Genomic DNA, 57193 nt, shown 5'->3' with positions numbered 1-57193 from the left:
AGGTTTCGGGCACCGGAGGCATCGGCCCCTGCAGGTCTTCACGTACTGTGATTTTCCCGTTATCAGCGTGGGCCACCAGAGAGCGAGAAACCTCGTCGCTCTCGGTGATCAAGTCGATGACCACCCAGTCCGCGAGGCGTGGAAGTATCAATTCCACCACCCGCAGCAAAGACTTTTCCACATCAACGTTGCTAATCAGATGTGCGGTGGTGTCGGCCAGCAGAGCCAGCCGTTCTGTTTCCGACAGTGTCCGGCGGGAGAAGGCGGACCGCGCAGGGTTCCCCTCGTCCTGCTCGACGGCCTGGAAGACGATCAGCTCGGTGATCTGAGAAGTGTCGGAGACACAGGGGACAGCGGACCATGCCACAGGAAGAAGCGTGCCGTCACCTCGCTGGAACCAGGCCTTTCCGGCGCGGGAGAAAGGACTTGACAGCTCCCCATGGGAAACGTCGAGTTTTTTCTTGGCGACCATATTCCCTTGGGCGTTACGGTGCAGCAGTTCCTGGGCGTCGTGCCCGAGCATGTCACTGGCGGAACGGGCCAGCAGTTGCAGAGCAGTGGCGTTGACCGCGACGAGACGCTCCTTCTCGTCGACGGCGTACACGCCCGCGCTTACGCAGTCCAGCGCCTCTTCAAGGAACCGGTGTCGATCTGACACATCGGCCGAATCGCTGCATGTATCAGGATTATCGCTCACAGCGACTCCTTATCTCATGGACCCGCCCGCACACCTACCCTGGTCGAGGACCGAGCATACCCGGCGCCTACCCAATACGCCCGCGAAGGGCCACCCTGCGCAGGCAGGGAACCAGAGACACTCATGTCTGTCTCGTGTGCGAGACAAGTCTCACGACGGCCAGTACTGGTGAGACTCTGGCGTTCACGGCTCTTCTCCGACACCGGCCTACAGCCGACCATGAACACCTCAAACAACTTACAATACGACACCCATGTGCAGTGATCTTGGCTCGCTTCGGTAGACGCGGAAGAGCGTGCGGCGTCGGTCCGCGTACCCTGGTCAACGCCCAGACTCTCGAAGCAGCCGTCGTCGCGGTGACCGGTGACCTGTTCGAACAGGACGTCTCCACCTGGCACTGGAAACACCCGGCCCCTGTACTGCTCCGGGCAGATCGCGATGAGCGGCGGCGGTGAGCCCCAGCACGCCGGGGACATGGCGGCGCAGTTGGCGCTGAGCCTAGAGAACCTGAAGGCCGTTCTCGGCGAGGCTGGCACGTCCCTCGCGAACCTCGTCCGGCTCAACGTCTGCATCACCAGTCTCCCCGAGCAGGGCTAGGAGCAGCCACTGTGTAGGTCAGAGCTGGTCGAGCTACTCCCCCAGCCTTCCTAACGATCACCGAGTGACAAGAGGCATCCCGGCAGTCCCCAGAGACTGCCCCTCTCCACAGAACACAGAGGTCACCAGGAGTCAGGCAGAACATGGCGCCGGGAAAGAGCCAGCCTGCGTCGTTCTCGATCGACTTCGATGACGACCACCGAGAGTGCCTCACCGACCCGGACCACCTCCTCCGGAGCTTTCACCGGTGCTTCCGTCAGTTCTCGCAGATGCACCAGACCCTCGACACCGTCGGCCACCTCAACGAAGACACCGAACGGCACGAGCTTCACAGACGGCACGTTCGTGAACAGCAACGACACGGATCTGCCCTACATGACGGACGCCCAGCTACAGCAGGAAACGATCAGCGGCACCGTCGACCCCGAAGCAACGGAAGAGATGACGGCCAACTCCACGGCTGCCTGCATCGCGGCAGTTCTCGGCGTAAGTGGCGGCGTCGCTGCTCTCATCGCGACCGCTTGCGTAGGTTCGTGCGGGGTTCCCGGGGTAGGTACGGCAGTATGTGTCGCATGCATCGCCGCCTACGCCACTGTCGGTGGAGCGTCGACCACCGCTGTCGCCAGCTGCTTCAGCTGAGGTCATTCACATGAAAAAGACGTGGATATTCGTGACGAGCCTGCTCGGGATGGCCGTATCGGCTGCCGTGTTGATTTTGCTTGTCCCGTCGTTCTTCCGCTCGGGTGAGCAGGGAAACGTCTGGGTTGTCGGGGGCCTCGCGTGCCTCACCTTGACCCTCGCTGTGGGGACGCTGTACTGGCGTCCATCGACGTCGAGCTCGCACGGCAGATAGCCAGAGCCGGCCCTACGAAGGCCGTGACAGATGCCAGGAGAGCCCACCAGGTGTCTCTCACTGCCTTCACTTGCACGAAGTGGCCATGAGCCGGGAGGGGCGTCTGTCTGAGGTCAGTCGCGCGGGGAAGAACCAGCGACGACGAACTGTTCGCCGGTCAACAGCCGCCTCGCCCCGGCGATTACGGCGCACACACTGTCCAACTGCAAGGACGTGCGGTGCGCCTCCTCCGACTCCCACAGTTCAGCGACGAATGCCGTGTCAGGGTGTTCGCCGCCCACGCCTTCGAAGACCTCCTCACCGATCTTCTCCGTGTCCTAGATGAGTAATTCCAAGGGGTGCGTGGTCTGAGCATGAGGCGAGGGAGCCCATGGTCATGTTGTGACGCAAGACCTGAACTCCCTCGCCCGTGCACTCTACGACACCACCGAACGACTCCTGAAGCACCGCCCCGACCTGGCCCCCTGGCGCCCCACCATCGGCTTCCAGCCCCGCCTGAGCGACGCCGACCTGATCACCCTGGCCCTGATGCAGGCCCTGCTCGGCCACACCAGCGAGGCCCGGTGACTGCGCTACGCCCGCACCCACCTGTCCCAGGAGTTCCCCTACCTGCCCCAACAAAGCGGCTACAACAAACGCCTGCGCAAAGCCGCCGACCTCATCCAAACCCTCATCCGCCACCTGGCCACCGACACCAGCACCTGGACCGACGATGTGTGGGTGTCCGACTCCACCCCCGTCGAATGCGCGCTCCCGGGAAACCGTCAAGCGCTCGGACCTGGCCGGAGGGGCCGCCTACGGGTACTGCGCCTCCCACCCACGGTTCTTCTGGGAGCTGCGCCCGCACCTGGTATGCACCCTGGGCGGCCTCCCGGTCGCCTTCGCCCTGACCAGCGCCAAGGCCGACGAGCGCACTACCCTGCTGGAAATGTTCGAGGCCGACCCCGGCCTGGTCACCGAACGCCCGGGGCAGACACTCACCGCGGACAAGAACTACTACGGGCGCGACTTCGAACGCGTTCTGGCCGAAGCGGGCCTACGACTGCTGCGCCCGGCCCGCAAGGGCGAGCCCCCGCGGGCCGGAGCACACCTGCTGCGGCCGTTGCGGCAGGTGATCGAGTCCATCAACCAGGCCTTCAAGGGTCAGCTGGTCCTGGAGCGGCACGGCGGGCGCACCCCGGGCGGGGTGATCGCCCGGGTGCTCCAGCGGATCCTGGCGCTGACCGCCGCCTGGCACAACGACCGCACCGGCCAGCCGGTCCTACGCTCTTTGACGGCCTACGATCACTGACCCCTTGGAATTACTCATCTAGGTGTGATGACGCCGTGTGGCTCCTGGTGTGCTCCCCGGTCCGACTACCCGACCGGCACCGCAGCCGGGCCGCACAGGAGTGCGGCGGTGGCCTCGGCCGCTGCCTTGGCCACGTCGGGGAACACAGCCTGGTAGGTGTCCTGGGCGAAGTGCGTGGCCGCGTGCCCGAGTTCGCCGGAGACCACCTTCACGTCCGCTCCCGCGGCCAGAAGCGAGGGAGGCGACGCCGTGGCGCAGCCCGTGCAGGTGGATCGGCGGCAACCCCGCCGCCCTGGAGGTCCGGTTGAACCACCGCGTCACCTGCCCCCGTATTCGGCCACACCTTCCCCGCCTTGAGGCGGGCCTCGGCCTGGAACTTCTTCCAGGAGCGCAGCACCCGCACGGTGTCGGCGTCCAGGGTGACGGTGCGCTGCCCGGCCGCGCTCTTGGGCGTCGCCGTGGCCATCTTCCAGCCAAGGGCACCACCTGGGTGCGGATGCCCATCTGCTGGTCGGTCAGGCGATGTTCGTCCAGGGAAGCCCGACCGCTTCGCCCCGATGGATGCCTTTTAGGACAGCCCTCGCCTCCTGGCCTGGCGAGGGCTGTTCACTTCCCGCGAGGGTTAGGTCGTGTTTTTTGAATCATTTCGGGCTCGCGTCCACCGGGCTGCCTCTCGCGCAGGATTCCATATCTGAATCCCAACAGCCCGAGACCTGGACGAACAGCACGGTGGTCAGTATTGCTCGTTGGTCCACGCGAGGGCGGCCGGTCTTGGGTGGTGGGGCAGTAGCGGTTGGATGATCCCCCAGAGCCCCTCAGGCAACACATTACTCACAGCACGTGACCATGCCAGGGTCAGAGCTGTCTCACAGGGCTTTTGAGATGAGCTCTGAGAGTGTTCGTGCGTCCACGGAGCTCACGGGCCCGGACGATGCCGAATAGTCACCGCGCGGTCTGAGGCACACCAGCAAACGAGAGTGCTTCCCAGGCAAGGGCGGGAATCAATCCCGGCACGTATCAGGGCAACTATCGACTGGAAGAAGAAGGGCTGGCCGGATACGGCCAACCCCCTCCCTCGTCCGCGCCACAGCGCGGGTTCTGCGATCGTAGGCTCGCACCCCTTCACCCCTGCCCATTGAGGAGACCAGCGTGGAACTTCGCCTGACCGACGCCGTCCGCACGTTGCGCGAGGAGCTGACCGAGGCGGTCGAGGAGGCCGAATCCCAAAGCCCCGACATCACCTTCAAGGTCGGACCCATCCAGATGGACTTCGAGGTCCAGTTCCGCTTCGACGGCAAGGCCAAGGGCAAACTCTCCGCGTGGATCGCCTCCGGCGAGGTCGAGACCGGGGCGAGCCGGGCCCGCACCCACCGGGTGTCCTTCACCCTCACCCCCCACCACAAGAGCGCTCCCAACGGCGACGTGTCCATCACCAACACCCGGCAGAACACCGACACCACGCCACCTCCCTCCTACACCCGCTGAGGCATCCGCCCACCCCTTGGCAAACCCCCCTCGTGCCAGTGACCGGAGAGCATGTTGGACACCGCGCAACGCATCACCCGCATCACCACCCCCCACGGCAGCGGATCGGGGTACGTGATCGCCCCACGCCTGGTGCTGACCAGCGCCCACACCGTGCCCGCACTCGGTGGCCAGGTGCAGGTGCACACGGCCATCGACCCTCGCCCGCACACCGGTGAGGTCCTCTGGCACGGCACTCCTCATGGGCATGATGACGCCGCACTGGTCCACATCACCGATCCTGACTGGGTCGAGCGTGCGGTGACGACCCGCTGGGGGCGGCTGGTCACCACCGCCCCCGACACCCCGTGTGAGGTGTGGGGTTTTCCCGACCTGGTACAACGGCCGGGTCGGGCCGCGGAGACCGCGCAGTTGGTGGGCACGGTGGCCCCGGGCAACCACTTCGTCAACCACCGGCACGTGATGGACCTGAGCGCCCACCCGCCCCGCTGGTACCCCCACGAGATCCGACAACAGGAGCAGGCCGGGGAGCGGCGTTCGCTGTGGGCGGGCCTGTCCGGGGCCGGGATGCGCTGTGGCGACGGCCAACTGCTGGCGGGTGTGGTGGCCGCCGACCTCGAACACCGCGACCACGCCGCCCTCGAGGTCGTGCCGGCCTATGTCCTTCACCACGACCCCGCCTTCCGAGCGGTGCTGGCCGAGCACGGTGTGCCCCTGGTCTTGGAACCGGTCGAGTTCGCCCACCTGTCCCACACCCCGCGCACACACCACCGTCCCTCCCCGGCAGCGTTGTTGGAGGCCCAGCGCCAGGTGGTGGACTTCCACGGCCGCGACGAGACCATGAGAACCCTGCTGGACTGGTGCGACAGCGACGAACCGCTGGCAGCGGCGGTGGTGCACGGGCCCGGCGGGCAGGGCAAGACCCGTCTGGGCCACGAACTCACCGCACGCCTGGCCCGTCCCGACGCCGAGGGGCGGCGGTGGGCCACCGTGTGGCTCACCGGCAGTGCCACCCCCGACGAACTCGACCCGGTCAAGGGCGCCACGGCCCCGTTGCTGGTGGTGGTGGACTACGCCGAGACCCGCACCGCACAACTGATCCGCCTGCTCCAGCTGTGCGACCGGCCCCAGGGCAGTTCCCCCGTCCGGCTGCTGTTGTTGGTGCGCACCGTGGGCGAGTGGTGGGAGCAGGTCAACACCGCTACCAGCTACCTCCTGGCCGACATCACCCACAAACTCTCCCTGCCGCCGCTGGCGCCCCGCAACATGGAGCGCGCCCAGGAGTACCGCACCGCCCTGCACCACCTGGCCCGCGCCTTGTCCTCGGCCCGCACACCACACCCCGCCGACTGGGACCAGGTCGCGGCCGACCTGGCGGATCCGGACCTGTCGGGCCCCGAGTGGGACACCGTGCTGAGTGTGCACATGCGCGCCCTGGCCGACCTGATGGACGCCACCCAATCCGCCACGACCATCACCGCCGACAGCGCGGTGGAGGGCCGGGTGCTGACCCACGAGTACCGGTACTGGGAGCAGACCGCCACCGCCTACGGCCTAGGCGACGCCGAACTCGCACAACCGCTGCGGGACGTGCTGGCCCTGGTCTTCACCCTCACCCCCACCAGCATCGAAGAAGCAGACGATCTCCTGGGGAACGCTGCGGTGTTGGAGGGTCAGACCACCGCCCGCAAACACCAGATCCGCCTGTGGATCAGCGGTCTGTACCCCACAGGCGAAGACGGGGTATGGGGGCGCCTGCAGCCCGACCGACTGTTGGAGTACTTCCTCGGCCAACGCCTCCAGACCGACCCCGGCCTATTCGATCCCCATTTAGAACACATCACCCCTGCGGACGCTGAGCGGTGGGTAACCCTGTACGCCCGCGCGGCCGCACATCCCGCCCTTCCTTTCGTGGGAGGGCACCTGACCAGGCTGTGCACACGCCACGTGGACCTGCTGGGTTCGGCGGTCATCGAGGCGGCCACCCAGGTGGAAAGCCCCGGCCCCCTCATCCAAGCATTGGAAGATGCGACGGCCGATCCTGGTACCTCTCCCGATGCCCTCGCACAGCTCAACGATGTCCTCCCCCAGTTCAGCCAGCGGCTGGCGGAGTGGGCAGAGCGCCTGACCGCGCGCCTGGTCGAGGCGCGTCGCGAACAAGCCGAACAGGACCCCGATGCCTACCTGCCCGGCCTCGCCATGGCCCTGAACAACCAAGCCGTCCGCCTGGGCGCGCTGGGGTGGACCGAAGAAGCACTCGACACGATCACCGAAGCCGTCCAGCACTACCAGACCCTGGCCCAACAACACCCCGACGCCCACCTACCCGGCCTCGCCATGGCCCTGAACAACCAAGCCCTCAACCTCTCCGATATGGGGCGGACCGAGCAAGCCCTCGACACGATCACCGAAGCCGTCCAGCACTACCAGACCCTGGCCCAACAACACCCCGACGCCTACCTGCCCGACCTGGCCATGGCCCTGAACAACCAATCCACCCGCCTGGCCCACCTGGGACAACCTGAGCAAGCACTCGAAGCCATCACCGAAGCCGTCAACATCCGCCGCACCCTCGCTCAACAGCGCCCTGACGCCTACCTGCCCGACCTAGCCGCGTCCGTGAACAACCAAGCCGTTCGCCTGAGCGAGCTGGGACGACCTGAGCAAGCACTCGAAGCCATCACCGAAGCCGTCAACATCCGCCGCACCCTGACCCGACAACACCCCGACGCCCACCTGCCCGACCTCGCCGCATCCCTGAACAACCAAGCGCTCCGCCTAGCAGACCTGGGGCGGGCCGAAGAAGCCCTGGAGGCGATCACCGAAGCCGTCAACATCCATCGCACCCTGACCCGAGAACACCCCGACGCCCACCTGCCCGACCTCGCCGCCTCCCTGAACAACCAAGCCCGCCGCCTGGCCCACCTGGGACAACCTGAGCAAGCGCTCCAAGCGGTCACCGAAGCCGTCAACATCCGCCGCACCCTCGCTCAACAGCGCCCTGGTGCCCACCTGCCCGACCTCGCCGCCTCCCTGAACAACCAAGCCCGCCGCCTGAGCGAGTTGGGACAGACCGAACAGGCACTCGCCAGCATCACCGAAGATGTCCGTATCAGGACAGCTCTTGCAGAGAAACGTCCTGCTCTATACCAAGGTGCCTTGGAGCATTCACTCCGGATGCTTGAAACCTTCAGGACCCCTAACGCTGGTCAGGAATAGCGCGGACTCGGTCACCGCCCAGGGCAGGACACTACCGCCCGTGGCCGGCGAGGACTTCGCGAGATGCCATCGGACGCCGCCAGCCGCCGGTTCGTGCTCCGTTTATGTTCCGCGGTTCCGTACCGACACGACACCAGGCGACATCGCACAGCCCCAGACGATACGACGGATCGGACGGGGTGACATGAAACGGCATGAAATGACACCCAGAAGTACAAAGACACCGCTTCTCATCCGATGGCCGTAGGTTCGAATCCTGCCGGGTGTGCCACGAAAACCCAGGTCATACGGGGTTCGCGAGTCGAACAGACGAGGCGCCGGGCCGACGGCGGCTTCCACCGCAGGCGGGGCCCAGGGACCGTCCACCGCCGCCGGTGCGCGGCTCGTGGTGGGTAACCCCGCCGGTGGATGGTTGAGCGCACCTTCGCCTGGCTGGGCAAGTACCAGCGCACTGCCAAGGACTACGAGTACGAAGAAGCGGTCTCGGAGAACGTCATCTACCTCGCGATGGTCATGATCCTGCCGCACCACCTGGCACAGGCACCCGCCTGTCCCTTTTCAGACACCCCCTACCCCAGCTCACACCACAAAGTACGGCTGCCGTACGAGAGGTGTGACCGAACATGGACCTGCCTCCCGTCGGCGGAATTCCTGCCGGGAAACCTGCATCGAGTCTGATCAAGGGCGCCGATCCGTCATGGCTCAATGCGGGTTCCGTTGATCGACTCTACTGTTCCTCCGCCGCCCGTGTGCTGTATTCCCAAGCACTCCTCGAAAACCCACGGCTCCGGGGTGCGAAATAACTACACCGCACATGCCGGACACATCGAGAACACACCGGCACCTTCCCGTTGTGCGCCGTTCGGAGTTCGCCCGATAAAACACGCGAGCATTCGGCATTGCGAGTGACAACCCGTATCGACGCGGGAGGCACGCGCACGGCCACATGTGGCCAGGGCAATCCGACACGAGGCGTGGCCGGATGGACACTAAGCTACGTTCTGGTTCCGTCCCCGTAGAATTCCGTCCTTCGGGGCACGGCACGAGCCGACCGTGGCGGAGCTCCTCCCTGGCCGCTCTCCGGCCCGCCCTTCCTCCCCACCGAAAAGGTCTCCATGCAACCCCAGCCTCCACAGCCCAGCCCGACCGCCTACCTGGAGCAGTTCCCCGCCCCTGGGCCGGTGCGGGGCCTGGCCGTGGTGCTCTGGACCTCCGTCGCCATCTCGTTGGCCGTGCTCGTCGTCAACATGGCCGCCGCGTCCGTGTTCGGTGTCGAACCCGGGTACGCGTTCGGTTACTCGCTGCCCCATACCCTCATCGGCGTGCTCTTGGCCGTGACCGCCGTCCCGGTCACCCGTGGCCGTTCCTGGGCGCGAACCATGGCCAAGGTCGTCCTCATCATCCAGATCGTCCTGCAGTCGATGATGTTGATCAGCGGAACCAGTCCCTTCTGGGCGCTGTTCCTGCTCCCGCTGGCCATCGCCGGGGTGATTCTGCTGCGCCGACCCATGTCCCAGCGGTTCTTCGCGGTCCGCGACCAGGAGTACACGCAGCAGTACGCGGCCTACTACCCGCACCAGCAGGTGAGCCAAGGGCACTACCCGCCCCAGCAGTACCCGCAGCAGGCCTACGGGCAGCAGCCGCCGCAGAACGGCTCCTGGGACCAGTATCCCCACCAGCGGTAGTCCGTGGTGTGTCGGTGGGCGCACCGACCACGGCAGAGGCTCCGGACGCCCGCGCGGGGTGGCCGGGGCCGCTGTTTTTCGGGCGAGGCAGTTCACCGCGGCAGAGACCCGAGTGCGGAGCCCGGTAGGGCAGAGGCCTCACGTTGGTCCCCTATCCTGCCATGCTCGACGTCACCCGGCACGTCATCGATTTCCTGGCTCGATCACTCGCTGCACACCGCCGTGCGACCCGAACCCCCAAGGGCTCTCGAGCTCTGGGACCGTTCCCTCAAGCGCTCTTCGCCCTGCGCTGGTTCCGCGAAGCAGGATCCGTCCACCGCCTGGCCCGAGACACGCACATCTCCCAGGCCACCGGCTACCGCTACCCGCACGAGGCCATCGACGTCCTGGCCGACCAGGCCCCCGACCTGCACCAGGTCCTGCGGCGGTGCCGCGCACAAGGCATGAACCACGTGATCTTGGACGGCGCCCTCATCGACTGCGACCGCGTCGCCGGCACCAACGGCAAAGGCAACGATGAGCGGTACTCGGGCAAGGCCAAGCACTTCACGGGCAACCTCCAGTTCCTCGCCGCCCCCGACGGCACCCCGCTGTTCCAGCTGATCCTGGTTGAGGGCTTCGCCGCCTACCGCGAGGTTCTGGACCGGGTACTGGCCCCGGGGCCATGGCGCTGATCAGCACCCACCGCACCGCGAGCGTGACGTGCTACGGAGCGCCAGTGCCCCCGTGGTCCCGGTCGTCAAGGCTCGTTCCCGCCTCGCCGTCGAATGGCCCGTACTCGGCGTCGTAGGCCTTCCTCAGTCTCTGTGCGTTGCGCTTGTGCTTGCGCGCCCACGGCCAGGCGACAGCGAACACCACGATGATGAACAGTGCCAGGAACAGCTGGAAGGTTTGCCCTGTGCCGTTCGAGAACTGGATTCCCGTGAACACCAGGTAGGGCACCCCAGCCACCAGACCGGCCAGTGCGAAGAATCTGTTGGAGTTGGCGCGTTCGGCCTGAGGCGCCAGGTACCGGGCGAGCCTGTCCACCTGGGGGTCGCGGCTGAGTTCGCCCCGACGCAGGCGACGCTGTGCGGCGCGCAGGGCGTTCGGATCGGCGTCGTGGGGGACCTTCGCTTCCTTGGTGGTCCACCGCATCATCAGCATGCCGATGCCTGCGCCCAAGGCCGCGCAGACGGCCATGCCCGCCAGAGCACCAAGCATCCACGGCCAGATCCGTGTCAACGGTGCGTCACCGAACACGGCGATCGGCACGACGCAGAGGGCGAGCATGGCCGCACCGTACACAGTCACGATCAGTACGACCCTCAGCATGTACTTCCAAGGGTGGTTTTGGCCGTAGCGCTGAAGCAGCATGAACTGCCGGATAGGATTGAATCGGCCCATGCTAGGGGTATACGTTTTTTCCGTCATATCCACCCCCTTGCCTTGGCAGCACCGGGCAAACGACCGCAACGGTTTGCCGTGTGGCCCCGCATCCTTCGCGACCGCCTCTCCCTGAACCTGGTTGACCTTTCCCACCAGTGCAAACGCGATTCCCGGGCCATGAAACGGACTCTTTGGCAGTGGCGGCTTTTGTCCGTGTCCACAAGCAGGACTCGTTCAAGTTCCGGTGTCATGGAGATAGTCAGGTTCGAGGCGGTTTGACCGTATAAGCAAGCAAGTACGGGCTCAGTGCGGCCGCCGCCGATGAGCTCATCCTCTGGGAAGACACCACACGGGATCTGGCATGTACTGAGTTTGGTGGGACCGTGTTTCTGGATTCTCAGGCCACGGTGCTCGGTTGCCTCTTCTCGAAATCTACGGGTGTCGGCCAGCCGATCGCCGAGTGCCGGCGCTGGCGAGCTCCTCTCTTCGGCGTGATAACGCGTCAGCGGAGTGGAGAACGGCCGGTCACCGCGGCAATCCTCCTCGGACACCAGGCAGGCAGGTGTTACTCATCCAAGACGGCCGTGCCGACCGGTTGTCTGAGGATGGTACGCAGCTTCTCCGGTACGACCTTGCGGAAGTCACTGAGGTAGATCTCGTGGTGCTTGCCGACCATACGCAGCCCGTTGTCCGGGATGAACTCGTGATGCATCCGCGTGAGCACGTCCGCCTCGTCGTCGAACGAGCCGACGTGCAACGTCTGCACGCAACGGTCCTCGGACAGCGACTCCAGGCGGATATCGCCAAGGCGCGCGGGCCTGTTCTTCGCCGCGGCCCGCTCGACGGCGGTGGCGAACATGTCCCGGTCGATCCAGTCCGGGACCATGATCATCAGCGTCCAGTCCCACCGCGACTTGTCGCGCGCCGCCGTGAAGGCGTCCATGTCCTCGGCCCACCACAGGCCCTCCAGGGGCATGACGACGTAGTCGCGCCCGAGGTCTTGCTTGCTGGCGAACTTCAGCTTGTAGGCCACCGGGTAGAGCACTTCGACCGCTTCGGCGAAGGCCGGTGAGGTGTTCGGGTCCCCGTGGCCGTCGATCATGAGGTACCGCAGCTCCGGTACCTGCGCGATCCGGAACTGGTCTCGTTTTGCCTGGTAGGCGTCGAGGGTCTTCTTGAAGTCAGTCTTCTTCGTCATCGGGCACCTGGACTCGGATGGCGAGCCACGACCTTTCTGCCTCCAACAGGCTCAGTGAGTACGAGAACACCTCGCGCGCCGCCAGCGCGAAGGGGGCTTGCGCCCGCTCGGCTGCCCGGACCGCGGCGATGCGCTCCTCCACCTGGGCCAGCCTGGCGTGTAGCGCCCCGGCGTACTCCTGCTCGGAGAGCAGTGGCAGGTTGGCGATGCCCACCAGCAGCGGGTGCGGTACCGGCCGCAGTTCCTGGATGAGGGCGAGCGCGCCGTGTCGCGCGGCCTGCCTTCCGGCATGGGTGGTGTGGAACACACGGCGGGACTTCGCCGCGGCAGGGGCCTCCGGGACGTGGACCAGGCCCCGCTTCTCCAGCTTGGTGAGCAGGTAGTAGATCGAGGAGAACCCGATGTCCGTCCACTGGCGGATGCCGCGATGCTCTACGACCTGTTCCAGGTCGTAGCCATGCTGGGGGCGTTCGATGATCAGGCCCAAGACGGTCAGTTCAGCAGGTGTCAACTCCACGGAGGTATTCTAGCCCTAGAATATAAGGGACCCGCTCGCGGGAAGCTCGCGTTTCACGCGCAGGACGCGTGGAAGCAAGGCGACCTGTCGGTCAGACGAACCAGAGGGGCGTGCCGCAGGCGGCAAGATCCCCGGGAGGTGCCGTCGGACACCGTCCAGGGCCGGGGTGTGCTCCGTGTGTGCTCCCTGGTGCAAGGTCCACTACAGGTGGACGAGGACCTCACGGAGCACTTTGCCTGCGGGCCGCCGCCCGGCGTGTCCACGCGCAGCCCGAGCCAGGTGGCCCACAGCCGCTCTGATGGTTCGTCCTGGGCGGGCTTGCTCAACGGGCGGAGCGGAGAGCAGCTGGCGGGATGGGACGCCCTCCTGCGTGCCGGGGCGTTACTGGCGATCCCCCTGTTCCACGCCTTCGACGCGTTGAACATCCTGCTGTACGTGCTGCTCCTGGGCGTCTCCTCCATCCTGAGCGCCTGGGGCAAGGCCGACCGCTACACGATGCTTTCCGAGCTGCTCGACAAGGAACACCACCTGGCCGGGAACTCCGTCGTCAACGTGATGCTGGAGCTGTCCACGGCCATCGGTCCGCTCCTGGCCGCCCTGGTCATCGAGCGGGGAGGGCCCGAGCACGTCCTGGCCACGGCCTTCGGCACCGGCGCCGTCCTGGGCGCGCTCCTCACCGGTTACCCACGTAACCTGCCGGTGCCGCCCACGACGATCGTCCCCGTGCTGGGTTTCGGACTTGCGCTGGTGCCAGTCGGCCTGGGTCTTCCCGTGTTCGTCGCCTGGGTCTCCTCCGGCGTGTGCGGGTTCTTCCGGGGGCCGCCCCCTCCCCTCCGCCACCACAGCGCTCCTCCAGGCGACGGCCCCGGCCCCCGGCCTACTGCGGGGACAGCGGGCTGGCGAGGAGCAGTCCGGCTCCCGTGGCCGTGCCCGCGCCGATGCCGTTCAGGCACAGTTCCTGGAGCGCCTCGCTGTCCTGCACCACGGCCTCCCCGGTGAAGTGGTACCGAGCGGGCCTGCCGCCCAGATGCTTCCACCTCACCGTGGTGATGCTCATCGCACCCGCGAACTTGCCGTCCAACCAGTCCTCGAACTCCTCCTCCGGAAGCGGGACCCGCTTGCCGCGCGGGCGCGGCCTCTCCTCGGTGGGCTCCGTCCCGCGCTGCGCGGTGGGCGCCGTGATGAGCTCCCAGCGGACGGCTTCGCCCTCGGGGTAGCGCGGCATCGGGTGGATCGCGGCGGAGACCGCACCGGGGACCTTGCCCCAGGCGGGGGCCGTGTCGGAGCTGATCACCAGTGTGCTGGGGGATGTGCGCGCCCACAGCACACGGGCGCCGGACTCGGGGGCGGGGTCGACCGCTCTGCGTACGGCCCGCCCCATGACCGCCCACTGGTCCATGCCGGTGCTGCGTTTGGGGTCGAGGTTGATGCGGGCCAGGTACAAGGAGCTCTCCTCCGGAGGTGTTCCCGCCTGAGCGGGGCTTGTGTTCGGCCACGGGTCGTCGGAGGCTTCCTCCGCCCGGGGTGGAGTTCTCACTGTATGAAGCCCCGGCCCCTGCTCAGCCCGCCCCGGCCCGGAGCGGAGGCACGCACCGCCGTGGCCCGGAGGGGTTCCTCGGCCTACGGACCGTCCCCGGCCCTGCCCCCGGTGGCATCCGCCTCAGACGTACACGGGATGATCGCACGGTCGGTACAGGCGAAAGGAGCCCCCTGCCATGACCGGACGCTTTCTCCACGTGGGACCGGTGATCATCGACATCGTGATGGCGGTCGACGCCCTCCCCCGAACCGGCGAAGGTGTATTCGCCTCCTCCGCGCGCACCCTGGCCGGAGGCGGTTTCAACGTCATCGCCGCCGCGGCCCGCGCGGGAATGGAGGTGGTCTACGCGGGATCGCACGGAAGCGGCCCGAACGGGGACCTGGCTCGTGCCGCGCTGTGCTCCGAGGGGGTACCGGTGGCGCACGCACCCGACCCCGACGCGGACACCGGCTTCTGCGTGGCCCTGGTCGACGGCGGCGCCGAACGGACCTTCGTCACCCACCTGGGCGCGGAGATGGACCTGTCCCTGGCTGAGCTGCGCACGCTACGGCCCGGGCCGGGAGACTTCGTCTACACCGTGGGGTACTCACTGCTGCCCGGGCCGCGCGCCGACGAACTCCTCACCTGGATCGGCGACCTCCGGGAAGGGGTGCGCCTGGTCCTCGACCCCGCACCGGTCGTGGGCGACATTCCCGAGCGGGCTCTGGACCGGGTCCTGGCCCGTGTCGACCTGCTCAGCCTCAGCGCCGCCGAGGCCGCGACCCTGACCGGGTCCCCCGGCCCCGAGGAGGCCGCTTCGCTCCTCGTCCCTCGGGTCCGCCCCGGTGGTGTGGTGGTCGTGCGCGACTCCGCGAACGGCTGCGTGGTGGCCGAGACCGGGGGCGTGCCCCAACGGGTCCCCGGTTTTCCCGTGCGCGCCGTGGACACCAACGGAGCGGGCGACGCGCACGTGGGAGTGTTCACCGCCGCCGTGGCCAACGGCCTGGCCCCGCTGGAGGCCGCCCGCCGGGCCAACGCGGCCTCCGCCCTGTCCGTCACCCGCCGTGGCCCGGCCACCTGCCCCACCGCGGAGGAGACGGACGCCCTCCTGGAGGGGGACGGGGGCGACCCGGCCGCGTCCTGGCGCTTCCCGTCGTGAAGGAGGGCCGCCGCCACGTTCCACGACCGGGCCCGAGGGGACGGGAGAGGCGGCAGGGATCGCCGGTTACCGCTCTTCCCCCTCCCCACCCGGCGGGTCGGCCTTCGGCTGCCACTTGCGCAGCCGCCCGCACATGCCGAAGTGCCGTGGACCGGGCAGCGGTTCGGTACGCACCACGGCGGCGTCGTTCATGATGCCGGGGTCGCCCTGGGCCAGCGACGCGAACTGCCGCCGGGTCAGCTCCAGCTCCTGTTCCACACCCCCGCGCCAGATCTCCCGCCAGGCCCCGACCCGGGGACGGACCACCTCCGCCGCGAGCCGGTGGAACTCACGTAGCGCCGCTTCGCCGTTCTCCCCCACCGCCTCGGCGAGTTCCAGGTACCCCTCCAGGGCGAGGTCGCGGCGGACTCTGGCCCGGTAGGCGCGCTCCTCCCCGGAGGCGTCCTGGGGCAGGCGGGCGGCGGCGTCGTAGGCCGCCCGGTCGGCCAGCACGTGACGCGGGAAGGTGAAGACCGCGTCACCCGCCTCCGGGAGCCCCGAGTTCTGCATGACCACGGTGATCTCCAGCCCGCCGTGGTTGACCAGGCGGTGCACCGTACCCGGGCTGAACCACAGGACGGTACCGGCCGCCAGCGCGTCGGCCGCCGCGCCCTCGAGGGTGATGGTGTGCACCTCTCCCCTGCCGGAGACCACGACGTAGGCCTCCGAGGAGGCGGTGTGCATGTGCGGTGTGCCGCCGTGCAGACCGTCCGGGGCCTCCCAGTCGTAGACCTGGAGGTTGCTGACGGCGGCTCCGCCGGGAAAGCGGGGTGTGCTCATGGCGTGTACTCCCTGGCGAGTGCCTCGATCTCCTCGGTGGCGCACATCCGGTCGACGAGCACCAGCCGGTGCCGCAGTTCGAGGACGTCGTCCGGCTTGAGGGTGACCGTCTCGTCGAAGGAGGGCGAGGGGCTGAACACGGGGAAGGGCTCCGAGCGCACGAACCACTTGATCGGTACCGAGCCGCTGGTCGTTCCGGCGAAGCCGAGGATGGTCGCCCCGCCGTCGATCTCGTCGTGTCGCCCGGTGAAGGCGATCCAGTCCGCCCGGGTCCCCATGATCTCGCCGCCGCTCCGCCCGGTCGAGCTGAGCACGTCGCCTCCGGTCCACGACCGCGGTCCACGCCAGAACAGCCCGGTGTAGCCCGCGGCTTCGCGGCCCGCGGTGGTGGGGCTGCCCAGTTCGAGGGCGCTGCCCCACACGTTGGTCAGCGAGGTCGCGAAGTCGAGCGCCCACAGTCCGCGACCGGGGTCGACGGAGTGGAACCGGTGCGTGCGGACCTCGGAGATCCACTGCTCGCCGTCCGAGCTCCACCAGCTGAGGCGCTCGGTGACGGAGGCCTCGTCGTCGCGTTCGTCGATGCCCTCGAAGTGCTCGTGGCGGATGGAGCCGACGTTGTCGAGCCACTCGTAGCCGCTGCCGTGCACATAGGTCGGGCCTCCCCAGAAGTTCTGCCCGCCCACATGGGACCAGGTCATCTGGAGGCCCTTGTGCCAGCGGTGGTCCCACGGCCGCGTGGCGGTCAGCGGGGCACCGCTGAGCGTGCGCAGCGGATGCAGGAAGGGTTTGGGGGCCTCGACGGCCGGAGCATCGGGCCGCAGTACGTAGCGCGCGATCTCAGTGCGTCCCACCGTGACGGTGAGCGCGTCGTCGTTCCTGGACAGGGTGGGCTTCTCAGACACTGGTTCTCAGCTCCGTTCGGGTGAAGGCGGACGCGGCGGCTCGTGCGTCGCCCCCGTACATGGAGTGGTAGAAACCGCTGTCGGGGGTCAGGTCCCCTCGCCGTACGGTCCCGCCGAGCACGGCGGACTGGTACATCCCCACGATGAGTTCGAGCGCGCGCCGCCCGTCATGACCGCTGACTCGGGGCCGCTCACCGCGTTCCATCGCGTCGATCAGCGACCCGAGCTGGGTCTTGTGCGAACTCGGCACGTTCTCTTCCGGCTGCCAGGGGGCGACCGCTTCCTCCCCGGCCACGTGCGGCGCAGGCGTCCAGCGCCAGTGCGCGTTGTCGTAGCCGTAGAGATGCTCCAGCTCAACCGTGGCGTCCTCGAAGTCGAAGCGCAGGTAGCTGGTCTGCCTGGGTGAGAGCAGGCTGTTGACCACGGAGACGTTCGCGCCCGACTCGCAGCGCACGATCGCCATCGACACGTCCTCCGTCTGGATGGACCGCGCGGTCGTGGACATCACGGACGTGACCTCGGTCCAGTCACCGAGCAGCGAGAGCATGAGGTCCATCTGGTGGATGCCGTGCCCCATGCTCGGGCCTCCGCCCTCGGTGTCCCACCGACCGCGCCAGGGGACCTCGAAGTACTCCGAGTCCCGGTACCAGAGGGTGTTGCACACCCCGACGAGCGGGCGGCCGAGTGTGCCCTCCGCGAGGTGGCGGCGCAGGCGCTCAGCGCCCGAACCGAAACGGTGCTGGAACACGTAGCTGGCGAAGGGGCCCCGCTCGCGCCCCTCGTGGTCGGCGACCTCGTCGTACTCGGCGAGGGAGAGGGTAGGCGGCTTCTCGCACCACACCCAGGCGCCGGCGTCCAGACTCGCGATCACCGTGTCCTTGTGCGCGATGGTTGGGGTGCAGACGATCACGAGGTCGGGTGACTCGGCGGCGAGCATGGCGTCGACGTCGGTGTACCGGCCCCGGATATCCCATTCGGACGCGGTCGCCTCCACGAGTGCCTCGTCGATGTCGACCAGTGCGGTGACATCGACCCGGGCACCCATGTCGGCGAGCGCGGGAAGGTGGCTACCCCTGGCGATTCCGCCGCTGCCGACGACGGCCACACGGATCGGGGGACTGGGACCGGACACGGGCACCCCTGATGTCTCGAAAAAAGTGAACGTTCACTATATGCGGCTCGGCCTAAGATAGTGATCGTTCACATTTCATGTCAAGGGTGCCTCCGCGCACGAAGGAAGGTCCGACGGCCATGCCCGACACACCACAGCGACGGCCGACCATCAAGGAGGTCGCCCGCGTCGCGGGGGTCTCACACCAGACCGTCTCGCGCTATCTCCGCTTCAACGGAGGCCTCAAGGAGTCGACCAGGACCCGGGTCGACGCCGCGATCAAGGAGCTCGGCTACCGCCCCAACCTCATCGCGCGATCGATGCGCACGCGACGGACCGGGCGTCTGGCGATCCTGCTGCCCAGCGTGGGCTCCTTCAGCCCGGACCGGATGCTCGCCGGTGCGATCGCCACCGCACGCGCTGAGGGTTTCGTGGTCGAGGTCCTGAGCGTGGACGGGGGTCCCGGGGCCCGGGCCGAACGCACGCTCGAACTCGCCGACTCGGGGCAGGTGGAGGGCGTCCTCTCCCTGGCCCCGCTCGCCGCCGACGGTGACCGGGGACTGAACGCGAACACCCCCGTCGTCGTCTCCGCCGACTTCGACGACGACATGCGCGGCATCGGCGGGCTCGCCGACGGTTCGGTCGTCGCCGACCTCGTCGGGGGCCTGGCCGAGTCCGGCCACCAGCGCTTCCTGCACGTCTCGGGCTCCCTGGGGTTCGCCTCGGCCCGGGAGCGCAAGCAGACCTACGCAACGACGATCGAGCGCCTCGGCCTGGAGTCCCGCGGCGTGGTCGACGGAGACTGGTCGGCCGAGTCCGGCCGCGAGGCCGTGCACTCCCTACCGGAGGGCAGCGGCGTCACCGCCGTCATCGCGGCGAACGACGTGGTGGCCGCCGGTGTGGTCCGCGGGGCCCTCGAACGCGGATGGAACGTGCCGGGGGACCTCAGCGTGACGGGTTGGGACAACAGCCCGGTGGGCGCCTACCTCTCGCCGGCGCTCACGACGGTCGACGTCGATCGCGAACGCCTGGGTGACAACGCCATGCGGCGCCTGGTCGCCGCGGTCCGGGGGACGGCACCGGAAACCTCGCACGCGCCGCTCAACAGGATCATCTGGCGTGAATCCACCGGACCGGGACCGAGGCGGGGGTGAACCGGGTTCGCTGACGGACCTTCGGTGGACGGGCGAGGCACACCACGGCCGCGACGGACTGGGGCAGGCCCCGAAGGGTGCCGAGGTTGGCCGTGCCGGCCCGCACCACACCTCCTACCCCCGCCCCCCATGAGGAGGAAGCACACATGAACAACGCCCCGCGCATCCGAGGAGCCGTGTACACGACCGCGCCAGGCTTGCTCATCGGCCGTATCTGCGCCGTCGTGGTAGCGCTGGCCACGGCCACGACGATGCTGCCCCACACCGCCAACGCGGCCATAACCTCCAACGAGACCGGCACCGACGACGGCTACTTCTACTCCTTCTGGACCGACAGCCCCGGGTCGGTCTCCATGGAACTGGGGTCTGGTGGGAACTACAGCACCTCATGGAGCAACACCGGGAACTTCGACGCCTGAGCCCGTGCCGGAATGAACATGGGAAGCCATGGCTACATGATTCTCGCGACGGAGGGATACCAGAGCAGCGGGAACTCCGACATAACGGTGGGCTCCTCCTCCGGCGGCGGGAACCCCGGCGGCGGTGACTGCACCGCGACCCCGTCCGCGGGACAGCAGTGGAGTGACCGGTACAACCTCAACGTATCGGTCAGCGGCTCGAACGGCTGGACCGTGACGATGAACGTGCCGTCCCCGGCGAGGGTCAGCTCCACGTGGAACACCAGCGCCAGCTACCCCAGCTCCCAGGTACTGACCGCCAGGCCCAACGGCAACGGCAACGACTGGGGCGTGACGATCGATCACAACGGCAACTGGACCTGGCCGACCGTCTCCTGTAGCGCGAACTGACCTCCCAACATTCGAGAGACGCCGCACCTGGGGCGCGGCGGCCCCGACCACGGGTGTCCGCCGCCGCCCCGGTCCCGCGCTCCGGCAGGTCCGGGTACGCCGCACAGCCCACGGCCCGTATACGACCGATTCCGTCAGAACCCCTTACCCAGCCGAGGTCCGCGCGCCACAATCGATGGCATGAACAAGTCGAGGTGGATCTGGGCCGGTATCGCGGCCGTGGCCGTCCTGGCCGCACTGGTAGCCGGGCTGTGGTTCGGCGGAGGTCCCACCACACGTGACGGATGGGAGGCCGCGTCCTGGGCCGGCGGCGTCATCGCCGCGCTGGCGCTGATCGCCACCGTCATCGCCTGGGCCACGACCTCCGCGTCCTCGCCCCCGGCCGCGGGGAGTGAACGCGACGTCGTGAACACCGTGAACGGAGACGTCTCCGGCGGCACCGTCATCCAGGTCCGGGACATACATACGGGGAACCGTTCCCACAACGGGGACGACTCCCGCGGTGGCGCCCCCGGCGGGCCGTGACCGGAGGCCGCCCGCGGATCAGCGGAGCAGGGATCGCGCGAACTCGGGCAGGCCGTCTCCGGATCCCAGCGCGCCGCCCACACCCACGCCGAGGGCGCCCGCGCGCAGGAAGTCGGGGGCGTTCGCCGTGCTGACACCTCCTGTGGCCACCACACGCAGTCGCGGGAAGGGACCGGCCAGGGCCGCGACCCAGGCATGGCCCAGGAGGCTCGCGGGAAACGCCTTGACGGTGGTGACGCCGAGTCGTTCCGCCTGGCCGACCTCGGTCGGTGTCGCCACCCCCGGAAGGAACGGCACACCCAACCGCTCGGCCTCGGCGACGGTGTCGGCGTCGAGCCCGGGGGCCACCCCGAAGCGGGCTCCGGCGGACACGGCGCGGCGCAGCCGTCCAGGCGTGGTGATCGTCCCGGCGCCCACGGGGAAGCGGCCCCCGGCGGCACGGACGACCGCGTCCAGCGCAGACGCTCCGCGCTCGCTCTCCTGGGTGACCTCCACCAGCCGTACCCCGGCCCGCCACGCCGAGCCGGCCGCGGCGGCCGCGTCGTCGGGGGCGAGGCCCCGCAGGATGAGCATCAGCGGCACCGGGGTCAGCCCGTCCTCGAAGAACCGCGCCCAGTCGTGGACCATGACGCGCCCGGGTACCGCGCCGGAGGACGTTCCGGTCAAGGTCGGCTCCATCCCAGCTCCTCGCTGATGTCGTGTGCTGTGGCGAGCAGGTCCTCCGTGAGGGCCAGAAGGCCGGGACGGTCGAGGACCATGCTCGGGGCGGAGACCGAGATCGCCGTCGTCACCCGTCCGGCCGCGTCGTGGACCGGAGCGGCGACGCAGTGGATGAACTCCTCGTGCTCGAAGTCGTCCAGGGCCCAGCCCTGTCGTACGACGCGGTCGAGCTCCTCGTCGAGTTCCGCCCGGTCGGTACGGGTGTTGGGGGTGAACCGCGCGAACGGCGGATCACCGAGCAGGTCGGTGCGTTCGCGTTCTGACACGTGGGCGAGGACCGCCTTCCCGATGCCGGTAGCGTGCAGCGGTGCCATCGCACCGATGTGGGAGTACATGCGCACGGCATGGCGCGACTCCACCTTGTCCAGGTACACCACCCGGTTTCCCTCGAGCGCGCCCAGGTGGACGGTCTGTCCGCAGGAGGCGCCCAGGGCCCTGAGGTGCCGGGCGGCGAGCCCCCGGATGTCAAGGCCCTCCAGCGCCGCGGCGGCGAGTGTGGCCATGCGGGGGCCCAGCTGGTAGCTGCCGTCGTCCGTGCGGCGCACGAAGCGCTGTTCCTCCAGGGTGCGCAGCAGGCGTAGCGAGGTCGTGCGGTGCACGTCGAGGCGCCGGCCAAGCTCACTGATGGTGGTGGGGCCGTCGGCCAGCTCCACGAGGATCCGCATCGCGCGTTCGACGCTGTTGGACACCTGTCACCTCTCTCCTCGAAACGTCAGCGGACGGATCCCCGCGCGGGACCCGGGTCAGTCTCCCAGGGCTCGGAGGTCTTCGTCCGCGGTGGTGGGATGTCCCCGTCGATTCCCAGCACGACCCCGGCCGTCGCCGCGCCCTCGGCCAGGCACTCCGGCACCGGGGCCCCGCTCAGTACCCGGTCGAGGAACCCCGCGGCGAAGGCGTCTCCGGCACCGACCGGTTCGACGACCTCGACGTCCGGTGCGATCTGGAAGCAGGAACGGCCCTCGTGAAACGCGGTAGCGCCTTCGGCACCCTGCTTGGCGACGAGCCACTCCGGGCCGTGGAGCAGGTCGCGCAGCTGCCCGAGAGAGGTGACCCCCCATAGGGAGCGGGCCTCGTCGATCCCGCAGAAGACGATGTCGGCCCGCCGGGCGAGGTACAGCAGTCGCTCGGCGTTGTGGGGGCCGTGCAGCGCGGGGCGGTAGTTCACGTCGAAGCTGCGCAGCGTCGACTCGGGGGCGCCGTCCAGGAGTTCCTCGACGAGCCCGTCCGCGGACGCGGACAGGGCCGCGGTGATACCCGTGGTGTGGACGAGCCGGGGGTCGAGCCGCAGCACTCGGGCGGCGTCGTCACGGCTCAGGGTGGAGGCGGCCGACCCCCGGCGCCAGTAGCGCACGCGGGTCCCCTCGGGGCCCGGCTGCTTCATGTACAGCCCTGTGGGCCTTTCGGGGGACACGCGCACGGAGCAGTGCACGCCCGAGGCGGCCAGCCCCTCCCGGATCCGGTGGCCGAAGGGGTCCTCGCCCAGAGCGCTGTGCCACACCACCCGCCGCCCGGCTCGGGCGAGGTGCACGGCGACGTTGGACTCGGCGCCCCCGATCTCGGCGCGGAAGAGGGGCGAGGACCCCGGTACCTGCGGCTCGGGGACCAGCAGGCCCATCGTCTCGCCGACACACACCGCGTCGGGGCGCCGGGGATCCGGCGCGGAGTTGGTGCCGGAGGGGCTCGTCCCGTCCTCGGCAGGCTGCGGCATGTCCACCCACGCTCTTTCGTTCGTTGTCCGGGTCACTCACCTTGTTGACCTGTACCACTCGGGAATGCTATTCAAGTTGATGGCAATAGAGCAACACTGCTGCGCATGGCGCAACACTTAAAGGGGATGGTTGGTGTGTGGGACCTGTTGCTCCATGGCGGCCGGGTCATAGATCCGGCTTCGGGCCGCGACGGGACGGCCGATGTCGCCGTGAGGACGGGGAGAGTCGCCGCCGTCGGCACCGGCCTGCCCCGCTCCCGCGCGGCGCGGACCGTCGACGTCTCCGGCCGCCTGGTGCTCCCGGGGCTCGTGGACATGCACACGCACCTCGGACACGGCGCCGGTTACTGGGGACTCGACCCGGAGCCGCTGGCCTGGCGCACCGGGGTGACGACCTGGGTCGACGCCGGCTCAGCCGGCGCCTACACGCTGGCGGGCATGCGCCGCACCGTCGCCGATCCCTCGCCGCTGCGGATCCACTCGATGATCAACGTCTCCGGCACCGGCCTGGTCGGCCGTACCGGAGAGCACCACGTCCTGGAGAACCTCGACGTGGACACCGCGACAGCGGTGGCCACCGAGCACTCGGACCTGGTCCGCGGCGTCAAGGCGCGCATCGACCGGCACACCGTCGGCGAGCACGGCCTGGAACCCCTGCGCCGAGCGCGGCGGCTGGCCGACCGCCTGGACAAGCCGCTCATGGTCCACATCGGCTACGGTCCACCCGGCCTCACCGACGTCGCGCCGCTCCTGGGGGAGGGGGACGTCCTCACCCACTGCGCGACCGGGGTCGCCACCGACCTCATCTCCGGGGGACGCCCCACCGACGCACTCCTGCGCCTGCGCGAGGCGGGCGTGGTCTTCGACCTGGGACACGGTTCGGGCGCCTTCGACTTCGACGTGTTCGAAGCGGAACTGTCCGCCGGGATCGAACCCGTCGTCTCCACCGACCTGCACATCCGCTCGGTGTACGGACCGGCGTTCGACCTGCCGACCGTCATGGGCAAGGCCCTGGCCGCCGGCATGAGCCTGGCGGACACGGTGGCAGCCGTCACCGTGCGCCCCGCCCGCGCGCTCGGACTGTCCTCCGGGACCCTGGCCGTCGGCGCGGAGGCCGACATGGCCGTGTTCGAGGCGGAACGGGGAGCCTTCCCCACTGTGGACGTCCACGGAGGCGTACGGGAGGCGCCTCTGCGGCTCGTCAACACCGCGACCTACGTCACCGGCCGCCAGCTGCCCCCGCGCTCGGCGGAACCCCCGCCGGCCTGGGTACCGCTCAGCACCGCGCAGCGGCAGGCCGAGAGCGACCGGTGCGCGCGCGTCCGGACCTCCGTACGGCACCTGGACCGGCCGGAGGACTTCGACGAGCCCTTCCCACGCCCGGACCGAACCACCACAGGAGGTGCGTGTTGACCGGTACCACGCCCCGAAACACCGAACCGATCGCCGGCGCGGGACTGCCCGCCGCGCCGTTGGCCGAGCTCGACACCGCCCCGGTCAACGCACGCTCCCTGCCGACCAGCCCCACCTCGGTCGCCGATGTCCGCAGAGCCGGGCTGCGCCTGCGCGACCTGTGGCTTCCCGCCGTCACCCTGGACGAGACCGCCTTGCGGCACAACCTGGACCGCTTCGCCCGCTGGTGCGCCGACCGGGGGGTCGATCTGGCCCCGCACGCCAAGACCACCATGTCACCGCACCTGTGGTCGGCACAGCTGGAACGCGGTGCCTGGGGACTGACCGCGGCGACGGTCGCGCAGGCACGCACCATGCGCTCCTTCGGGGCCAGGCGTGTGCTGATCGCCAACGAGGTCGTGGACGGCGACCAGCTCGCATGGCTCGCCGAGGCACTCGACGACCCGGGCTTCCACCCCATGTGCCTGGTGGACTCCGCTGAGGGCGTACGTCTCGCGGAGTCGGCCCTGGCCGAGGCGGCCCGACCGCTCCCGCTGCTGGTGGAGCTAGGTGTTCCCGGGCGCCGGGCCGGCGTGCGGGACACGGAGGAGGCGCTGCGCCTGGCCCGGCTCGTGCACGACAGCCCGGGGCTGGTCCTGGCCGGGGTCGAGGCCTTCGAGGGGGTCTTCCCCCAGCGCCGGGACGACGACTCCCCCGGCCGGGTCCGTGTCTGGTTGGACCGGCTGCTCGAGTTCACCGTACGCGCGGACGCCGAGGGGCTTTTCGACGAGGTGCCCGAGGCGATCGTCACCGCGGGCGGCAGCAGCTACCCCGACCTGGTCGTCGACGCCCTGTCCGACCCTCCCGGCCTGTCGGTGCCCGTCCGTCGTGTCGTCCGCGCCGGGTGCTACGTCACCCACGACGACCTGTTCATGGAACGCACCTCCCCGCTGCGCTCCTCCGCCACCGACGATCCCCTGCGGCCCGCTCTGAGCTGCTACGCGCGGGTGCTGTCCCACCCCGAAGAGGGCAGGGCGCTGCTGGGGGTCGGCAAACGCGACGTGTCCTTCGACATCGACCTGCCCGTGCCCCGCGCGCTCCTGCGCGGGGAGCACCGCGTTCCGCTGGACGGGGAGGTACGCGTCGTCGAACTCAGCGACCACCACGGGTTCCTCGACGTCACCGGCTCGGGCCCGAACAGTCCCAGGGTCGGCGACATCGTCGAACTGGGCCTGTCCCACCCGTGCACGGTGTTCGACAAGTGGTCACTGATCCCCGTTCTCGGCCCCGACCGGCAGGTCGTGGACGCCGTGCGCCCCCTGTTCTGACCCCGCCGGCCAACCGGCGGACCGTTTCCCGAAGGAGAGCATGTGAGCAAGAAGAAGAGGACCGTCACCACCCCGAACGCCGCCCCGCCAGGCGGCCCCTACTCCCAGGCGGTGGTCGCCGGAGACTTCGTGTACCTGGCCGGTGCGACCCCGCACCGCACGGACGGGTCCCTGGTGGAGGGGACGTTCGACGAGCAGGCCCGGGCGACCTTCGACAACCTCGCCGCCGTGGCCGAGGCCGCCGGCGCGAGCCTGGCCGACGCCGTCCAGGCCAGAATCTACCTGCGCGACCTGGACGACTTCCAGGCGATGAACGGGGTGTTCGCGGAGTACTTCGGCGAGGAGCCGCCGGTGCGTACCACCATCCAGGCGGACCTGCCCGGCTTCCTCGTCGAGGTCGACGCCGTGCTGTACACGCCCTAGCACCCGTTCGGGGCACGCCTGCCCGGCTGCCGGGGCCCCGTGTCCGGGCACCCGGACACGGGACCGGGCGAAGCGGACCCCCGAAGGGACACCGCCCGGCCCCGTGACCGGAGAAGGCGCACCGCCCCGTCCTTCGCGGCCGACCCCGTACTCACAACCGGACCCGGCGCCGAGACCCACTACGAGTACGGGGGCAACGGGGCCGGGCCCACCCCTCACACCGGCGACGTCCGCGGCCAGCACACCAGCCGTCGTCCCCGCCTCCCCAGCGGCGCCACGTGCGCGTCCCCCTCACCTCGGAGAAGTGTCATGATCGAAACACACATGGGCTACCTGGTGGCCCTCCTGGCCGCGGTCGTCCTCATGATCGGCATCAGCTGGTGGGTGGCCCGGCGCACACGCAGCGGCGAGGACTTCCTGCTCGCCGGGCGCAAGCTCAGCACCCCCCTTGTGATGGGCAGCACCCTGGCGACCCTGGTCGGCACCGGGTCCAGCCTGGGCGCGGTCGGGTTCGCCTACCAGAACGGGTGGGCGGGCGCCCTGTACGGGATCGGCGGAGCGGCCGGTGTCTTCCTGCTCCTGTGGCTCTTCGCCGACGTGCGCCGGCACGGCTTCATGACCTTCGCCGAGGAGATGAGCTACTACTACGGTGCCAGCCGAGCCGTCAAGGGTGTGGTGGCCGTGCTGCTGTTCATGGCCTCCGTCGGATGGCTGGGCGCGCACATCATGGGCGGGGCGATGTACCTGTCCTTCCTCACCGGGATGGAGGAGAACACGGCCAAGGTGGTCATCGCCCTGGGCTTCGGTGTGTACACCGTGGTGGGCGGCTACCTGGCGGTGGTCATCACCGACGCCATCCAGGGCACGCTCCTGTTCGTCGGCTTCACCGTCCTCGCGGTCCTCGCCCTGGTGCGGGTCGGCGGGTTCGACGGGGTGAACGAGGGGGTCTCCGAGGAGGCCTCCTCCATGCTCGGGGTCGAGGCGATGGGTGCGCTGCCCGCCCTGTCGCTCGCGCTGGTCATCGCCGTGGGGGTGCTGGCCACCCCGTCCTACCGGCAGCGGATCTACTCCGCCGCCAACGTCCGGACCGTCAAGCGCAGCTTCCTGATCGCCGGGACGCTCTTCGCCGCCTTCTCCGTGCTGCCCGCCGTCGCCGGGATGTCCACCATGGCCCTGGAACCCGGCCTGGAGAACCCCGACATGGCCTTCCCCTACCTGGCGACCACCCTCTTCCCCATGTGGATGGGCGCGTTCCTGCTGGTGGCGGGGTTGTCGGCGACGATGTCCTCCGGGGACTCCGACGGCATCGTGGGTGTCACCATCCTGCTGCGTGACGTCTCCCAGATCGTCACCGGCAAGCTTCCCAAGACGGAGAACATGGTGCTCTACTCACGGCTGGCCCTGGTCGCGGTACTCGCGCTGTCCCTGACGTTCTCGCTGCTCGCCACCACGATCATCGACTACATCACCCTGATGATCTCCACCGTGCTCACTGGTCTGCTGGTGGCGTCGCTCCTCGGCAAGTTCTGGCCCCGGGCCACGTGGCAGGGCGGAATCGCGGCGATGGTGGGAGGCTCAGCGGCCGCCCTGGTCGTCAACAACGTGGAGGCGTACACGCAGTTCTGGGGGAACGCGGTGATTCCGTCCCTGGCCGTGGCCCTGCTGTCCGGGGTGGCCGTCAGCCTGGTCACGCCGCGCAACCGGGTCTCCGGGGAGGAGGCACTGCGTGTGCTGGCCGAGGAACGGGCCACCCTCGACGTGGGAACCGAACTGCGCGCCGGTGAGGCCGAGGACCGTCCCTCGGCCTGACCAGCTCCGACCGCCGCGGCCCCACGGCCGTGACGGTCGAACGCGGGGGCGCCCGTGGACCCTCAGGGCCGCGCGAAGGACCAGGCGGGCCGCGTGGGGGAAATCGTGGACGGCCCCGCCCCGGATGTCGGATAGCAGCGCGGCGCGCTGCCGACCCATGCCGCCCTTCTCCACCGCCCCGACGATCCGGGTGTAGAAGCGCGCGAAGAGCGGGTGTCGCACTCGTTCCCCGGCCACGGCCATCACCGTCCCCCGGGAAAATCGGCCGGGACGGACCCGTCACTCCCACGGGGCCGCGGCACGTCACACACAGAACGGTCCGCCCCGTCCGGATCTGCCGGACGGGGCGGACCGTGTGCCGTGTCCGAACGTCTAGTCGTTGCCGGTCTCGATGGCGGCGTGGTCGAGCAGACCCAGGTCCGCCTCGTCGGGGCCCTCCCCGCGGGAGGCGATCGCGTCGGCCCCACCCTTGGGCATCGCGCCGATCAGCCCGGTCGAGGCTGCCTGGGCCGCACCGATCGACGCCGAGGAGGAGCCGTCGCCGACCATGCCGAGCGTGGCGTACTCCTCCAGCTTGGCGCGGGAGTCGGCGATGTCGAGGTTGCGCATGGTCAGCTGGCCGATGCGGTCGACCGGGCCGAACGCGGAGTCCTCCGTCCGCTCCATGGACAGCTTGTCCGGGTGGTAGCTGAACGCCGGTCCGGTCGTGTCCAGGATCGAGTAGTCCTCACCGCGCCGAAGCCGCAGGGTCACCTCGCCGGTGATCGCCATGCCCACCCAGCGCTGCAACGACTCGCGCTGCATCAGGGCCTGGGGCTCCAGCCAACGGCCCTCGTACATCAGCCTGCCGAGGCGCCGCCCCTCGCTGTGGTAGCTGGCGATGGTGTCCTCGTTGTGGATGGCGTTGACCAGCCGCTCGTAGGCCACGTGCAGGAGCGCCATGCCCGGCGCCTCGTAGATGCCCCGGCTCTTGGCCTCGATGACGCGGTTCTCGATCTGGTCGGACATGCCCAGGCCGTGGCGACCGCCGATGGTGTTGGCCTCCAGCACCAGGTCGACGGCGGAGGGGAAGCTCTTGCCGTTGATGGTCACCGGCCGCCCCTGCTCGAAGCCGATCGTGACGTCCTCGGCGGGGACGTCCACGTCCGGGTCCCAGAACCGCACGCCCATGATGGGGTCGACGATCTCGATGCCGGTGTCGAGGTGTTCGAGGGCCTTGGCCTCGTGTGTCGCACCCCAGATGTTGGCGTCGGTGGAGTAGGCCTTCTCCGCGCTGTCCCGGTAGGGCAGGCCGCGTTCGGTCAGCCACTCCGACATCTCCTTGCGGCCGCCGAGCTCGCTGACGAAGTCGGCGTCCAGCCAGGGCTTGTAGACACGCAGGGAGGGGTTGGCGAGCAGACCGTAGCGGTAGAACCGCTCGATGTCGTTGCCCTTGAAGGTGGAGCCGTCGCCCCAGATCTGCACGCCGTCCTCGAGCATCGCGCGCACCAGCAGGGTGCCCGTGACGGCACGCCCCAGAGGGGTGGTGTTGAAGTAGGCGCGGCCGCCGGAACGGATGTGGAACGCGCCGCAGGCCAGGGCGGCGAAACCCTCTTCGACCAGGGCCGCGCGGCCGTCGACCAGTCGGGCGACCTCGGCGCCGTAGTCGCCGGCGCGGCCGGGTACCGATGCGATGTCGGGTTCGTCGTACTGGCCGATATCAGCGGTGTACGTGCACGGGATCGCGCCCTTCTCGCGCATCCACGCGACCGCCACGGAGGTGTCGAGACCTCCGGAGAAGGCGATCCCGACACGTTCACCGACAGGCAGAGAGGTGAGCACCTTGGACATGGAAATAAGTATGCACGAATATGAATTATAATTCAAATCGGGTGTGAGCAGGGGTTCCGCGGCGGCCGGGGCGGCTGTTCGGCCGGGTTCGGTGGCCGTGGTGCGCGCGTTCACGCCCGCCGTGACGACGGCGTGGTGGCCGGTGCCGAGGACGTCGGCCAGGGTCAGCAGCTGCGAGTCCTCACCCACGGGCAGCTTGACCGGGGTGCCCTTGGCCTGCGGGACACGGAGCGGCAGGGGCGCAGGTCGCTGCCGCACACGCAGGAGCGCACCACGCGCACGACCGCGTCGATGGGCTCCTGGATCCTCGGGTCGGGCACGTCCCCCACCCGCACGTCCCCGGCGCCGTACAAGAGAGCTGCGCGCATCGGTTTCCTCCTCCGTCGTGGCTGTGCCCGGTCGCCCGGCGCCCCGCGGGACGGAACCACCGGTCTTCGGACAGTTCCCAGGAAACCCCGGTTGCACCAGGTGAGGGAGTCTCTGGTGTTCCGGGTACTGGCAGAACCCCCTGGCGTCCGCCGTGGGCCATAGCCTCGTGCTCATGGACCAGCGCAACCGGATACGGGAGTTCCTCTCCTCCAGACGGGCGAGGATCACACGGCGGCCGGCGGGCCCGTCGGCGTTCGGCTGCAACCGGAGGGCCACCGACGCGGGGTCCGCCCGACGCGGCCCGGGTGTCCGGCCGCCCGCCTACTCCCCGGTGAAGGTGGGCGTGGTGCGGTCGAGGGAGGCGGCGATCCCGGCTTCGTTGTCCTTGGTGTCGAACAGCCTGGCCTGTTCGACGACCTCCCGTTCCATGGCGGCGGGCAGCGCGGCGAGCAGGTCGGCACGGAGGGTGGACTTCATCGAGCGCACCGCCAGCGGGGCGGAGGCGGCGATGCGGCGGGCGTGGTCCACCGCCGCCTGCCGGACGGCGCCCTCCTCCACCAACAGGTCGGCCAGGCCGATGGCGTGGGCCTCGGTGCCGGTCACCCGGCGGGCGGTGTAGAGCATGTCGGCGGCCCTCTGCCGGCCGACGATCCCGGGCAGGGACACGCTCAGGCCGAAGCCCTGGTGCAGGCCCAGGAGTCCGAAGTTGGCGTGGAAGCGGCTGGAGGGCGCGGCCACCCGGAAGTCCGCCGCGCAGGCCAGGCCCAGGCCGCCGCCCACCGCCACGCCCTGGACGGCGGCGATCACGGGCACCGGGAGGGAGAACAGGCGCAGCCCCTCACCGTAGATGGCGCTGAGGGTCCGGGCCGGGGAGCCGCCGACCCCGCCCGCCGCGAAATCCATTCCGGCGCAGAAGTTCCTACCCTCCGAGCACAGCACGAGGGCGCGGCAGGCACCGGAGCCGGCCAGCTCCTCGGCGGTGTCGGCGAGTTCCCTGAGGGCGTCGTGGTCGAAGTGGTTGTTGGGCGGCCGGTGGATCTCCAGGACACCGACGTGCCCGTCGACACGGACGGAGAGCTCCTCGCTCATGGGACGCCTTCCAGGTTCGTTCGAGTGACCGGCGACGAGGTTATCGGGCCGCTTCCCGTCCCCGGACGCTCCCCCTCCCCCAGAACCTCGCCGGACACGCGGTGTCGTCCGTGTCCGGCGGGGCCCCGCTGGATAGCGTGACGCCATGAGCGACGAGATCGACCCGACCGCACCGCCCAGCGGCACCGGCTGCCAGGAGTGCCTCGCGGGCGACGGCTGGTGGGTGCACCTGCGCCGGTGCGCGGCCTGCGGGCACGTGGGTTGCTGCGACAGCTCGCCCCACCAGCACGCGACCCGCCACCACCAGGACACCGGGCATCCGGTTATCCAGAGCTTCGAGCCCGGAGAGGCGTGGTTCTTCGACTTCCGCTCCCAGCAGGCGGGCCGTGGCCCGGACCTGGCGCCGCCGGCCTCGCGGCCGGAGGAGCAGCCAGTGCCCGCACCGGCCGACCGCGTTCCGGACAACTGGCGGGAACTCATCCACGGGTAGAGCGCCGAGGGACATCGGAGAAGGTCGCCGTCGCCGACCGTGGCCGGCGTCCCGGTCACACCCGCCTACACCGAGCGACTGCGCGAACGGGGCAAGGCACCCGTCGGTCGGCGCATCACCGGCCTCTCCGCCAGAGGGGCCGGGCTCGAACGCTCGGGGGGCCGGTCGGGCGAACGGATCGAGACGACGGGGGCCGGGACCGCCGTTAGGAGGCAGCCATGCCGGACTTCCAGCTCACCGCGATCGATATGGCGGCCGTCGTGGTGAGCGTGGCCGCGGTCGTGGGCACCGCCCTCTGGGTCGGACGCAAGCAGAAGGGGGCCGAGAGCTACTTCCTCGCCGGACGCACGATGGTCTGGCCGGTGGTCGGGTTCTCCCTCTACGCGACCCAGTTCGGGGGCACGCAGTACCTGGGTCTGGCGGGTGCCGGGTTCGAGACGGGCATCTCCGTGTGGAACTTCGAGTGGATCGCGACGGTCGTGCTGCTCGTGTTCGCGCTGCTGATCCTGCCCTTCTACCTGCAATCCAGGATCACGACGGTGCCGGAGTTCCTCGAACTGCGTTACGACCGCCGGGCCCGCTACGCCTTCTCGGCGTTCACCGTCGTCACGGCCATGATGCTCGACAGCGCCGGGGCGATGTTCGCGGGGTCGCTGGTGCTGTCCCTGCTGTTCCCCCAGGTGCCGCTCGGGGTGCACATCGCGGTCATCGCCCTGCTCGGCGGAGGGTACGTGCTGGTCGGTGGTCTGAAATCGGTGATGGTCACCGACACCATCCAGGGCGTGGTGCTGTTCAGCGCCGGTGCCGCGCTCTTCGTCACCGTCTTCGCCCAGTTCGACTTCGACTGGTCGGTACTGCCCTCACTGGCACCGGAGGGCGGGTTCACGGTCGCACCGCCGGCCGACGACGACTTCCTGCCCTGGCCCGGCATCTTCACCGGTGCGATCTGGCTGTCGTTCTACGTGTGGGTGACCAACCACATCGTCGTCCAGCGCGTCCTGGCGGCCAAGAACATCGACCACGGCCGGTGGGGAGCGCTGTTCGCCGGGGCGTTGCAGCTGCCCGTGCTGGTCCTGCTCATCTTCCCCGGGGTCCTGGGCCGCGGCGTCTACGACGCCGACGAGATTCCCAACAGCGACATGGTGTGGCCGGCCCTGATCTTCGACTTCGTTCCCGTGGGCCTGCGCGGTGTCATCATCGCAGCGCTTCTCTTCGCTCTGATGTCCACGCTGGACTCGGTACTCAACGGTGCCGCCAGTCTCGTGGTCAACGACTTCGTCAAGACCCGCGAGCGTGAGTTCACCGACCGGCAGCTGCTGGCCCTCGGGCGGATCCTGGTCGGCGTCTTCCTGCTGTTGGCGTCCTTGTGGGCACCGGTGATCACGACCTTCTCCGGCATCGTGGCCTACTTCCAGTCGTTCCTGGGCTATGTGACCATGCCCTTGGTCGTGGTCCTCCTGGGCGGGCTGTTCTGGAGGCGCGCCTCCACTCCGGCGGGTGTGTGGACCCTGGCCGTCGTCCCGTTCGGACTGCTCGCGTTCTTCCTCGGTGAGGTCTTCGGGGTGTTCGACGTGCAGTTCCTGTACGCGACGGGGATCATGCTCGCGCTGAGCCTGGCGGTGTTCGTGACCGTCTCCCTGATGACCGAGGCACCGCCGGAGGAGAAGGTCGCCGAGATCACCTGGAGCCGGCGGACCTGGCGCAAGGAGTCCGAGGACCTCGTCGGCACACCGTGGTACAAGAACTACCGCGTGCTCGCACTGGCGCTCGGCGTGATCACCGTCTGCTCGGTCGCGCCCCTCGTCTGATCCGGCGAAAGCGCCCCGGCCCATACCTCGGCTACCCCTCCTCCCCCGAGGGGGCCTCACTCGTACTCCGTGCCGCCCCTGCGCGTGAGGTAGGTGTCCGACACGAGCTTCGCGATCGCGCGTCCGCGCAGGACCCCGGAGTACCGCTCGTGCGCAGGCCGGATCACGATGCCCTCCCGCATGTGCAGGGCGCCACCGCTCCAGGTCTCCTCTCCCCGCGCCGCTTCGAGCAGCTCGGCCTCGTCGTAGGGGCCGTGGTAGAGCTCCGGCACCGCCGGCAGTCCCACCTCCGCCAGGAGGCCGGGCAGGTCCACGGCGTCGATCCAGGTGACGGTTCCGTCGACGTCCAGGGCGAGGTCGAACACCGCGTAACCGGGGCGTGCGCTGCGGCCGGTCTCGCCGTACCCCAGGTCCTGCACACCCGAGCCGAACACCTCGCCGAACACACCGGCCCGGGCCGCACCGAACCGTTCCGCCACCTTGCGCGCGGCCTCCGGAACCCCGTGGGCCTTCACCGCACGCCAGTACAGGCTGTCCTCCGCGAACACCAGGGCCTGGCGCCGCGCCCCGTAGCCCTTGGACGAGACGAACTCCTTCCCCGTCCCGGTGAGCAGGGTGAACAGACATGCCGTGCCGTGCATCTTCTCCGTCGCCACGACCGGCTCCGCCAACGTGAAGACGTCGGGGTGGCGCTTGATGTTCTCCACCTCGATCCACCGCAGCAGGTCCGGCGCCTCGACGAGCTCGCCGCTCATGTGCAGCGGAACCTTCGGCACCCACTTGGTGATGCCGAGCTCCGCCGAGAAGTCGGTGCCGGCGTCGTGCGCCGCCGCCAGGTCGCGGTCGGCCAACTGCTTCGGTCGGCAGACGATGCCCTGCGACAGCTCCCCGCGCAGCCGGACGGCACCCACCCGGTTGCCCCGTGAGCCCGCGAGCCTGCCCGTCAGTCCGAGTTCGTCGATGAGGCCGTCGGGCAGCAGCGCGCCCTCGGGGACGTAGACGGCCCAGTCGCCGGTTCGGAAGGCTCCCTTGGCCACGACCGCGCGGAACAGTCCGACCTGTGCCAGCTCCAACGCGTCGGCGTCGGGGTGCGGATGGATCGTGAGCCGCTCAGCGGTGACCCGGAGGGTGGACATGGTGTTCCTCCACATGTGGGAAGTGACTCCGGACGGTTTTCCGGCACCGGCTCACTATGGCGAGTCCCCGACGAGCCGACAACGCATTTAACGGGGGCCGGGATGCGAACGGCCAGCGCGCGGACGCCTTTTCCGCCCCTGGTTCCCGGTGAACGGTCCCGGCCCGTGGAAGAGGCTGGTGTTTCGGCTCCGCGGACACCGGTGTCCACCGTTCTCCTCCTTCGGCGCAGCTCATCCGCACAACGCACCGCTCCAGCGTGTATGGCCGTGAGGTTCTGGGGTAGGCGCGGTCGCAACCGGGTAACGGCCCGACTCCAAGGAGGCTTGGTGATGCACTCGCAAGAAGGAACAGGCGAGCTCGGGAACAAGGGTGACCGCATGGCCGGGACCGCTCGCGACGCGGCGAGCGAAGTCTCGTCCGTGGCCGGAGAACAGGCGCGATCACTCGCTGACGAGGCTCGCTCGGAGGTCGGACACGTCACGGACGACGTCCAGTCCCGGCTTCGGGAGGAGGCCCAGGAGCAGACTCGGCGCACTTCGCAGAACCTGCGCCAGTGGTCCGAGGAGCTGTCGTCCATGGCGGACCAGGGCAACCCGCAGTCCCCTGTACGCGATGTCGTGCGGCAGGTCGCGCAGAGCGGCCGGGGAACCGCCGACTTCCTGGACGACCGGGGGATGGACGGCCTGGTCGAGGAGACCAGGAGGTTCGCGCAGCGCAGGCCGATGGCCTTCCTGGCCGGTGCGGCGGTGGCCGGATTCGCGCTCGGACGCGTCCTCAAGGCGTCGTCCTCCGTCACCGACCAGGCGAACGACACTGGTCGGCACGAGGCGGTCTCCACCGGTGAGCAGGCTGGGCCGCCGATGCCGCGGCAGAGCGAGACCGACTCCGGTAAGTCGGTACCACCGTTCCAGTAGCCCGTCGCACCCCGGCGGGAGGGTTCCGGTCCGCTGACAGCGGGGCCGGGGCCGGCCGGGGCGGACTCTCTGAAGGGAGCTGACATGGCGACCCCCGAAACGCCCCCGGGAAGGGGCGGGGCCGGAGAGGACCGGTCGTTCTCCGATCTCCTCGGTGAGGTGACCGGCGACTTGCAGGCTCTGTTCCGGCAGGAGATCGCACTGGCCAAGGCGGAGATCCGCGAGGAGGCGGGCAAGAGCGGCAAGGCCGCGGGCCTGCTCAGCGGGGCGGCGATAGCCGGTTACCTGGCGGTGCTGATGGCCAGCCTCGCCCTCATGTTCGGCCTGGCGGAGCTCATCGGCCTGGGCTGGGCCGCGCTGGTCGTGGCGGTGCTGTGGGCGATCGTCGGCGCGGTCCTGTTCATCGTGGGCCGCAACCGGATGCGCGAGGTCTCTCCCAAACCGGAACGCACCATCGAGACCCTCAAGGAGGACGCGCAATGGGCGAAACACCCGACCAGATAAGGCAGGACATCGAGCGGACCCGCTCCGAACTGACCCATGACACCGACCGCCTGGCCGACCGGGCCGACCCGCGCAACATCGTGGAGCGGCGCACCCGGCGGATCCGGCACGGGACCCGGGAGCTGAAAGACCGGGTCATGGGCACGGCCCCGTCGTCGGAGGAGGCGACCGGGAGGATCCGGCACACCGCCGACCAGGCGAGCGGCCTGGCCAGGTCCGTGCCGGAGCAGGCCGCGCGGCAGACCCAGGGCAACCCCGTCGCCGCGGGACTGATCGCCTTCGGGGCCGGACTCCTGGCCGCCTCGGTCCTCTCCGAGAGCCGTGCGGAGCAGCGTGCGGCCCAGCGGGTGGGTGAACGCGCCGGTCCGGCGATCGAACCGGCCCGGCAGGCGGTGGCGGAGTCCGCCAGCCACGTGAAGGACCAGGCGACGGAGTCCGCGCAGGCCGCCGGGGAGCACCTGAAGGGCAGTGCTTCGGAGGCCACGCAGGCCACCGGCGAGCACGCCCAGCACAAGGCGAAGTCCGCGGCCGACGAGATGCGCGGTTCCTAGCGGGGCAGGAAGGTCCGTGTTCGTTCGGCACCGCCGACACGTCGGCGGTGCCGGACCGGACTGTGTGAAGGGCCCCTGTTCTCCGCCCGGCCCGGGGCCGGGTCGGCGGGGCGAGTGAGAGAAGGAGCAGTCGATGGCTGAACGTCACTCTCCGGATGCGGGCAACAGCCCTTCCTCAGGGGAGGAGGCCCAGACACCGACCGACATGTCGGCGTCCTCGTGGGGGGCGTCCCTGCGCCGGACCTTCCGCGAGTTCAGCGACGACGGTCTGAGCGACCTCGCCGCCGGCCTCACCTACTACGCGATCCTGTCCGTCTTTCCCGCGATCCTGGTTCTGGTGTCCCTGCTCGGCCTGGCCGGGCCCGCGGCGACACAGACCCTGACCCAGAACATCTCCGGGGCCATGCCCGCCCAGGTGGGCGAACTCGTGACGACGGCCATCGAGAACCTGCAGAGCAACCGGGCCGCGGCCGGCGTGTTCGGCCTGATCAGCCTGCTCGTCGCGTTGTGGTCGGCCTCCGGCTACATCGCGGCCTTCATGCGCGCCTCCAACGTCGTCTACGACGTCCCCGAGGGGCGGCCGATCTGGAAGACGCTGCCGATCCGGGTCGGCGTCACCCTGCTGATAGTCGTCCTGTTGACCGTGACGGTGGTGGCCGTCACCGTCACGGGCAGCCTCGCGGAGTGGGTCGGCGACCTGTTGGGCCTCGGACCGACCGTGGTGACGGTGTGGAGCATCGCCAAGTGGCCGGTGGTGCTGCTCATCGTGGTGTTCATGATCGCGCTTCTGTACTGGGCCTCGCCCAACGCCAAGCGCGGGTTCCACTGGATCAGTCCGGGCAGTGTGCTGGCGGTCGTGCTCTGGCTTCTCGCCTCGGCCGCCTTCGCCGTCTACATCGCCAACTTCGCCTCCTACAGCAGGACCTACGGCAGCATGGCGACTGTGGTCATCTTCCTCGTGTGGTTGTGGATCAGCAATATCGCGATCCTGCTCGGCGAGGAGTTCAACTCCGAGCTCGAACGCGGACGAGCCGTCTCCGCGGGGCAGCCCGAGAACGAGGAGCCCTACGTGGAGCTGCGCGACCAGCCCAAGAAGAAGCACGGGCGGTCCGAGGCGAAGCAAGGGGAACAGCAGCGGGAATGACGGCCCTCAGCCGGACCGGGAGCCCGCCCCGGCTCGGACTACCACTCCACCGGAAGGTCGTACAGGCCTCCGGTGAGCACCTGCCCCCGTACCCGCAGCTCGTCCATCCCGGTGGCGAGCCGCAGGGTCGGAAAACGTGACGTGAGCTGTGACAGGACGGCACCCAGTTCGATCCGGGCGAGGGGCGCGCCGATGCAGTAGCGCGCGCCGTGTCCGAAGGCGAGGTGGGAGGGGCCGGTTCGGGCGGCCTCGAAGCGGTCGGGGCCGGCGAAGGCCTCGGGGTCGTGGTTGGCGGCTCCGATGTCGCACATGACCAGGTCCCCGGCCCGGACGGTGGCACCGGCGACCTCGATGTCGGTATGGGCGTAGCGGGGGATCCCACCGGTCCCGCTGCTCGGCAGGCGAAGGGTCTCCTCGACCGCGGCGGGTACCAGTTCGGGATCGCGGACCAGGGCCTGGTAGCGGTCGGGTTCGATGAGCAGGCACAGCGCCCCCATGCCGATCCGCACGACGGAGGTCTCGTGCCCGGCGAAGAGCAGGGACATGGCGAGCATGGCGGCCTCCTCGTCGCCCACGTCCGGGTTCTCCACCAGCCGTGAGAGCACGTCGGCTTCCGGCTGCTGACGTTTGCGGGCCACCAGGTCCAGGCCGTAGGAGAACAGCTCGCCCAGCCCCTGCTCGGAGCGGGGGCGGTCGGTGACGTCGGCGGCGTCGCGTGTCCAGGCGCGGAAGCGGTCGCGGTCGGAGTAGGGGATGCCGAGCAGTTCGCAGATGACCAGGATCGGCAGCGGCACGGCGAGCTCGGAGTGGAGATCGGCCGGTCGCGGCCGCCGCTCCAGTTCGTCCAGCAGGGCGGTGGTCAACTCCTCCACACGTGAGGCGAGTGCGCGCATGCGGCGCGGTGTGAAGTGGGGCTGTAGGAGCGAGCGCATCCGGGCGTGGTCGGTCTTCTCGGTGTCGTAGTCACCCAGGGGTCCTCCGAACAGGGCGGACTCCCCCGCACGTGCGGCCCGGGCGGGCTCGGGGTGTGAGCGGCCCAGACGGTCGTCGGCGAGCAGGGAGCGCACCTCCTCGTAGCCGGTGACGAGCCAGGCCTCGTCCCCCACCCGGGTGCGGATCCTGTGCACGGGGCCTTCCGGGGCCAGCTGGCGCAGCAGCGGCGGGAACGCCAGCGGATCGGGCTGGTCGAAGGGCAGTCGGGGCAGCATGGCGGACTCCACTTGTCAGCTCGATTTTGTATACTCCCTATTAAACAAAGCTACTTGTAGACTCGTCCGTGAACAAGAGGAAGGACGAGGATGGCCGAGGAATCCATGGCGCGCGAGGAAGCCGCCCCCGTTCGGCGGATGCGCAGGGACGAACGCAGGGCGCAGATCCTGGACGCGGCGACGCGCGCGTTCGCCCGAGCCGGGTACGCCGACACGGCTCTGGACGACGTGGCCGCCGAGGCCGGTATCAGCCGGGTCATCCTCTACCGGCACTTCGAGTCCAAGAACGGGATGTACCGCGCGGTCCTGGACCGAGCGCGCGTACGCCTGACGGAACGGGTGGGCGAGGGGGACTTCACCGAGGCCAGCATCCCGGCGTTCCTGTCCGCGGCGGCCGAGGACCCCGACGGCTTCCGTCTGCTGTTCCACCATGCCGCGCGGGAACCGGAGTTTCGCGACCTGACCGACGGGCTCACCGCCGCCTCCACCGAGTTGGCGCTGCGCCAGCTGGCCGAGGTGATCCCCGACCCGGCATGGGCGCACTGGGCCGCGCACCTGGTGTTCACGGTCTCCATCGAGGGCGTCATAGCGTGGCTGGACGCCGGTCAGCCCGATCCGGACCGGGCCGCCGAACGCGTCAGCGCCGCCGTGCACGGCGTGATCGACGCGGCCCGCGGGTCCGGCTGATCCGCCGCGGGCGCGGGTCCGGGTCTGGGCGCGGGCAGCCCGGCCCGGGGCGCGGCCCCGGCTCGGGCGCCACCGGGCCCGCGAGTCATCCCAGGGACTTGAGGACCACCAGGAGCAGCGCGGTCAGCGCGACCGATACCACGAGGGACAGGAAGCAGCCGAGCCGGTTGCTGAAGAAGACGAACATGATGCCGGGTCCTTCCTATGCCGTCGGGTGGGTTGGGGACCGAGCACGGTCGTCGGTGTCCTACCCGTTCGCGGCCCCTCGGGAAAGGAAGGACCCGGCCGCTCCCCTCGGCGGGGACTCGACGGCCCGGATCCCTCACGCGACACATCCGCACCAAACTGACGTAGGAGCCTTGCTTCTGCCCGGCAAATCGTGAAGGTTTTCTTCTGGGGCCGATCCGGGCGCCGTGCGTGGTGACCGCACCGACGCGCTTCCCGTCCGGTTCGACGCCCCCGTCATGACGACAGAGGCCGGAAGGAGCCACCTTGGCGTACCCGAACCGGAGCCGTCCCGTGTCCCGAGCAGCAGGGGGCAGAGCTTCGATCTCACGCAGCGGTGCCCTGTGTGGCGCCTTCGCCGCGGTTCTCACCGCGTCCCTGCTCCACATGCCGACCGCGGTGGCCGACGAGGCCGCCGACAGCGGTTCCGAGCCGTGCCAGACCGACCCCCAGGCCCCGCCCAAGAGACAGATGCGCGCCGAGTGGATCGCCTCGGTGGTCAATATCGACTGGCCCAGCGAACAGGGCCTGACGCCCCGGGAACAGCAGGCCGAACTCATCGACCTCTACGACCAGGCCGGGGCCGACGGCCTCAACGCCGTGTTCGTGCAGATCCGGCCGACCGCCGACGCGTTCTGGCCGTCCCCGCACGAGCCCTGGTCGGAGTGGATCACCGGGGAGCAGGGCGCGGACCCCGGGTACGATCCCCTGGAGTTCGCCGTCGAGGAGGCCCACGCCCGCAACCTGGAGTTCCACGGCTGGTTCAACCCCTACCGGGTGGCCATGCACGACGACCCGGGGCGGCTGGTCGAGGACCACCCCGCCAGGTCGAACCCGGACTGGGTGTTCCCCTACGGCGGAAAGCTCTACTACGACCCGGGGATCCCCGAGGCCCGTGAGTTCGTGATCGAGGCGATGATGCACGCGGTCGAGAACTACGACCTGGACGGCGTGCACTTCGACGACTACTTCTATCCCTATCCGGTGGCCGGGGAGACGGTCCCCGACCAGGACACCTTCGCCGAACACGGCCGGGGGTTCACCGACATCGAGGACTGGCGGCGCGACAACGTCAACCGCATGGTGGCGGAGATGGACGAGGCGGTGCACGCCGCCAAGCCGCACGTGAAGTTCGGCATCAGCCCGTTCGGGATCTGGCGCAACGCCTCCAGCGACCCGGAGGGCTCCGACACCAACGGTTTCGAGTCCTACAGCAGCATCTACGCCGACAGCCGCACCTGGGTGCGAGAGGGATGGGTCGACTACATCAACCCGCAGGTCTACTGGGAGATCGGCCTGCCCGTGGCCGACTACGCGGTGCTGGTCCCGTGGTGGGAGCGGGTCACCGCGGGCACCGGGGTGCACCTCTACATCGGTCAGGCCGCCTACAAGGCCGGCAACGCGGGTTCCTGGTCCGAGTCGCAGGAGCTCGCCCGGCACCTGGAGTTCAACCGCGCCCACCCGGGTGTGCACGGCGACGTCTACTTCAGCGCTGACTCGCTGCGCACCAACGCACGGGCGGCCATGGACATCGTGGTCGACCAGCACTACGCCCAGCCCGCCCTGGTCCCGATCAAGGAGGACCTCGGGGGCACGCCGCCGGAGGCGCCCAAGGTCGGCGGTGCCGAGCGGGGCGACGGCGGCACCCGGCTGACCATCCGTCCCGGCCGCGGTCAGGAGCCCGCCTACTACGCGGTCTACGCCTTCGACGGCACGCCTCGCCGTGGCGACGCCCCGTGCGGAATCGAGGACCCCCGTGCCATGGTCGACACCGTGCGCGCCGCCGAAAGCGGTGAGACGACCTTCACCGCCCCCGGCGGTGACGGTGAACGCACCTACTACGTGACCGCCCTGGACCGGCTGCACCACGAGAGCCAGCCGAGCAACCCGAGGTACGTGCCCTGACGGGGACGCGCGTCCCGACAGCGGCCGTGGGGCCCGGCGAACGCCGGGCCCCACACGCGTCACCGGCTCCGGCCGCCGCCCGTCGCCGCGTGCAGCGGCCGGGCGCGCAGGGCCGCGGCACCGCACAGGACCACCCCTCCGAGGACGGCGCGCGTGCGGGACAAGGGTGCCGACTGGACCTGCGCCTCGCGCATCGCCTCCACGGGCGCGACCCGGCCCGCGGCGAGGGCGGGCTTGCCGCAGGCCACCAGCGGCACGGCCACGGCCAGTACCGACCCGGTCGCGACCGCGGACGGGCCCACGACCAGCTCGAACCCGTACGGCAACGCCCCCAGGGCGGCGAAGAGCCAGGCCAGCAGGGCTGACAGGGTCACGCCGACCAAGCAGGAGAGCACGGCGGCGACGCAGCCCAGGACCAGGGCCTCACCGACGACCAGCCGGCGCACCAGCCCGGGCGTGGCTCCGACCATGCGCAGAAGCGCGAACTCCCGGGCACGGTCGCGCACCGTCAGAGCGAGCAGGCTCGCGACCGTGACGGCGGCCACCGCCATCGCCAGTCCGGCCATCGTGCCCAGGAACCGCCCCATGCCCGAGGCGAACTCCTGGTTCTCCTGATCCAGCGCGAGCGCCCCGCCCCGTTCGGCTCCGGTGAGCGCCCGGGACCCCGGCGGCCCCTTCCTCAACGGCCTCGGCGACACGGGAGGGATCCGTCCCCTCCTTCGGCCAGACCGCGGCCAGGACCGGCTCCCCGCCCCGTTCGGCGGCCTCGGCAGGGGAGAAGAACACGGCCCGGCCCCGGTCGTCGCGGTCGACGATCCCGGTGACGCGCACGGCGGTGCGCTCCTCGGAGGTCAGGACACGTGTCCGGTCGCCGGGTTCCAGCCCGGTCTCGGCAGCGGTGCGTGCGTCGACCGCCACCTCCCCCGCGGCCCCGGGCGCCCGTCCGCCGCCCAGCGTGAGCGCCTCGGCTTCGGCGAGCGCCCAGGAGTGTCCCCACGAGCGGTCCGAACGGCCGCCGAACGTGCGTTCACCGGTGACCACGTAGGCGGAGAAGGGTGCCTCGACCTCCACCGCGCGGACGCCGGGAAGCCGTTCCAGCGTCTCCACGACACCCGGGGCCAGCCGGGGCGGCTCTCCCAGCGGAGAAGCGGTGATCTCCGCGTCGGTTCCCTCCGCGGTCCCCACCACTACGACCGGTGCCTCCGACAGCGTCCAGGACACACCGGAACCGTCGGCGGCCACCCGCTCGGCCGAGTCCCGGAGTGCGAGGACGGCCATGGCCAACCCCGCTCCCAGGGCCACGGTGAGGACCGACAGCGCCAACTGGCGCGCCCGGTCGGCGGTACCGCGCAGAAGCATCCCGATCACGGGCGCTGTTCGCTGGCGATGTCCTCACCCGCGGTCGGCGACGGAACCAGGCCGAACGGCTGGAGGACGAAGCCGAACACCCGTGGCCGGGGCGGCGTCGGGGAACCGTCGTCTGTATCCGGCCGGTCTTGGACATGCCCGCCCATGGGAGCTCCGCTCGTTTCGGCTTCTGGGGAAGGGGTGGGCACGGTGCCCTCCGCCTCCGCGCAAAAGCCAAGCACGGCGGCTGCCCGGAGTCACTGGGCCTGGGTGAAGGTAGTGGGATAGGCGGCGCCCTGCCCCGCGGCCCGTTCGCCCAGTACAGGGGCCGCGCGGGCTCCGTTCCGGGGGCGAGGGGAGACAGCGGCACCCGTCAGCGGCCCGGACACGGCCGCACGGGCTTGCCGGTTCAGTCGGTCCGCCTGCCCATGGCCGGGTGCTCACCGCCGGGGACGTCCACGGCTTCGAACCCGCACGCCCCGAAGAACTCCACCCGCTCGCGCGCGCCCGTCCCCTCCTCGGGGAACAGGAACACCCACCGGGCCCCGGCCTCCCGCGCGACGCGCACGAACGCCTCCATGAGCCCTCTTCCGATCCCCTGCCTGCGCGCGTCCGGGTCGACGACGACCGCGAGCACGTACCCGTGCGGTGGCGGAACCGGGGCGCCGGGACCGGTGTACGCGTCGTCCACCACACCCTCCAGCCAGCCCACGAGGCGTCCGTGGAGTTCGGCGGCCAGGGCCACGACCCCCGGGGGCGGGTGCCCGTTCGCGTAGGCCCCCGTGTCGAGGTGCGGGGCGGCGCGCCTGATGAGCGACACGATGGCGGGAGCGTCCTCGGCGACGGCAGGACGGACAGGCATAGGAGCACGGTAACGCGGAAGGCCCCGCCGAGGCGGGAACCCTCCCCGGGCGGCCTCAGCCGGCCCCCGGTGACCGGTTTGGCCGGCGCGTACCGTGTCCGGGCCTCACCCCAAGCCGGCGGGGAATCTGTTCTCGCTGGTCACAGGGGTTTCAGGAGCTTTCACACCCTCCGGGTGAGAGAGCGCTCTCTGGTATAAAGACGGCATGATCGAACGATCAGCCAAGGGCTCCCCCACACTTGAGGACGTGGCCCGGGCGGCGGGTGTATCCCGCGCCACGGTGTCCCGCGTCATCAACGAGAACCGGAACGTCGACCCCTCCATCCAGGCGACGGTCCGCCAGGCCATCGCCGCGACCGGCTACGTCCCCAACCACGCCGCACGGTCCCTGGTCACCCGCAGGGCCGGAACCATCGCCCTGGTGGTCTCCGGCTCGGGCGGGAGCGGCCGCGGCGCCGCCGAGGCGGAGGGCGGCCTCTCCCCCGCCCCCGCCACGGACGGCAGCGTCCTGGGCGACCCGTTCTTCGGACGCATCGCCAGCGGCGTGGTGGGTTTCCTACGTCCGCGCTCCATGCATCCCATGCTCATGCTCGCCGACTCCACCGCGGCCCGTGAACAGGTGGTCTCCTACCTGAGCCGGGGACACGCCGACGGCGCCGTGCTGGTCTCCACCCACGCCGCCGACCCGTTGCCCGGGCAGCTCGTCGACGCCGGTGTGCCCACTGTGCTCTTCGCGCGACCGCCACGGCCGATCCCGGTGAGCTACGTCGACCTGGCCCACCAGGAGGGCGCCCGGATGGCCGCCGACCACCTGGTGGCCCGGGGCTGCCAGCAGGTCGTCACCGTCACCGGCCCGCTGGACGTGCTGGCCAGCCAGGACCGGCTGACCGGGTTCCGTACGGCGATGGCCCGGCACGGCCACCCCTATGTGCCCTCGGCGGACGGCAACTTCACCCAGGAGAGCGGCGAGGCGGCCACGGAGCGGCTGCTGACCGAGGTGCCGGACCTGGACGGCCTCTTCGCCGCCAACGACCTCATGGCCCAGGGGGCTCTGCACGTGCTGCGCGAGCACGGGCGCCGTGTGCCCGAGGACGTCGCGGTCGTGGGTTTCGACGACAGCAGCGCGGCGACCGCCAGCCGCCCGACCCTGACCACGGTGCGCCACCCGATAGAGGAGATGGCCGCGCGGATGACCCGGCTCCTGCTCGAGCGAATCACCGAACCCGGCCTGCGTCCGACGTCGGTGATCTTCGAACCGACCCTGGTCGTGCGCCAGTCGGCTTAGGGGAGGCAGGAGCTCCCGTCCGGGTTCCGCCCGAACCGGCGCGCGCACGCCCCGGGCGAACGCGTCCCGGACGTTTGGGGGCGTTGACACACGCGTCAGTCGGCATCATCCTTTCCGGGAGAGCGCTCTCCCAGGCTCGTACGTCCACGGACGACCGGGCCCACCCCCCGCGACAGAGGAGAAGAACGTGCTGTCCGACAGAAGATCCGGAAAGAGAACGGCGAAGGGCCGCTCGCGGCCGCGAGCGGCGGTCACGGCCGCCGTCGCACTCGCCGTCGGTGTCCCCCTGGCACTGACCGCCTCCACCGTGTCCGCCGCGGCCGACGACGACCGGCTGACCGCCGCATCCGTGGTCGAGGTGACCGGGAACCACGGCGACTGGGAACTGACCGTCGACGGCGAGCCCTACACCGTCCAGGGTCTGACCTGGGGCCCGTCCGTCGACGAAGCCGACGAGTACATGTCCGACCTGGCGTCCATGGGCGTCAACACCATCCGCACCTGGGGCACCGACGAGACCACGGCTCCCCTGCTGGACGCCGCCGCCGACAACGGCATCCGGGTCATCATGGGCTTCTGGCTCCAGCCCGGTGGCGGCCCCGGCAGCGGCGGCTGCGCGGACTACGTCGACGACCACGACTACAAGGGCTACCAGCTCTACCTGATGAACGAGTGGGTGGCCGCCTACAAGGACCACCCCGGCGTGCTCATGTGGAACGTCGGCAACGAGTCCCTGCTCGGCATGGACAAGTGCTTCGAGGGCCAGGAACTGGAGGAGCAGCGCGACGCCTACGCCGAGTTCGTCAACGACGCGGCCCTGGAGATCAAGGCGCTGGACCCAGGCCACCCGGTCACCTCGACCGATGCCTGGACCGGCGCCTGGCCCTACTACCAGGAGCACTCCCCCGACCTGGACCTGCTCGCGGTCAACTCCTACGGCGCCGTGTGCGACATCCAGCAGACGTGGGAGAGCGGGGGCTATGACCGGCCCTACATCCTCACCGAGGGCGGCCCCGCCGGTGAGTGGGAGGTCGGGGACGACGTCAACGGCGTCCCCGACGAGCCCACCGACGTGGAGAAGCGGGACGGTTACCGCGACTCCTGGAACTGCCTGATGGGTCACGAGGGCGTGGCCCTGGGCGGCACGCTGTTCCACTACGGCCTGGAACGGGACTTCGGCGGCGTCTGGTTCAACCTGCTGCCGGGCGGTGAGCGGCGCCTGTCCTACTACGAGGTCGCCGACATCTTCGGCGGCGCGGAGCCGGCCAACACCCCGCCGGTGATCACCGGCATGAGCGTCGGCGGCGACCGCACCGCCGTTCCGGCCGGAGCGGACTTCGCGCTGACCGCCGGCGTCGACGACCCGGACGGTGACGCCCTGACCCACGAGGTGATGCTGAGCAGCAACTACGTCGACGGCAACGGCGCGCTCGTGCCCGCCGAGTACACGCACGACGGCGACGGGGCGTTCACGGTGACCGCCCCTGAGCGGCCCGGCGCGTGGAAGGTGTACCTGCTCTCGCGCGACGGCAGCGGGAACATCGGGATCGAGGCCACCTCCGTCGGTGTCGTGGTGCCGCAGGAGGAGGGCACCAACATCGCGTTGGGAGCGCCGACCACCGCTTCCTCCTTCCAGGCGGTGGGCGACGGCGCGCCGTTCCCGCCCACCAACGCGACCGACGGCGATGAGGACACCCGCTGGGCCAGCGACTGGAGCGACCCGCAGTGGCTCCAGACGGATCTGGGCTCGGTGACCTCCTTCGACCGCGTGCAGCTGGTGTGGGAGGCCTCGTACGCGCGTGCCTACCAGGTGCAGACCTCCGACGACGGTGACCACTGGACCACCATCCACGAAGTCACCGACGGCACGGGCGGCGTGGACACCGCCGAGGTCAGCGGTTCGGGCCGGTACGTGCGCGTACTCGGCACCGAGCGCGGCACCGGTTGGGGCTACTCGCTGTTCGAGTTCGGTGTGTACACCGACTGACCCGTCCCACGAGCCGCCCCCCGGTCCTCCTACGAGGACCGGGGGGCGGCCTACGTTCCTCACGCGGGTGAGGAGGTCAGGGATAGGACACGAGGTGCGCCATCCCCTCGTTCTCCGGCCCCGCCGGACCTCCGGTGTCGTTGACGACGTGGTTGATGGTGCCCAGCTGGCCCAGGGAGACGATCACCATGTGCCGGAACTCCACACCCGCGCGCTCGGGTGCCTCGATGGCGCGCTCCGCGACGATGCCGGCGTCCTCCAGGAACAGGCAGTACGCGCCCAGGCCCCACGCGCGGTGGTCGGTGACCGAGGCGTCCACCCGGTAGGCCGGGAAGCCGCGGACGTCACCGTCCATGAAGGCGTCCTGGTTCGGCGGGTCGTAGGGCATCTCGCACTGGAAGAAGTACGTGCGCCCGCCCTGGCCGTTCCACTGCACCTGCTGGCGCTGGAAGTGCTCGGCGAACAGGCCGTAGACGATGACGTCGTCCCCGTTGACCACGAGGCCGTGCGCGGCCGGGTTGACGTCCCAGCCGACCCCGTCGCCGTGGTCGCCGCGCCACAGCCACACGTGGTCGACGATCGTGTCGTGGCTGTTGACGACGATGCTGGTCACCGCGCTGCCCGGGCCCGCGCCACCGATCCGGGCGAAGACGTCATGAACGTGAACGGGGTTCGCGGTGTGCCTGGCCGATGAGCCGGACGGGCCGATCTCCACCAGGACCTCGGACTCCCGCGCTCCCGCGTCGATGAGCAGTCCCGCGATCTGGACGCCGTCCACGTCGGCGACCCGCAGGGCGGTGATCCCGCCGTCGGGCACGAACGTGGCCAGCCCCAGGCCGAGGACGACGGTGTCGGGCTCGGTGACCTCCAGCGTCCGGTCCAGGTGGTAGACGCCGGGTGTGACGAGCAGGTGCCGCCCCTGGGAGAGGGCCGCCTGGATGGTGGCCGCGGTGTCGCCCTCACGGACGATGTGGAAACGGTCCAGGGGGATGGACGTGCCCGGGGCAGGCCCGCCCGTCCAGCTGGTGCCGCGGGAGTCGCGGGAGGCCTCCGGCACGAACACCCGGTAGGCGCCGGAGCCGTCCACGTGCAGGAAGGGCTTCTCCTTCACGCGCGGGGTGCGGTCGACGGTGGTGTGGGAGGGGTCGGGGAAGTGGTTCGGCGGTGCGCCCTCCACGCCGAGGAAGACCATGTTCCACACCGAGCCGGACCACTCGCCCAGCTCGCTGTTGCGGGTGAACCACTGCTGCTGGGAACCGGAGACGACCCGGTCCACCTTGCAGTCGGCCATGAAGCCGCCGCTGGCCCAGCCGTCGTAGCCGTTCCACAGCGGCATCTCGCCGCGCACGTGGACCCGGCGGATCGGGGCGGCCTGCGAGACCGCCCAGCGGTTGTGGCCGTCCCAGGGGGTGACGGACAGGTTCTCGGCGGTGCGCCAGAAGTTGTGGGTGGCGTTGCCGTCGAACCAGTCGGCCATCACCCGGACCCAGCCGGTGATATCCACGTCGTCGGGCGACAGGCCCAGGCCCGCCACGTGGGTGTAGTAGCCGATGTTGACGTCGATGTCCTGGTAGCGGCCGGGCTTGAACAGGAACGCGTACCGGCTGGACCCGAACTGCGCGGTCTCCTGCTCGGCGAAGGCCCGGTCGAGGCCGGCCTGGATCTGTTCGCGGGGCATGGAGGGGTCGAAGACGGTCACGTTCGGCCCGAGGTCGGGTTCGTCGGCGGCGGCCGCGGGGGCCGCCTCGGTGAGGACGCGGCCGACGGCCGTGGAGGCCACCGCGGCGGTGGTCAGGCCCGTCAGGGTCGCGCGTCGGCTGAGTGAGCCCGCTGGCAGCGTGTGCGGGTCCCCACCCGCTTCTTGGGAAGGGGTGTGCGGGGAGGTCACAGAGGTCGTCTCCTTCTGCGTGTCGCTGGGTTCGTGGAGGTCGTGCCACCAGATGGGAGAGCGCTCTCGTGCGCGCCGTCGCGGAGACCGCGCACGCGAGAGCCGTCGGCTCTTCTAGGGCAGCTCGTAGTCCTCGTTGAGGGCCGCGCCCTCCTGTGGATGGAACTGGTCGTAGCCTCGGGCGTCGCACTGGAGACCGCCGTTGATGCAGTGCCCGACCATGGCGGCGAGGGTGGGCTCGTCCCAGGCGTTGAGGAAGTCGTAGTGGAACGAGTAGCCCCCACCACTGGCCAGGCGCACGCCGGAGGTGTCGCCGTCCGCCGGGAAGGCCATCTTGAACTCGATCATCGGAACGGCGACCGGATGGCTGTCGGGGCAGTGGTTCTGGCCGTCCACGACGACCGGGTAGGCCATGTGCGCCTTGTGGTCGGGCGAGTCCAGGTGTCGCCCGTCCCAGCAGCTCGGTGCCTGGAAGCGGACGTTCAACTGGCTGCCCTCAGCGCACCGCGAGGGGAAGTCCTCGTTGTCGTAGTCGTCACCGCACTCCCATCCCTGGACGGCGCCGGGGTGGCCCATGAACTCGTCAGCGCTCTGCGCGGGGCTTCCGGCGACGTAGCGCAGGCCGGTGGGGAAGGGCTGGACGCTGGTGTAGTCGCGGACACCGGACTTGTAGTAGATGACCTGGTCGCCGATGGGGCGGACCTCCTCGCCACCGTCGAACATCGTCGGCATCCAGTAGGCCGAGAGGTCTCCGGGGACCACGCAGGTGGTGCCGCCCTCATTCAGGGAGTCCACGGTGCTGAACGCGTCGGTGGTGGTGTTGCCCATGAAGGTGTGGTTGTGCGAGTCGCCCGGCATCCCCGGGTAGACGATGGGGTCGTCGTCGCCGGTGTGGGAGACCGAGCAGTTGGCCTGGAACTCGCGGTGCTCGGCGAAGGGCGGAGGCTCGTCGAGGGGAGGGACGCCCTCGACCGGCTCGTCGACGGGGATCCATTCGCCCGGGGGAGGCGCGGGCATGTCGGGCATCGCGGTGGTACCAGCGGTCGCGGTGGTCTCGACGCCGTGCTGCTGGTGACCGTCGGCGAGAGCCGGGCCGGTGGCGCCGAAGGCGCCCAGACCGGTCACCGCCAGGAGCGTCGCCGCGGCCAGGGCACCAGCCGGACGGGGGGACGTGGTCGTTCTTCTCATGCGGACCTCCGTGAAGCCGCGGGGGGTGCGGCTTCGGTAGCAGGGGGCGGGTCGCACTGGTGGTGGTCGGAGACTGCGTAAAACAGTTGGGAGAGCGCTCTCCGATCAGTGTTTCCCGACGTTCACACCGTGTCAAGACACCGTTGACGCATGAATTCACGGAGAACGTCCGGGCTCAGTCTCCGGACCCGTCCACGGAGCGGTGGAGCCGGTCGGCGAGAGCGGCGGTGCTGCGGACGAACTCCTCCGGCCCCTCGACCGTGAAGGGCAGGCCGGTGAGCGCGAGGACGACGGCGAGCCACTCGTGGGAGTCCACCCGGGCGATGTAGCGCGCACGGTCGGGGCCCACCGCTTCGAGGTCGCCGTCGATCCGCGCGATCCGCGCCGCCACCTCCTCGGCCGACGCGGCGAACAGGACGGACACCGTATGCCGAACCTCCGCGCTCACGAAACCCCGCTCCAGGTGGTCGGCCAGCCGCCCCTCGGGCGGTTCTCCGCGTCGGAAGGGTGCCCGTGTCGGGGTGACCGAGGCGATCCGGTCCAGACGGAAGGTCCGCCAGTCGTCACGCTCACGGTCCCAGGCGAACAGGTACCAGCGCCGCCCGGACAGGACCAGCCGGTACGGATCCACCTTCCGCCGGAGCTCGCGGCCGTCGCCGCCCCGGTGGAGCATACGGACCCAGTGCCCGTCCGCGACGGCCTCGCCCAGGCCGGTGAGGACCTCCGGCCGCACGCCCGGCCACACCCGCCGCTCCGGTTCGACCGCTTCGGCCAGGGCGGTCGCCCGCCGGGCCAGACGGGCGGGGAGCACCTGACCGAGCTTGACCAGAACGCGCTCCGCGCTCTCCTCCACCCCCTCCACCCCGCCGAGCCCCGCGGCGACGATCCGCAACCCGAGGGCCGCGGCCACGACCTCGTCGTCCTCGAACAGCAGGGGTGGCACCGCGCGACCCGCGACCAGCCGGTAGTGGCCTCCGGGGCCCCGGAGGCTCTCCACGGCGTAACCCAGTTCGCGCAGCCGGTCGATGTCGCGGCGCAGCGACCGCGGACTGGTGTCCAGTGCGGCGGCCAGGTCGTCTCCGGGCCAGGCCCTGCCGGTCTGGAGCAGGGACAGCAGGCGCAGCATCCGCACGCTCGTGTCAGCCATGCACCTGATTCTGCCCGTATTGTGGCCGGATTCTGGCCACAAGCGTTCGTAGCGTGGCGCCATGAGCATCGACACGGCACAGCCACAGCCCGCCGCGACGGACGAGATCGTCGTGGAGGGAGCCAGGACGCACAACCTGCGCGGGATCGACGTCAGGGTCCCCAGGAACCGGATCACGGTGTTCACCGGGGTCTCAGGGTCGGGCAAGTCCTCTCTGGTGTTCGACACCATCGCCGCCGAGTCGCGGCGCCAGCTCAACGACACCTACGACAGCTTCGTCCGCAACCGGCTGGGCCACCCCGGCAGGCCCGACGCGGACCGGATCGACAACCTGTCGGTCGCGGTGGTCATGGACCAGCGGCGCCTGTCGGGCAACACCCGTTCCACGGTCGGCACGGCCACGGACATCGCGCCGCTGGTGCGGCTGCTGTTCTCCCGGCTCGGTGAGCCCGCCGCCGGGCTCTCCCACGTGTTCTCTTTCAACGATCCGCGCGGCATGTGCCCGGAGTGCCAGGGGCTGGGCACCGTGGACCGGGTGGACGCGGCGGCGCTGATCGACCCGGACCTGTCCCTGGACGAGGGCGCGATCCGGTTTCCGACCTTCGCTCCCGGTACGTGGCGGTGGAAGCGCTACGTGCACTCCGGTCTGTTCGACCGCGCCAAGCCCGTACGCGAGTACACGACCGCCGAGCGGGAACTGCTGCTGTACGCCGAGGGGGTGCGCCCGCCCGACCCCGACCCGGAGTTCCCGAAGACGGGGACCTTCGAAGGGGTGGTGCCCCGGCTCACCCGCAGCTACCTCACCTCCGAGACCCCCGGCCTGTCCGCTCGGGACCGGGCCGCGCTCGCCCGGGTGGTCAGCTCCGGCCCCTGTCCGGCGTGCGGGGGCGCGCGGTTGAACCGGGCCGCCCTGGCCTGCCGGATCGGCCCGCACGACATCGCCGGGTGGTGTGCCCTGCCCGTCGCCGAACTGGCCGGGATCGTGGGCGGGATCGACGCGGAACGGGTCCGTCCGCTGGCCGATGCCCTGGTCGAACGGCTCGGGTACCTGGACCGGGTGGGCCTGGGCTACCTCAGCCTCGACCGGGCCGCGAGCACGCTCTCGGGCGGTGAGGCGCAGCGGGTGCGGATGGTCCGGCACATGGGCGGATCACTGACGGGGCTGACCTACGTGTTCGACGAGCCCAGCACCGGGCTGCACCCGGCCGACGTGCACCGGCTGACGGGGCTGATGCGGCGGCTGCGCGACAAGGGGAACACCGTGCTGGTGGTGGAGCACGACCCCGACGTCATCGCGCTCGCCGACCACGTGGTCGACATGGGCCCCGGCGCCGGCCGCGACGGCGGCCGGGTGGTCTACGAGGGGGGCGTGGCGGGGTTGTTGGACGCGGATACCCCGACCGGCCGGTACCTGCGCGGGCCGCGCGCCGTGCGCGGGAGGGTCCGGGTCCCCCGGGGAGGCATCGAGATCCGCGGCGCGCACCTGCACAACCTCAAGGGCGTGGACGTGTCGGTACCGACGGGGGTGCTGACCGTGGTCACGGGGGTGGCCGGCTCGGGCAAGAGCTCGCTGGCGGGCGGGGAGCTGCTCCGGGCGCGGCCGGACGCGGTCGCCGTCACCCAGGGCGCGGTCGGGGGCGGGAGCCGCTCCACCCCGGCGACGTTCCTCGGCGTGATGGACACGGTGCGAGGGCTGTTCGCCCGGCGCAACGGGGTGGCGGCACCGTGGTTCAGCGCGAACTCCAGGGGTGCCTGTCCCACGTGCCGCGGACACGGGGTGATCACCACCGACCTGGCCTTCCTGGACGATGTGGAGACCGTCTGCGAGGACTGCCGGGGCAGGCGGTTCAACGACCGGGCCCTGTCGTACACCCTGGGCGGCAGGACGATCGCCGAGGTGCTGGGGATGACCGCCGTGGAGGCGGCCGGGTTCTTCGGGGAGCCGGGGATCGGGAACGCGCTCGACCGCCTGGTCCGGGTGGGGCTGCCCTACCTCGCCCTCGGGCAGTCGCTGGACACGCTGTCGGGCGGTGAACGCCAGCGGCTCAAGCTGGCCCGGGAACTGGCCGCCCCGGCGTCGGTGTACGTGCTCGACGAGCCCACGGCCGGGCTGCACGGCAGCGACGTGGACCGGCTGCTCACCCTGTTCGACCACATGGTGGACGCGGGAACGAGCCTGGTGGTCGTGGAACACCACCTGGACGTGGTCGCGTACGCGGACCACGTCATCGACCTGGGGCCGGGCGCCGGGACGCACGGGGGCCGTGTGGTCTTCGAGGGCACCCCTGACCGAATGGCCCGTTCGGGGACCGGTGCGACCGCTGAAGCGCTGCGGGAACACCTGAGCGGGACGTAGCGGGACGTGAGGCGCGCGGTCCGGGCACCGGCGGCCTGTGCTCCCCTTCCCCAGGAGTGCCCGAGGCGCCGGGAGGTTGGCCCCGGCGGGCGCGGGCCGGGACGCATGCCCGTACCCGTACACTGTCGGCCTGCTGTCGGGCACCCACGTGCGACGGGTTCCCGATCCCTTCGCCCCGACCCACCGGCACGGAACGGAGCCACCGTGTTCGTCCTCCTCAACGGTCCCTTCGGAGGCGGCAAGACCAGCACCGCCGAGGAGCTCGTCGGCCTGGTCCCCGGCAGCCGGCTGTTCGATCCCGAGCAGGTGGGGTTCATGCTCTCCGCGCTGCTGCCCGGCCACTCCGACGACTTCCAGGACCTGCCTCCCTGGCGGACCCTGTTCGCGGCCACCGCGGCCGAGGTGGCGGCCTTTACCGGGCAGGTGCTGATCGCCCCGATGAGCGTCCTCGACGAGGGCTACGCCAAGGAGGTCATCGGCGGGTTGTGGGACCGGGGCCTGGAGGTACGCCACATACTGCTGCGCACCGACCGGGCGACGCTGGAGTCGCGTATCTCCGGGCACGAGGTCGTCCCCGGGGATCCGGAGCGTAGCGCGGCCGCCGCGGAGTTCCGCCGGTCCAGGGCGGAGGCCTTCTTCACCGCCGCTGGCGGGTGGCTCGGGGACACCGCCGACGCCGTCGTGGACACCACCGGCGTTCCCCCGGCCCGGGTCGCCGCCGAGGTCGCCGCGTACCTCACCCGTTGAACGCGGGCTCCGGTGTGCGGGGCCGCGTCTCGGGAGACGAGTTCCGGCCCATCCTGATCACGCTTCGCTTCCGCCCCTTACCGAAGGTTTATCCCGGGGGTGTAGACATAAGGCAACCTACGGAGTGAGTGAGCGATGTTCGACGACGTGATCGACTGGTTCAAGGGCCTCTTCGGCGGAGCCGCCGAGGACGCGGCCCAGGGAGTGTCCGACACCCTGGGGACGGGGATGGACACCGCACAGGAAACGGCGCAGACCTTCGGCGAGGACGCCACGGGCGCCGCCGAGACCGCCCAGACCTTCGGCGAGGACGCCGTCAGCGGCGTCGCGGAGAGCGCCCAGGACTTCGGCGGGGACGCCGTCAGCGGTGTCACCGAGAGCGTGGACGGCCTCCAGGAGCAGGCCGACACCGTGGGCGGTGTCGTGGAGGACCCGGGCGGTGCCGCCACCGACGCGGCGCGGGACCGCCTCTTCGGCGACAACGCCTGACGGAGGAGCCCCGATCGCTCACGTGTTCCGTGGCCGCGGGCGGCGGAAGGCCGCGCGACGGGGAGCGGTTCCCGCCGCGTGGCCGCGGCTGGGGTCCGTCGGGAGCGAAAGTCCCGACGGACCCGGTCCGGCGGAGGATTCCGGACAGCCGGTAGGGGTGGTCGGACGGATCAGGTGAAGTTCACGTCACTGCACAGGTAGTAGACCTGGTCCATGTGGGAGGCCTGCCAGATCGTGAAGACGACGTGGTGGCCGGACCGGCCCGAGGTGCTGACGTCGATATAGGTGTCCAGCGCGGGCGGGCGCGAGCCGGTCTCCTCGACCAGTTCGAGGTCGTCCCAGCCCATCGACTGCGTGCTCGGGTCGAAGCCCTGCTCGGTGACGTAGACCTGGAAGTAGTCCGCACCGTGCTGGGCGCCGTCGTGGAGCTGGAGGGTGAAGTCGTCGCCGACGTCGGTGGTCTTCCAGGGACCGACCGCGTCCATCGAGCTGTAGCGTCCGCCCTGGGTTTCGCCGCCGCTGCACAGGGTGCCGTCGGGGATCTGGCCCTGGTGGTCGCCGCCCACGTTGTCGCGGTACAGGCCGTTCCAGTTCCACATGGCGTTGGGGTTGTCCTGCCACGCCTGCCAGCACATGGGGTCTTCCTGAGCCATGCCCGGGTTCTGGTGGTCGTCCCCCCAACGCTCCCAGCAGCCGTAGTTGCGGGTGGCGGGGTCGACGATCGATCCGTGGGCGGCGGCGGGCGCGGCCATCGTGGTCAGTCCGACCAGGGGGACGGACGCCAGGACGAATGCGCGGGCGATCCAGCTGCGGTTTCGGGGGGACTGACTGGTCTTGTTTTCCATTGCGGTCTCCGTCTTTCTCGGCTTGGTCGGCCGATCGACGGGGAGCGCTCCCACAGCAACTGTTACCCGCATGCACCGGTCCGAAACAGAGCGCTGAAAAATTCGCGTGTCGGCCGGAAGCGCACCGTTGCCGTGCTGGCCTCCACCTTGCCGCGGCGCCCTCGGGCCCGGTCTCGTCCGCCCGTGGTGTAACTCCGGCCCCGGCCGGCCTCGGTGGCGAGGCTCCGAGCACGGCGGGCCCGTCCCGGGCGCGGTGGCGGGCGGGCTCGCGGGGCCGCTGACGCCCTTCCCTGCCGCGACCGCCGTGACGGGCCTGTCCGCCGTGGCCGCCGGGCGGCCGATCGCCATCGCCGGGCGACTGTGAACCAGGTCACCACCTGCGAATTTCCCGTGAAAGGAACGGCGTACCAAAAACAGCCGAGTCATATGGTGTTTACATATCACCATTGGCGGGCTACCGTTCAGGAAAGCGTTCCGGATCCGTAACCCGGAGCTACGGAATCCGGCGACGCCCTTCGCACACCTTGTTCAAACCATTCTCCATACCCGCTCGCCTTCGACTGGGAGCGCTCCCAACCTTCCAGTCCCTTTCGCTCGGCTTTCCCCGGATCTAAGGCAAGAGAATGCCCCGCTCACCTCCGTAGACGCAGGTAATTTCCGTTCACACGTCTGTCGGGTGTGCAACCCCGACACCTTTCGCATGCTCCTTCCGGAGACCCGTTCCCACAAGGAAAGAAGAGATGAGCACACCCCCCCGTGGCTCGAACCCACGTTCGTGGACACGACGCGGCCTCGCCGCGAGCTCTGCCCTGGTGCTCGGCACCAGCCTTGCCGCCATCACCTCCGCACCCGCCAGTGCCGCGGCTGGTTGCGAGGTCGACTACCAACTCAACGACTGGGGAT

Annotated in this window: 50 protein-coding genes and 4 pseudogenes (1 of these 54 cut by a window edge); 29 read left to right on the top strand and 25 right to left on the bottom strand. The window is 70.0% G+C overall.

The window, feature by feature from the left end; all coding sequences use genetic code 11:
* Window positions 1-697 carry the 5' portion of a SpoIIE family protein phosphatase gene (locus AC0T5L_RS22320; RefSeq protein ID WP_476167421.1) on the bottom strand. 1031 nt of this gene lie to the left of the window's left edge, so only the first 697 of its 1728 coding nucleotides appear in the window; its start codon is at window positions 695-697; its stop codon lies off the left edge, out of view.
* Window positions 698-1060: 363 nt separating this feature from the next.
* Here AC0T5L_RS22320 and AC0T5L_RS22315 point away from each other — a divergent pair.
* Window positions 1061-1279: pseudogene (locus AC0T5L_RS22315) on the top strand (RidA family protein); the annotation flags it as partial.
* A gap of 137 nt (window positions 1280-1416) precedes the next feature.
* On the opposite strand, the gene AC0T5L_RS22310 reads toward AC0T5L_RS22315, so the two are convergent.
* Window positions 1417-1656 (bottom strand): S1 RNA-binding domain-containing protein, encoded by a 240-nt coding sequence (locus tag AC0T5L_RS22310; RefSeq protein ID WP_476167420.1) that lies wholly within the window; start codon window positions 1654-1656, stop codon window positions 1417-1419.
* Window positions 1657-2260: 604 nt separating this feature from the next.
* The gene (locus tag AC0T5L_RS22305; RefSeq protein WP_476167419.1) at window positions 2261-2428 is read right to left on the bottom strand and encodes a hypothetical protein; all 168 of its coding nucleotides are present in this window, start codon (window positions 2426-2428) and stop codon (window positions 2261-2263) included.
* A 100-nt stretch (window positions 2429-2528) separates the two neighbouring features.
* On the opposite strand from AC0T5L_RS22305, the pseudogene AC0T5L_RS22300 reads away from it, so the two are divergent.
* Window positions 2529-3438 (top strand): annotated as a pseudogene (locus tag AC0T5L_RS22300) (IS982 family transposase).
* 65 nt (window positions 3439-3503) lie between these two features.
* On the opposite strand, the pseudogene AC0T5L_RS22295 reads toward AC0T5L_RS22300, so the two are convergent.
* Window positions 3504-4010 (bottom strand): annotated as a pseudogene (locus tag AC0T5L_RS22295) (site-specific integrase); the annotation flags it as partial.
* Window positions 4011-4587: 577 nt separating this feature from the next.
* Here AC0T5L_RS22295 and AC0T5L_RS22290 point away from each other — a divergent pair.
* The 5 genes from AC0T5L_RS22290 to AC0T5L_RS22270 all read left to right on the top strand — a co-directional run bounded on the left by AC0T5L_RS22290 (window position 4588) and on the right by AC0T5L_RS22270 (window position 10501).
* Complete coding sequence (locus tag AC0T5L_RS22290) at window positions 4588-4923, top strand: trypco2 family protein (protein ID WP_476167418.1); 336 nt, start codon at window positions 4588-4590, stop codon at window positions 4921-4923.
* A gap of 51 nt (window positions 4924-4974) precedes the next feature.
* The gene (locus tag AC0T5L_RS22285) at window positions 4975-8142 is read left to right on the top strand and encodes a tetratricopeptide repeat protein (RefSeq protein WP_476167417.1); all 3168 of its coding nucleotides are present in this window, start codon (window positions 4975-4977) and stop codon (window positions 8140-8142) included.
* A gap of 408 nt (window positions 8143-8550) precedes the next feature.
* Complete coding sequence (locus AC0T5L_RS22280; protein ID WP_476167416.1) at window positions 8551-8820, top strand: hypothetical protein; 270 nt, start codon at window positions 8551-8553, stop codon at window positions 8818-8820.
* Between the two features lie 437 nt (window positions 8821-9257).
* Window positions 9258-9827, top strand: a complete 570-nt coding sequence (locus AC0T5L_RS22275) for a hypothetical protein (RefSeq protein ID WP_476167415.1) — start codon at window positions 9258-9260, stop codon at window positions 9825-9827.
* A 161-nt stretch (window positions 9828-9988) separates the two neighbouring features.
* Complete coding sequence (locus AC0T5L_RS22270; RefSeq protein ID WP_476167414.1) at window positions 9989-10501, top strand: hypothetical protein; 513 nt, start codon at window positions 9989-9991, stop codon at window positions 10499-10501.
* A gap of 31 nt (window positions 10502-10532) precedes the next feature.
* Here AC0T5L_RS22270 and AC0T5L_RS22265 read toward each other — a convergent pair whose 3' ends face one another.
* The 4 genes from AC0T5L_RS22265 to AC0T5L_RS22250 all read right to left on the bottom strand — a co-directional run bounded on the left by AC0T5L_RS22265 (window position 10533) and on the right by AC0T5L_RS22250 (window position 14354).
* Window positions 10533-11141: a hypothetical protein gene (locus AC0T5L_RS22265; RefSeq protein WP_476167413.1), complete on the bottom strand. Its 609-nt coding sequence runs from the start codon at window positions 11139-11141 to the stop codon at window positions 10533-10535.
* Between the two features lie 619 nt (window positions 11142-11760).
* Window positions 11761-12393 (bottom strand): GyrI-like domain-containing protein, encoded by a 633-nt coding sequence (locus tag AC0T5L_RS22260; protein WP_476167412.1) that lies wholly within the window; start codon window positions 12391-12393, stop codon window positions 11761-11763.
* The gene (locus AC0T5L_RS22255) at window positions 12377-12910 is read right to left on the bottom strand and encodes a PadR family transcriptional regulator (protein ID WP_476167411.1); all 534 of its coding nucleotides are present in this window, start codon (window positions 12908-12910) and stop codon (window positions 12377-12379) included. The genes AC0T5L_RS22260 and AC0T5L_RS22255 overlap by 17 nt, the downstream gene beginning before the upstream one ends.
* Before the next feature lie 877 nt (window positions 12911-13787).
* Window positions 13788-14354, bottom strand: a complete 567-nt coding sequence (locus AC0T5L_RS22250) for a type I-E CRISPR-associated protein Cas6/Cse3/CasE (protein WP_476167410.1) — start codon at window positions 14352-14354, stop codon at window positions 13788-13790.
* Window positions 14355-14625: 271 nt separating this feature from the next.
* Between AC0T5L_RS22250 and AC0T5L_RS22245 the strand changes: the two genes are divergently transcribed.
* On the top strand, window positions 14626-15588 hold the full coding sequence (locus tag AC0T5L_RS22245) for a PfkB family carbohydrate kinase (RefSeq protein WP_476167409.1): 963 nt from the start codon (window positions 14626-14628) through the stop codon (window positions 15586-15588).
* A gap of 66 nt (window positions 15589-15654) precedes the next feature.
* Here the strand turns inward: AC0T5L_RS22245 and AC0T5L_RS22240 are convergent, their stop codons facing one another.
* The 3 genes from AC0T5L_RS22240 to AC0T5L_RS22230 are packed head-to-tail and all read right to left on the bottom strand — an operon-like array spanning window position 15655 to window position 18441.
* The gene (locus AC0T5L_RS22240) at window positions 15655-16407 is read right to left on the bottom strand and encodes a cupin domain-containing protein (protein WP_476167408.1); all 753 of its coding nucleotides are present in this window, start codon (window positions 16405-16407) and stop codon (window positions 15655-15657) included.
* Complete coding sequence (locus AC0T5L_RS22235) at window positions 16404-17309, bottom strand: DUF6807 domain-containing protein (protein ID WP_476167407.1); 906 nt, start codon at window positions 17307-17309, stop codon at window positions 16404-16406. Before AC0T5L_RS22235 ends, AC0T5L_RS22240 begins: the two co-directional genes overlap by 4 nt.
* Window positions 17302-18441, bottom strand: coding sequence for a Gfo/Idh/MocA family protein (locus AC0T5L_RS22230; protein ID WP_476167406.1), 1140 nt, complete (start codon window positions 18439-18441; stop codon window positions 17302-17304). Before AC0T5L_RS22230 ends, AC0T5L_RS22235 begins: the two co-directional genes overlap by 8 nt.
* 119 nt (window positions 18442-18560) lie before the next feature.
* Here AC0T5L_RS22230 and AC0T5L_RS22225 point away from each other — a divergent pair, with 119 nt between their 5' ends.
* The 4 genes from AC0T5L_RS22225 (at window position 18561) to AC0T5L_RS22210 (ending at window position 20908) form a co-directional block, all read left to right on the top strand.
* Window positions 18561-19574, top strand: coding sequence for a LacI family DNA-binding transcriptional regulator (locus AC0T5L_RS22225; protein WP_476167405.1), 1014 nt, complete (start codon window positions 18561-18563; stop codon window positions 19572-19574).
* Window positions 19575-19720: 146 nt separating this feature from the next.
* Window positions 19721-19993 (top strand): glycoside hydrolase family 11 protein, encoded by a 273-nt coding sequence (locus tag AC0T5L_RS22220; protein ID WP_476167404.1) that lies wholly within the window; start codon window positions 19721-19723, stop codon window positions 19991-19993.
* A 36-nt stretch (window positions 19994-20029) separates the two neighbouring features.
* On the top strand, window positions 20030-20383 hold the full coding sequence (locus tag AC0T5L_RS22215) for a hypothetical protein (protein ID WP_476167403.1): 354 nt from the start codon (window positions 20030-20032) through the stop codon (window positions 20381-20383).
* 180 nt (window positions 20384-20563) lie between these two features.
* Window positions 20564-20908, top strand: coding sequence for a hypothetical protein (locus AC0T5L_RS22210; RefSeq protein ID WP_476167402.1), 345 nt, complete (start codon window positions 20564-20566; stop codon window positions 20906-20908).
* Window positions 20909-20926: 18 nt separating this feature from the next.
* Here the strand turns inward: AC0T5L_RS22210 and AC0T5L_RS22205 are convergent, their stop codons facing one another.
* From AC0T5L_RS22205 to AC0T5L_RS22195, 3 genes are read right to left on the bottom strand one after another with little or no spacing between them, the layout of a single operon-like run.
* Window positions 20927-21586, bottom strand: coding sequence for a bifunctional 4-hydroxy-2-oxoglutarate aldolase/2-dehydro-3-deoxy-phosphogluconate aldolase (locus AC0T5L_RS22205; RefSeq protein ID WP_476167401.1), 660 nt, complete (start codon window positions 21584-21586; stop codon window positions 20927-20929).
* Window positions 21571-22317 (bottom strand): IclR family transcriptional regulator, encoded by a 747-nt coding sequence (locus AC0T5L_RS22200; protein ID WP_476167400.1) that lies wholly within the window; start codon window positions 22315-22317, stop codon window positions 21571-21573. Before AC0T5L_RS22200 ends, AC0T5L_RS22205 begins: the two co-directional genes overlap by 16 nt.
* Window positions 22318-22340: 23 nt before the next feature.
* A complete protein-coding gene (locus tag AC0T5L_RS22195) occupies window positions 22341-23336 on the bottom strand; it encodes a sugar kinase (RefSeq protein WP_476167399.1) in 996 nt (331 codons plus the stop codon).
* A gap of 135 nt (window positions 23337-23471) precedes the next feature.
* On the opposite strand from AC0T5L_RS22195, the gene AC0T5L_RS22190 reads away from it, so the two are divergent.
* From AC0T5L_RS22190 to AC0T5L_RS22175, 4 genes are all read left to right on the top strand, one after another.
* Entirely contained in the window at window positions 23472-24749 is a 1278-nt protein-coding gene (locus AC0T5L_RS22190) for an amidohydrolase family protein (protein WP_476167450.1), read from the top strand.
* Window positions 24743-26056, top strand: a complete 1314-nt coding sequence (locus tag AC0T5L_RS22185) for an alanine racemase (protein ID WP_476167398.1) — start codon at window positions 24743-24745, stop codon at window positions 26054-26056. Before AC0T5L_RS22190 ends, AC0T5L_RS22185 begins: the two co-directional genes overlap by 7 nt.
* 42 nt (window positions 26057-26098) lie before the next feature.
* The gene (locus tag AC0T5L_RS22180) at window positions 26099-26479 is read left to right on the top strand and encodes a RidA family protein (protein ID WP_476167397.1); all 381 of its coding nucleotides are present in this window, start codon (window positions 26099-26101) and stop codon (window positions 26477-26479) included.
* Between the two features lie 309 nt (window positions 26480-26788).
* Window positions 26789-28288, top strand: coding sequence for a sodium:solute symporter family protein (locus AC0T5L_RS22175; protein WP_476167396.1), 1500 nt, complete (start codon window positions 26789-26791; stop codon window positions 28286-28288).
* A gap of 372 nt (window positions 28289-28660) precedes the next feature.
* Here the strand turns inward: AC0T5L_RS22175 and argG are convergent, their stop codons facing one another.
* Window positions 28661-30118, bottom strand: coding sequence for an argininosuccinate synthase (gene argG / locus AC0T5L_RS22170; protein ID WP_476167449.1), 1458 nt, complete (start codon window positions 30116-30118; stop codon window positions 28661-28663).
* Between the two features lie 690 nt (window positions 30119-30808).
* The gene (locus tag AC0T5L_RS22165) at window positions 30809-31576 is read right to left on the bottom strand and encodes an enoyl-CoA hydratase/isomerase family protein (protein ID WP_476167395.1); all 768 of its coding nucleotides are present in this window, start codon (window positions 31574-31576) and stop codon (window positions 30809-30811) included.
* 145 nt (window positions 31577-31721) lie between these two features.
* Here AC0T5L_RS22165 and AC0T5L_RS22160 point away from each other — a divergent pair, with 145 nt between their 5' ends.
* Window positions 31722-32066: a UBP-type zinc finger domain-containing protein gene (locus tag AC0T5L_RS22160; protein ID WP_476167394.1), complete on the top strand. Its 345-nt coding sequence runs from the start codon at window positions 31722-31724 to the stop codon at window positions 32064-32066.
* 218 nt (window positions 32067-32284) lie between these two features.
* Window positions 32285-33874, top strand: coding sequence for a sodium:solute symporter family transporter (locus AC0T5L_RS22155; protein WP_476167393.1), 1590 nt, complete (start codon window positions 32285-32287; stop codon window positions 33872-33874).
* A 56-nt stretch (window positions 33875-33930) separates the two neighbouring features.
* Here the strand turns inward: AC0T5L_RS22155 and AC0T5L_RS22150 are convergent, their stop codons facing one another.
* A complete protein-coding gene (locus AC0T5L_RS22150) occupies window positions 33931-35010 on the bottom strand; it encodes an RNA ligase (ATP) (protein ID WP_476167392.1) in 1080 nt (359 codons plus the stop codon).
* Between the two features lie 330 nt (window positions 35011-35340).
* On the opposite strand from AC0T5L_RS22150, the gene AC0T5L_RS22145 reads away from it, so the two are divergent.
* The 4 genes from AC0T5L_RS22145 to AC0T5L_RS22130 all read left to right on the top strand — a co-directional run bounded on the left by AC0T5L_RS22145 (window position 35341) and on the right by AC0T5L_RS22130 (window position 38124).
* Window positions 35341-35925 (top strand): hypothetical protein, encoded by a 585-nt coding sequence (locus AC0T5L_RS22145; RefSeq protein WP_476167391.1) that lies wholly within the window; start codon window positions 35341-35343, stop codon window positions 35923-35925.
* 84 nt (window positions 35926-36009) lie between these two features.
* Complete coding sequence (locus AC0T5L_RS22140) at window positions 36010-36429, top strand: phage holin family protein (RefSeq protein WP_476167390.1); 420 nt, start codon at window positions 36010-36012, stop codon at window positions 36427-36429.
* Window positions 36405-36980, top strand: coding sequence for a DUF3618 domain-containing protein (locus tag AC0T5L_RS22135; protein ID WP_476167389.1), 576 nt, complete (start codon window positions 36405-36407; stop codon window positions 36978-36980). Before AC0T5L_RS22140 ends, AC0T5L_RS22135 begins: the two co-directional genes overlap by 25 nt.
* Before the next feature lie 133 nt (window positions 36981-37113).
* Window positions 37114-38124 (top strand): YihY/virulence factor BrkB family protein, encoded by a 1011-nt coding sequence (locus tag AC0T5L_RS22130; protein ID WP_476167388.1) that lies wholly within the window; start codon window positions 37114-37116, stop codon window positions 38122-38124.
* 38 nt (window positions 38125-38162) lie between these two features.
* Here the strand turns inward: AC0T5L_RS22130 and AC0T5L_RS22125 are convergent, their stop codons facing one another.
* The gene (locus AC0T5L_RS22125) at window positions 38163-39332 is read right to left on the bottom strand and encodes a cytochrome P450 (RefSeq protein ID WP_476167387.1); all 1170 of its coding nucleotides are present in this window, start codon (window positions 39330-39332) and stop codon (window positions 38163-38165) included.
* Between the two features lie 90 nt (window positions 39333-39422).
* Here AC0T5L_RS22125 and AC0T5L_RS22120 point away from each other — a divergent pair, with 90 nt between their 5' ends.
* Complete coding sequence (locus AC0T5L_RS22120) at window positions 39423-40019, top strand: TetR/AcrR family transcriptional regulator (protein ID WP_476167386.1); 597 nt, start codon at window positions 39423-39425, stop codon at window positions 40017-40019.
* 492 nt (window positions 40020-40511) lie between these two features.
* Window positions 40512-42149 (top strand): glycoside hydrolase family 10-like protein, encoded by a 1638-nt coding sequence (locus tag AC0T5L_RS22115; RefSeq protein ID WP_476167385.1) that lies wholly within the window; start codon window positions 40512-40514, stop codon window positions 42147-42149.
* A 59-nt stretch (window positions 42150-42208) separates the two neighbouring features.
* On the opposite strand, the gene AC0T5L_RS22110 is transcribed toward AC0T5L_RS22115, so the two are convergent.
* The 3 genes and pseudogenes from AC0T5L_RS22110 to AC0T5L_RS22100 all read right to left on the bottom strand — a co-directional run bounded on the left by AC0T5L_RS22110 (window position 42209) and on the right by AC0T5L_RS22100 (window position 44358).
* Window positions 42209-42847 (bottom strand): ABC transporter permease, encoded by a 639-nt coding sequence (locus AC0T5L_RS22110; RefSeq protein ID WP_476167384.1) that lies wholly within the window; start codon window positions 42845-42847, stop codon window positions 42209-42211.
* 40 nt (window positions 42848-42887) lie between these two features.
* Window positions 42888-43427: pseudogene (locus AC0T5L_RS22105) on the bottom strand (ABC transporter permease); the annotation flags it as partial.
* Between the two features lie 478 nt (window positions 43428-43905).
* On the bottom strand, window positions 43906-44358 hold the full coding sequence (locus AC0T5L_RS22100) for an N-acetyltransferase family protein (RefSeq protein WP_476167383.1): 453 nt from the start codon (window positions 44356-44358) through the stop codon (window positions 43906-43908).
* Between the two features lie 205 nt (window positions 44359-44563).
* On the opposite strand from AC0T5L_RS22100, the gene AC0T5L_RS22095 reads away from it, so the two are divergent.
* Window positions 44564-45643 (top strand): LacI family DNA-binding transcriptional regulator, encoded by a 1080-nt coding sequence (locus AC0T5L_RS22095; protein ID WP_476167382.1) that lies wholly within the window; start codon window positions 44564-44566, stop codon window positions 45641-45643.
* Window positions 45644-45830: 187 nt separating this feature from the next.
* On the top strand, window positions 45831-47630 hold the full coding sequence (locus tag AC0T5L_RS22090; RefSeq protein WP_476167381.1) for a discoidin domain-containing protein: 1800 nt from the start codon (window positions 45831-45833) through the stop codon (window positions 47628-47630).
* A gap of 76 nt (window positions 47631-47706) precedes the next feature.
* Here the strand turns inward: AC0T5L_RS22090 and AC0T5L_RS22085 are convergent, their stop codons facing one another.
* The 3 genes from AC0T5L_RS22085 to AC0T5L_RS22075 all read right to left on the bottom strand — a co-directional run bounded on the left by AC0T5L_RS22085 (window position 47707) and on the right by AC0T5L_RS22075 (window position 51853).
* Window positions 47707-49518, bottom strand: a complete 1812-nt coding sequence (locus AC0T5L_RS22085; protein ID WP_476167380.1) for an adenylyl cyclase — start codon at window positions 49516-49518, stop codon at window positions 47707-47709.
* A gap of 114 nt (window positions 49519-49632) precedes the next feature.
* Complete coding sequence (locus tag AC0T5L_RS22080; protein ID WP_476167379.1) at window positions 49633-50706, bottom strand: DUF1996 domain-containing protein; 1074 nt, start codon at window positions 50704-50706, stop codon at window positions 49633-49635.
* A 175-nt stretch (window positions 50707-50881) separates the two neighbouring features.
* Window positions 50882-51853: a helix-turn-helix transcriptional regulator gene (locus tag AC0T5L_RS22075; protein WP_476167378.1), complete on the bottom strand. Its 972-nt coding sequence runs from the start codon at window positions 51851-51853 to the stop codon at window positions 50882-50884.
* 61 nt (window positions 51854-51914) lie between these two features.
* Between AC0T5L_RS22075 and AC0T5L_RS22070 the strand changes: the two genes are divergently transcribed.
* The 3 genes from AC0T5L_RS22070 (at window position 51915) to AC0T5L_RS22060 (ending at window position 55445) form a co-directional block, all read left to right on the top strand.
* A complete protein-coding gene (locus tag AC0T5L_RS22070; RefSeq protein WP_476167377.1) occupies window positions 51915-54209 on the top strand; it encodes an ATP-binding cassette domain-containing protein in 2295 nt (764 codons plus the stop codon).
* Between the two features lie 204 nt (window positions 54210-54413).
* Window positions 54414-54956 (top strand): ATP-binding protein, encoded by a 543-nt coding sequence (locus tag AC0T5L_RS22065; protein ID WP_476167376.1) that lies wholly within the window; start codon window positions 54414-54416, stop codon window positions 54954-54956.
* Window positions 54957-55091: 135 nt separating this feature from the next.
* Window positions 55092-55445 carry a hypothetical protein gene (locus AC0T5L_RS22060; RefSeq protein WP_476167375.1) on the top strand — a complete coding sequence of 118 codons (354 nt, stop codon included), beginning with the start codon at window positions 55092-55094 and terminating at the stop codon, window positions 55443-55445.
* A gap of 170 nt (window positions 55446-55615) precedes the next feature.
* On the opposite strand, the gene AC0T5L_RS22055 is transcribed toward AC0T5L_RS22060, so the two are convergent.
* A complete protein-coding gene (locus tag AC0T5L_RS22055; RefSeq protein ID WP_476167374.1) occupies window positions 55616-56290 on the bottom strand; it encodes a lytic polysaccharide monooxygenase auxiliary activity family 9 protein in 675 nt (224 codons plus the stop codon).
* Window positions 56291-57193: the final 903 nt, after the last annotated feature.

The sequence above is a fragment of the Nocardiopsis sp. TRM 82005 genome (assembly GCF_056312425.1).
The sequence above is the reverse complement of the archived record's forward strand: the minus strand, read 5'-3'. Positions and strand labels throughout refer to the sequence as shown.

Coding starts and splice junctions, on each gene's coding strand:
- AC0T5L_RS22285 (WP_476167417.1), top strand. CDS start 4,975: ATGTTGGACACCGCGCAACGCATCACCCGCATCACCACCCCCCACGGC.
- AC0T5L_RS22280 (WP_476167416.1), top strand. CDS start 8,551: ATGGTTGAGCGCACCTTCGCCTGGCTGGGCAAGTACCAGCGCACTGCC.
- AC0T5L_RS22275 (WP_476167415.1), top strand. CDS start 9,258: ATGCAACCCCAGCCTCCACAGCCCAGCCCGACCGCCTACCTGGAGCAG.
- AC0T5L_RS22270 (WP_476167414.1), top strand. CDS start 9,989: ATGCTCGACGTCACCCGGCACGTCATCGATTTCCTGGCTCGATCACTC.
- AC0T5L_RS22265 (WP_476167413.1), bottom strand. CDS start 11,141: ATGCTGAGGGTCGTACTGATCGTGACTGTGTACGGTGCGGCCATGCTC.
- AC0T5L_RS22260 (WP_476167412.1), bottom strand. CDS start 12,393: ATGACGAAGAAGACTGACTTCAAGAAGACCCTCGACGCCTACCAGGCA.
- AC0T5L_RS22245 (WP_476167409.1), top strand. CDS start 14,626: ATGACCGGACGCTTTCTCCACGTGGGACCGGTGATCATCGACATCGTG.
- AC0T5L_RS22240 (WP_476167408.1), bottom strand. CDS start 16,407: ATGAGCACACCCCGCTTTCCCGGCGGAGCCGCCGTCAGCAACCTCCAG.
- AC0T5L_RS22225 (WP_476167405.1), top strand. CDS start 18,561: ATGCCCGACACACCACAGCGACGGCCGACCATCAAGGAGGTCGCCCGC.
- AC0T5L_RS22220 (WP_476167404.1), top strand. CDS start 19,721: ATGAACAACGCCCCGCGCATCCGAGGAGCCGTGTACACGACCGCGCCA.
- AC0T5L_RS22215 (WP_476167403.1), top strand. CDS start 20,030: ATGATTCTCGCGACGGAGGGATACCAGAGCAGCGGGAACTCCGACATA.
- AC0T5L_RS22210 (WP_476167402.1), top strand. CDS start 20,564: ATGAACAAGTCGAGGTGGATCTGGGCCGGTATCGCGGCCGTGGCCGTC.
- AC0T5L_RS22205 (WP_476167401.1), bottom strand. CDS start 21,586: ATGGAGCCGACCTTGACCGGAACGTCCTCCGGCGCGGTACCCGGGCGC.
- AC0T5L_RS22195 (WP_476167399.1), bottom strand. CDS start 23,336: ATGCCGCAGCCTGCCGAGGACGGGACGAGCCCCTCCGGCACCAACTCC.
- AC0T5L_RS22175 (WP_476167396.1), top strand. CDS start 26,789: ATGATCGAAACACACATGGGCTACCTGGTGGCCCTCCTGGCCGCGGTC.
- argG (WP_476167449.1), bottom strand. CDS start 30,118: ATGTCCAAGGTGCTCACCTCTCTGCCTGTCGGTGAACGTGTCGGGATC.
- AC0T5L_RS22165 (WP_476167395.1), bottom strand. CDS start 31,576: ATGAGCGAGGAGCTCTCCGTCCGTGTCGACGGGCACGTCGGTGTCCTG.
- AC0T5L_RS22160 (WP_476167394.1), top strand. CDS start 31,722: ATGAGCGACGAGATCGACCCGACCGCACCGCCCAGCGGCACCGGCTGC.
- AC0T5L_RS22155 (WP_476167393.1), top strand. CDS start 32,285: ATGCCGGACTTCCAGCTCACCGCGATCGATATGGCGGCCGTCGTGGTG.
- AC0T5L_RS22150 (WP_476167392.1), bottom strand. CDS start 35,010: ATGTCCACCCTCCGGGTCACCGCTGAGCGGCTCACGATCCATCCGCAC.
- AC0T5L_RS22145 (WP_476167391.1), top strand. CDS start 35,341: ATGCACTCGCAAGAAGGAACAGGCGAGCTCGGGAACAAGGGTGACCGC.
- AC0T5L_RS22140 (WP_476167390.1), top strand. CDS start 36,010: ATGGCGACCCCCGAAACGCCCCCGGGAAGGGGCGGGGCCGGAGAGGAC.
- AC0T5L_RS22135 (WP_476167389.1), top strand. CDS start 36,405: ATGGGCGAAACACCCGACCAGATAAGGCAGGACATCGAGCGGACCCGC.
- AC0T5L_RS22130 (WP_476167388.1), top strand. CDS start 37,114: ATGGCTGAACGTCACTCTCCGGATGCGGGCAACAGCCCTTCCTCAGGG.
- AC0T5L_RS22125 (WP_476167387.1), bottom strand. CDS start 39,332: ATGCTGCCCCGACTGCCCTTCGACCAGCCCGATCCGCTGGCGTTCCCG.
- AC0T5L_RS22120 (WP_476167386.1), top strand. CDS start 39,423: ATGGCCGAGGAATCCATGGCGCGCGAGGAAGCCGCCCCCGTTCGGCGG.
- AC0T5L_RS22100 (WP_476167383.1), bottom strand. CDS start 44,358: ATGCCTGTCCGTCCTGCCGTCGCCGAGGACGCTCCCGCCATCGTGTCG.
- AC0T5L_RS22095 (WP_476167382.1), top strand. CDS start 44,564: ATGATCGAACGATCAGCCAAGGGCTCCCCCACACTTGAGGACGTGGCC.
- AC0T5L_RS22080 (WP_476167379.1), bottom strand. CDS start 50,706: ATGAGAAGAACGACCACGTCCCCCCGTCCGGCTGGTGCCCTGGCCGCG.
- AC0T5L_RS22075 (WP_476167378.1), bottom strand. CDS start 51,853: ATGGCTGACACGAGCGTGCGGATGCTGCGCCTGCTGTCCCTGCTCCAG.
- AC0T5L_RS22070 (WP_476167377.1), top strand. CDS start 51,915: ATGAGCATCGACACGGCACAGCCACAGCCCGCCGCGACGGACGAGATC.
- AC0T5L_RS22060 (WP_476167375.1), top strand. CDS start 55,092: ATGTTCGACGACGTGATCGACTGGTTCAAGGGCCTCTTCGGCGGAGCC.
- AC0T5L_RS22055 (WP_476167374.1), bottom strand. CDS start 56,290: ATGGAAAACAAGACCAGTCAGTCCCCCCGAAACCGCAGCTGGATCGCC.